The organism is Streptococcus suis, from assembly GCF_016775005.1.
In the GTDB taxonomy this organism is placed as follows: Bacteria; Bacillota; Bacilli; order Lactobacillales; family Streptococcaceae; genus Streptococcus; species Streptococcus suivaginalis.
Genome location: NZ_JAEUXI010000007.1, coordinates 1 through 56,020, shown reverse-complemented (window position 1 = coordinate 56,020; position 56,020 = coordinate 1). Strand labels below are relative to the sequence as shown.

Annotated in this window: 68 protein-coding genes (1 of these 68 cut by a window edge); 60 read left to right on the top strand and 8 right to left on the bottom strand. The window is 42.6% G+C overall.

All coding sequences use genetic code 11. The features are described 5' to 3' along the window. Window positions 1-82, top strand: partial view of a capsule biosynthesis transcriptional regulator gene (locus JNG37_RS08435; RefSeq protein ID WP_158457303.1) — the end only. The gene continues 128 nt to the left of window position 1, outside the view; 82 of the gene's 210 nt are visible here — the last part of the coding sequence; its start codon lies off the left edge, out of view; the stop codon is at window positions 80-82. A 96-nt stretch (window positions 83-178) separates the two neighbouring features. On the opposite strand, the gene JNG37_RS08430 is transcribed toward JNG37_RS08435, so the two are convergent. Together JNG37_RS08430 and JNG37_RS08425 are read right to left on the bottom strand one after the other, a co-directional pair. Continuing rightward, the gene (locus JNG37_RS08430; protein ID WP_158457305.1) at window positions 179-922 is read right to left on the bottom strand and encodes an amino acid ABC transporter ATP-binding protein; all 744 of its coding nucleotides are present in this window, start codon (window positions 920-922) and stop codon (window positions 179-181) included. Further along, window positions 915-2,465, bottom strand: coding sequence for an ABC transporter substrate-binding protein/permease (locus JNG37_RS08425; RefSeq protein ID WP_238336307.1), 1,551 nt, complete (start codon window positions 2,463-2,465; stop codon window positions 915-917). Before JNG37_RS08425 ends, JNG37_RS08430 begins: the two co-directional genes overlap by 8 nt. 116 nt (window positions 2,466-2,581) lie before the next feature. Between JNG37_RS08425 and JNG37_RS08420 the strand changes: the two genes are divergently transcribed. From JNG37_RS08420 to JNG37_RS08410, 3 genes are all read left to right on the top strand, one after another. Further along, window positions 2,582-3,445 carry an undecaprenyl-diphosphate phosphatase gene (locus JNG37_RS08420; RefSeq protein ID WP_238336303.1) on the top strand — a complete coding sequence of 288 codons (864 nt, stop codon included), beginning with the start codon at window positions 2,582-2,584 and terminating at the stop codon, window positions 3,443-3,445. A gap of 130 nt (window positions 3,446-3,575) precedes the next feature. Beyond that, on the top strand, window positions 3,576-4,289 hold the full coding sequence (gene mecA, locus JNG37_RS08415; RefSeq protein WP_158457309.1) for an adaptor protein MecA: 714 nt from the start codon (window positions 3,576-3,578) through the stop codon (window positions 4,287-4,289). A gap of 4 nt (window positions 4,290-4,293) precedes the next feature. Next, on the top strand, window positions 4,294-5,481 hold the full coding sequence (locus tag JNG37_RS08410; protein WP_158457426.1) for a glycosyltransferase family 4 protein: 1,188 nt from the start codon (window positions 4,294-4,296) through the stop codon (window positions 5,479-5,481). Between the two features lie 191 nt (window positions 5,482-5,672). On the opposite strand, the gene JNG37_RS08405 is transcribed toward JNG37_RS08410, so the two are convergent. From JNG37_RS08405 to JNG37_RS08390, 4 genes are all read right to left on the bottom strand, one after another. Next, the gene (locus JNG37_RS08405; RefSeq protein ID WP_158457311.1) at window positions 5,673-6,836 is read right to left on the bottom strand and encodes a tyrosine-type recombinase/integrase; all 1,164 of its coding nucleotides are present in this window, start codon (window positions 6,834-6,836) and stop codon (window positions 5,673-5,675) included. A gap of 186 nt (window positions 6,837-7,022) precedes the next feature. Then, the gene (locus JNG37_RS08400; RefSeq protein ID WP_158457313.1) at window positions 7,023-8,090 is read right to left on the bottom strand and encodes a type I restriction endonuclease; all 1,068 of its coding nucleotides are present in this window, start codon (window positions 8,088-8,090) and stop codon (window positions 7,023-7,025) included. Between the two features lie 59 nt (window positions 8,091-8,149). Then, window positions 8,150-8,539, bottom strand: coding sequence for an ImmA/IrrE family metallo-endopeptidase (locus JNG37_RS08395; protein WP_158457314.1), 390 nt, complete (start codon window positions 8,537-8,539; stop codon window positions 8,150-8,152). 10 nt (window positions 8,540-8,549) lie between these two features. Beyond that, a complete protein-coding gene (locus tag JNG37_RS08390) occupies window positions 8,550-8,909 on the bottom strand; it encodes a helix-turn-helix domain-containing protein (RefSeq protein WP_158457316.1) in 360 nt (119 codons plus the stop codon). 168 nt (window positions 8,910-9,077) lie between these two features. On the opposite strand from JNG37_RS08390, the gene JNG37_RS08385 reads away from it, so the two are divergent. Both JNG37_RS08385 and JNG37_RS08380 read left to right on the top strand, forming a co-directional pair. Further along, the gene (locus JNG37_RS08385; RefSeq protein WP_158457318.1) at window positions 9,078-9,284 is read left to right on the top strand and encodes a helix-turn-helix transcriptional regulator; all 207 of its coding nucleotides are present in this window, start codon (window positions 9,078-9,080) and stop codon (window positions 9,282-9,284) included. 57 nt (window positions 9,285-9,341) lie between these two features. Further along, window positions 9,342-9,539 carry a hypothetical protein gene (locus JNG37_RS08380; RefSeq protein ID WP_158457320.1) on the top strand — a complete coding sequence of 66 codons (198 nt, stop codon included), beginning with the start codon at window positions 9,342-9,344 and terminating at the stop codon, window positions 9,537-9,539. On the opposite strand, the gene JNG37_RS08375 is transcribed toward JNG37_RS08380, so the two are convergent. Beyond that, complete coding sequence (locus tag JNG37_RS08375) at window positions 9,534-9,785, bottom strand: hypothetical protein (RefSeq protein WP_114866894.1); 252 nt, start codon at window positions 9,783-9,785, stop codon at window positions 9,534-9,536. The genes JNG37_RS08380 and JNG37_RS08375 overlap by 6 nt on opposite strands. A gap of 121 nt (window positions 9,786-9,906) precedes the next feature. Here JNG37_RS08375 and JNG37_RS08370 point away from each other — a divergent pair, with 121 nt between their 5' ends. From JNG37_RS08370 to sufB, 49 genes are all read left to right on the top strand, one after another. Further along, window positions 9,907-10,161 carry a hypothetical protein gene (locus JNG37_RS08370; protein WP_158457322.1) on the top strand — a complete coding sequence of 85 codons (255 nt, stop codon included), beginning with the start codon at window positions 9,907-9,909 and terminating at the stop codon, window positions 10,159-10,161. A gap of 24 nt (window positions 10,162-10,185) precedes the next feature. Beyond that, window positions 10,186-10,350 (top strand): hypothetical protein, encoded by a 165-nt coding sequence (locus JNG37_RS08365; protein ID WP_187321640.1) that lies wholly within the window; start codon window positions 10,186-10,188, stop codon window positions 10,348-10,350. Between the two features lie 152 nt (window positions 10,351-10,502). After that, window positions 10,503-10,730, top strand: coding sequence for a hypothetical protein (locus JNG37_RS08360; protein ID WP_158457324.1), 228 nt, complete (start codon window positions 10,503-10,505; stop codon window positions 10,728-10,730). Further along, window positions 10,711-12,012, top strand: a complete 1,302-nt coding sequence (locus JNG37_RS08355) for an AAA family ATPase (RefSeq protein WP_158457326.1) — start codon at window positions 10,711-10,713, stop codon at window positions 12,010-12,012. The genes JNG37_RS08360 and JNG37_RS08355 overlap by 20 nt, the downstream gene beginning before the upstream one ends. A gap of 4 nt (window positions 12,013-12,016) precedes the next feature. Continuing rightward, window positions 12,017-12,190 (top strand): hypothetical protein, encoded by a 174-nt coding sequence (locus JNG37_RS08350; protein WP_187321641.1) that lies wholly within the window; start codon window positions 12,017-12,019, stop codon window positions 12,188-12,190. Further along, entirely contained in the window at window positions 12,190-13,272 is a 1,083-nt protein-coding gene (locus JNG37_RS08345; protein WP_158457328.1) for an ATP-binding protein, read from the top strand. The genes JNG37_RS08350 and JNG37_RS08345 overlap by 1 nt, the downstream gene beginning before the upstream one ends. 47 nt (window positions 13,273-13,319) lie before the next feature. Beyond that, on the top strand, window positions 13,320-13,739 hold the full coding sequence (locus JNG37_RS08340; RefSeq protein WP_158457330.1) for a hypothetical protein: 420 nt from the start codon (window positions 13,320-13,322) through the stop codon (window positions 13,737-13,739). A gap of 1 nt (window position 13,740) precedes the next feature. Next, window positions 13,741-14,475 (top strand): hypothetical protein, encoded by a 735-nt coding sequence (locus JNG37_RS08335; RefSeq protein ID WP_158457332.1) that lies wholly within the window; start codon window positions 13,741-13,743, stop codon window positions 14,473-14,475. Window positions 14,476-14,493: 18 nt separating this feature from the next. After that, the gene (locus tag JNG37_RS08330; protein WP_158457334.1) at window positions 14,494-15,057 is read left to right on the top strand and encodes a hypothetical protein; all 564 of its coding nucleotides are present in this window, start codon (window positions 14,494-14,496) and stop codon (window positions 15,055-15,057) included. A gap of 9 nt (window positions 15,058-15,066) precedes the next feature. Then, a complete protein-coding gene (locus JNG37_RS08325) occupies window positions 15,067-16,650 on the top strand; it encodes a DEAD/DEAH box helicase (RefSeq protein WP_158457336.1) in 1,584 nt (527 codons plus the stop codon). An 8-nt stretch (window positions 16,651-16,658) separates the two neighbouring features. Then, window positions 16,659-18,923, top strand: coding sequence for an AAA family ATPase (locus JNG37_RS08320; RefSeq protein WP_158457338.1), 2,265 nt, complete (start codon window positions 16,659-16,661; stop codon window positions 18,921-18,923). Between the two features lie 387 nt (window positions 18,924-19,310). Beyond that, window positions 19,311-19,565 (top strand): hypothetical protein, encoded by a 255-nt coding sequence (locus JNG37_RS08315; RefSeq protein WP_158457340.1) that lies wholly within the window; start codon window positions 19,311-19,313, stop codon window positions 19,563-19,565. Next, complete coding sequence (locus JNG37_RS08310) at window positions 19,555-19,965, top strand: RusA family crossover junction endodeoxyribonuclease (RefSeq protein WP_158457342.1); 411 nt, start codon at window positions 19,555-19,557, stop codon at window positions 19,963-19,965. The genes JNG37_RS08315 and JNG37_RS08310 overlap by 11 nt, the downstream gene beginning before the upstream one ends. Beyond that, entirely contained in the window at window positions 19,952-20,170 is a 219-nt protein-coding gene (locus tag JNG37_RS08305; RefSeq protein ID WP_044753003.1) for a hypothetical protein, read from the top strand. The genes JNG37_RS08310 and JNG37_RS08305 overlap by 14 nt, the downstream gene beginning before the upstream one ends. Continuing rightward, window positions 20,157-20,399: a DUF3310 domain-containing protein gene (locus tag JNG37_RS08300; RefSeq protein WP_158457344.1), complete on the top strand. Its 243-nt coding sequence runs from the start codon at window positions 20,157-20,159 to the stop codon at window positions 20,397-20,399. The genes JNG37_RS08305 and JNG37_RS08300 overlap by 14 nt, the downstream gene beginning before the upstream one ends. Next, a complete protein-coding gene (locus JNG37_RS08295; protein ID WP_158457346.1) occupies window positions 20,396-20,989 on the top strand; it encodes a class I SAM-dependent methyltransferase in 594 nt (197 codons plus the stop codon). The genes JNG37_RS08300 and JNG37_RS08295 overlap by 4 nt, the downstream gene beginning before the upstream one ends. Next, the gene (locus JNG37_RS08290; RefSeq protein ID WP_158457348.1) at window positions 20,986-22,017 is read left to right on the top strand and encodes a DNA cytosine methyltransferase; all 1,032 of its coding nucleotides are present in this window, start codon (window positions 20,986-20,988) and stop codon (window positions 22,015-22,017) included. The genes JNG37_RS08295 and JNG37_RS08290 overlap by 4 nt, the downstream gene beginning before the upstream one ends. Continuing rightward, on the top strand, window positions 22,010-22,210 hold the full coding sequence (locus JNG37_RS08285; RefSeq protein WP_158457350.1) for a DUF1642 domain-containing protein: 201 nt from the start codon (window positions 22,010-22,012) through the stop codon (window positions 22,208-22,210). The genes JNG37_RS08290 and JNG37_RS08285 overlap by 8 nt, the downstream gene beginning before the upstream one ends. Next, on the top strand, window positions 22,210-22,386 hold the full coding sequence (locus JNG37_RS08280; RefSeq protein ID WP_187321642.1) for a hypothetical protein: 177 nt from the start codon (window positions 22,210-22,212) through the stop codon (window positions 22,384-22,386). Before JNG37_RS08285 ends, JNG37_RS08280 begins: the two co-directional genes overlap by 1 nt. A gap of 543 nt (window positions 22,387-22,929) precedes the next feature. Continuing rightward, a complete protein-coding gene (locus JNG37_RS08275; RefSeq protein ID WP_158457352.1) occupies window positions 22,930-23,343 on the top strand; it encodes a DUF722 domain-containing protein in 414 nt (137 codons plus the stop codon). Window positions 23,344-23,544: 201 nt separating this feature from the next. Beyond that, complete coding sequence (locus JNG37_RS08270) at window positions 23,545-23,976, top strand: terminase small subunit (RefSeq protein ID WP_158457354.1); 432 nt, start codon at window positions 23,545-23,547, stop codon at window positions 23,974-23,976. After that, window positions 23,954-25,258, top strand: a complete 1,305-nt coding sequence (locus tag JNG37_RS08265) for a PBSX family phage terminase large subunit (RefSeq protein WP_158457356.1) — start codon at window positions 23,954-23,956, stop codon at window positions 25,256-25,258. Before JNG37_RS08270 ends, JNG37_RS08265 begins: the two co-directional genes overlap by 23 nt. Window positions 25,259-25,266: 8 nt before the next feature. After that, window positions 25,267-26,781, top strand: coding sequence for a phage portal protein (locus JNG37_RS08260; protein ID WP_158457358.1), 1,515 nt, complete (start codon window positions 25,267-25,269; stop codon window positions 26,779-26,781). Next, the gene (locus tag JNG37_RS08255; RefSeq protein ID WP_158457360.1) at window positions 26,699-28,366 is read left to right on the top strand and encodes a phage minor head protein; all 1,668 of its coding nucleotides are present in this window, start codon (window positions 26,699-26,701) and stop codon (window positions 28,364-28,366) included. The genes JNG37_RS08260 and JNG37_RS08255 overlap by 83 nt, the downstream gene beginning before the upstream one ends. 1 nt (window position 28,367) lies before the next feature. Beyond that, the gene (locus tag JNG37_RS08250; protein WP_158457362.1) at window positions 28,368-28,553 is read left to right on the top strand and encodes a hypothetical protein; all 186 of its coding nucleotides are present in this window, start codon (window positions 28,368-28,370) and stop codon (window positions 28,551-28,553) included. 54 nt (window positions 28,554-28,607) lie between these two features. Further along, window positions 28,608-28,808: a hypothetical protein gene (locus tag JNG37_RS08245; protein WP_158457364.1), complete on the top strand. Its 201-nt coding sequence runs from the start codon at window positions 28,608-28,610 to the stop codon at window positions 28,806-28,808. 197 nt (window positions 28,809-29,005) lie between these two features. Then, window positions 29,006-29,563 (top strand): phage scaffolding protein, encoded by a 558-nt coding sequence (locus JNG37_RS08240; protein ID WP_158457366.1) that lies wholly within the window; start codon window positions 29,006-29,008, stop codon window positions 29,561-29,563. Window positions 29,564-29,586: 23 nt separating this feature from the next. Further along, entirely contained in the window at window positions 29,587-30,504 is a 918-nt protein-coding gene (locus JNG37_RS08235) for a hypothetical protein (RefSeq protein WP_158457368.1), read from the top strand. A gap of 10 nt (window positions 30,505-30,514) precedes the next feature. After that, complete coding sequence (locus JNG37_RS08230; RefSeq protein ID WP_158457370.1) at window positions 30,515-30,742, top strand: hypothetical protein; 228 nt, start codon at window positions 30,515-30,517, stop codon at window positions 30,740-30,742. A gap of 32 nt (window positions 30,743-30,774) precedes the next feature. Then, the gene (locus JNG37_RS08225; RefSeq protein ID WP_158457372.1) at window positions 30,775-31,305 is read left to right on the top strand and encodes a hypothetical protein; all 531 of its coding nucleotides are present in this window, start codon (window positions 30,775-30,777) and stop codon (window positions 31,303-31,305) included. Beyond that, a complete protein-coding gene (locus JNG37_RS08220; protein WP_158457374.1) occupies window positions 31,302-31,610 on the top strand; it encodes a phage head-tail adapter protein in 309 nt (102 codons plus the stop codon). The genes JNG37_RS08225 and JNG37_RS08220 overlap by 4 nt, the downstream gene beginning before the upstream one ends. Then, on the top strand, window positions 31,610-32,017 hold the full coding sequence (locus JNG37_RS08215) for an HK97-gp10 family putative phage morphogenesis protein (RefSeq protein WP_158457376.1): 408 nt from the start codon (window positions 31,610-31,612) through the stop codon (window positions 32,015-32,017). Before JNG37_RS08220 ends, JNG37_RS08215 begins: the two co-directional genes overlap by 1 nt. Next, entirely contained in the window at window positions 32,018-32,386 is a 369-nt protein-coding gene (locus JNG37_RS08210; protein ID WP_158457378.1) for a hypothetical protein, read from the top strand. After that, window positions 32,387-33,004 (top strand): hypothetical protein, encoded by a 618-nt coding sequence (locus JNG37_RS08205; protein ID WP_158457380.1) that lies wholly within the window; start codon window positions 32,387-32,389, stop codon window positions 33,002-33,004. Between the two features lie 12 nt (window positions 33,005-33,016). Beyond that, the gene (locus tag JNG37_RS08200; RefSeq protein ID WP_158457382.1) at window positions 33,017-33,445 is read left to right on the top strand and encodes a hypothetical protein; all 429 of its coding nucleotides are present in this window, start codon (window positions 33,017-33,019) and stop codon (window positions 33,443-33,445) included. 95 nt (window positions 33,446-33,540) lie between these two features. Beyond that, a complete protein-coding gene (locus JNG37_RS08195) occupies window positions 33,541-33,750 on the top strand; it encodes a hypothetical protein (protein ID WP_158457384.1) in 210 nt (69 codons plus the stop codon). A 3-nt stretch (window positions 33,751-33,753) separates the two neighbouring features. Further along, window positions 33,754-36,414 carry a hypothetical protein gene (locus tag JNG37_RS09930; RefSeq protein ID WP_238336302.1) on the top strand — a complete coding sequence of 887 codons (2,661 nt, stop codon included), beginning with the start codon at window positions 33,754-33,756 and terminating at the stop codon, window positions 36,412-36,414. Window positions 36,415-36,458: 44 nt separating this feature from the next. Then, window positions 36,459-37,124, top strand: coding sequence for a phage tail protein (locus tag JNG37_RS08180; RefSeq protein WP_158457386.1), 666 nt, complete (start codon window positions 36,459-36,461; stop codon window positions 37,122-37,124). After that, window positions 37,124-38,473: a phage tail protein gene (locus tag JNG37_RS08175; RefSeq protein ID WP_158457388.1), complete on the top strand. Its 1,350-nt coding sequence runs from the start codon at window positions 37,124-37,126 to the stop codon at window positions 38,471-38,473. The genes JNG37_RS08180 and JNG37_RS08175 overlap by 1 nt, the downstream gene beginning before the upstream one ends. A gap of 3 nt (window positions 38,474-38,476) precedes the next feature. Beyond that, window positions 38,477-40,168: an SGNH/GDSL hydrolase family protein gene (locus JNG37_RS08170; RefSeq protein ID WP_158457390.1), complete on the top strand. Its 1,692-nt coding sequence runs from the start codon at window positions 38,477-38,479 to the stop codon at window positions 40,166-40,168. 14 nt (window positions 40,169-40,182) lie between these two features. Further along, complete coding sequence (locus JNG37_RS08165; protein ID WP_014636661.1) at window positions 40,183-40,482, top strand: hypothetical protein; 300 nt, start codon at window positions 40,183-40,185, stop codon at window positions 40,480-40,482. 2 nt (window positions 40,483-40,484) lie between these two features. After that, window positions 40,485-40,814: a phage holin gene (locus tag JNG37_RS08160; protein WP_158457392.1), complete on the top strand. Its 330-nt coding sequence runs from the start codon at window positions 40,485-40,487 to the stop codon at window positions 40,812-40,814. Between the two features lie 2 nt (window positions 40,815-40,816). Beyond that, window positions 40,817-42,229, top strand: a complete 1,413-nt coding sequence (locus JNG37_RS08155) for a peptidoglycan amidohydrolase family protein (RefSeq protein WP_158457394.1) — start codon at window positions 40,817-40,819, stop codon at window positions 42,227-42,229. Between the two features lie 190 nt (window positions 42,230-42,419). Next, window positions 42,420-42,641 (top strand): competence regulator inhibitor paratox, encoded by a 222-nt coding sequence (locus JNG37_RS08150; protein WP_158457396.1) that lies wholly within the window; start codon window positions 42,420-42,422, stop codon window positions 42,639-42,641. 69 nt (window positions 42,642-42,710) lie between these two features. Next, window positions 42,711-43,484 (top strand): Fe-S cluster assembly ATPase SufC, encoded by a 774-nt coding sequence (gene sufC / locus JNG37_RS08145; protein ID WP_158457398.1) that lies wholly within the window; start codon window positions 42,711-42,713, stop codon window positions 43,482-43,484. Between the two features lie 16 nt (window positions 43,485-43,500). Next, a complete protein-coding gene (gene sufD / locus JNG37_RS08140) occupies window positions 43,501-44,763 on the top strand; it encodes a Fe-S cluster assembly protein SufD (protein WP_158457400.1) in 1,263 nt (420 codons plus the stop codon). Between the two features lie 3 nt (window positions 44,764-44,766). Beyond that, entirely contained in the window at window positions 44,767-45,990 is a 1,224-nt protein-coding gene (locus JNG37_RS08135; protein WP_158457402.1) for a cysteine desulfurase, read from the top strand. Beyond that, on the top strand, window positions 45,977-46,417 hold the full coding sequence (gene sufU, locus JNG37_RS08130; protein WP_158457404.1) for a Fe-S cluster assembly sulfur transfer protein SufU: 441 nt from the start codon (window positions 45,977-45,979) through the stop codon (window positions 46,415-46,417). Before JNG37_RS08135 ends, sufU begins: the two co-directional genes overlap by 14 nt. 247 nt (window positions 46,418-46,664) lie before the next feature. Beyond that, window positions 46,665-48,080, top strand: a complete 1,416-nt coding sequence (sufB, locus tag JNG37_RS08125; RefSeq protein WP_002938151.1) for a Fe-S cluster assembly protein SufB — start codon at window positions 46,665-46,667, stop codon at window positions 48,078-48,080. Window positions 48,081-48,492: 412 nt separating this feature from the next. On the opposite strand, the gene pbp3 is transcribed toward sufB, so the two are convergent. Beyond that, on the bottom strand, window positions 48,493-49,740 hold the full coding sequence (gene pbp3, locus JNG37_RS08120) for a D-alanyl-D-alanine carboxypeptidase PBP3 (RefSeq protein ID WP_187321643.1): 1,248 nt from the start codon (window positions 49,738-49,740) through the stop codon (window positions 48,493-48,495). 284 nt (window positions 49,741-50,024) lie between these two features. On the opposite strand from pbp3, the gene JNG37_RS08115 reads away from it, so the two are divergent. From JNG37_RS08115 to JNG37_RS08095, 5 genes are all read left to right on the top strand, one after another. Beyond that, window positions 50,025-51,809, top strand: a complete 1,785-nt coding sequence (locus JNG37_RS08115) for an oligopeptide ABC transporter substrate-binding protein (RefSeq protein WP_158457406.1) — start codon at window positions 50,025-50,027, stop codon at window positions 51,807-51,809. 253 nt (window positions 51,810-52,062) lie between these two features. Beyond that, entirely contained in the window at window positions 52,063-53,061 is a 999-nt protein-coding gene (locus JNG37_RS08110) for an ABC transporter ATP-binding protein (protein WP_158457408.1), read from the top strand. Window positions 53,062-53,063: 2 nt separating this feature from the next. Then, window positions 53,064-54,005, top strand: a complete 942-nt coding sequence (locus JNG37_RS08105; protein WP_158457410.1) for an ATP-binding cassette domain-containing protein — start codon at window positions 53,064-53,066, stop codon at window positions 54,003-54,005. A 2-nt stretch (window positions 54,006-54,007) separates the two neighbouring features. Beyond that, window positions 54,008-54,964 carry an oligopeptide ABC transporter permease gene (opp4B, locus tag JNG37_RS08100; RefSeq protein WP_158457412.1) on the top strand — a complete coding sequence of 319 codons (957 nt, stop codon included), beginning with the start codon at window positions 54,008-54,010 and terminating at the stop codon, window positions 54,962-54,964. Window positions 54,965-54,975: 11 nt separating this feature from the next. Continuing rightward, on the top strand, window positions 54,976-55,878 hold the full coding sequence (locus JNG37_RS08095; protein WP_158457414.1) for an ABC transporter permease: 903 nt from the start codon (window positions 54,976-54,978) through the stop codon (window positions 55,876-55,878). Window positions 55,879-56,020: the final 142 nt, after the last annotated feature.

The window sequence follows — 56,020 nt, the reverse complement described above, 5'->3', positions numbered from 1 at the left end:
AAAAATCGACAACATCTCATTTGCAACTGCTTTGGGTTTGATTGATTTTTACGATAAAAACCATAAAAAATTTGAAGGCTAATCTGATATAGCCATATAAAAATAGACAGTTTGCTTTGCAGACTGTCTATTTTTATATGAGAAAAAGGATGGGGAAAGCCCATCCTTTTTTGCTTGTCTAACCGAGGAATCGTTGCAAGAAGACCTTGGTCCGTTCTTCCTGGGGATTTTCAAAGATTTGCTGTGGGCTACCTTCTTCAGCGATGACTCCCTTGTCCATAAAGATGACACGGTTTGAAACATCGCGGGCAAATTCCATTTCATGCGTAACGATGATCATAGTCAAGCCAGATTTTGCAAGATCCTGCATGGTTTTGAGTACCTCTCCGACCATTTCCGGGTCAAGGGCTGAGGTTGGCTCGTCAAAGAGAATGACTTCTGGATTAACAGATAAGGCACGGGCAATAGCGACCCGTTGTTTTTGTCCACCAGAGAGTTGATTCGGTTTGGCTTGCCAGTACTGCTCGGTCATGCCGACCTTGTTGAGGTTTTCTTTGGCGATTTTTTCAGCTTCTGCACGATCGCGTTTTAATACAGTAGTTTGTGCCACGATGGCATTTTCCAAAACATTGAGGTTGTTAAACAGGTTAAAGGATTGGAAAACCATACCTAGTTTTTCACGGTAAGTAGTCAAATCATAGCCTTTTGCCAATACATCTTGGCCGTGATAGAGGATTTGTCCTTCAGTTGGTGTTTCCAAAAGGTTGATTGAACGAAGGAAAGTTGATTTTCCAGAACCAGAGGATCCGATAATGGAAATGACTTCTCCTTTCTCAACGCTCACGGAGATGTCTTTGAGGACATGGTTTTGTCCATAAGATTTCTTTAGGTTTTTAATTTCAAGTATGATGTTGTTAGTCATGAGGTACCTCGATTTGCATTTGGTTGGCACCGGTTGTATAGGTGTCTGTGTCAAAGCGTTTTTCAACTGCACGCAAGATGCGGGTCACAGTGAAGGTCAAGATAAAGTAAATGATGGCAATGACGGTAAAGGTTTGGAAGTACTGGTAGGTTTGCGTCGCCACAGTGTTTCCTGAGAAGTATAATTCTACGACGGAGATAACATTCAATACAGATGTATCCTTGATGTTGATGACAAACTCGTTACCAGTTGCTGGAAGGATGTTACGAATAACCTGTGGCAAGACAATCTTGCGCATGGTTTGGTTGTGGGTAAATCCAAGGGCCGTTGCGGCTTCAAATTGTCCCTTATCAACGGCAAAGATACCACCGCGAACAATCTCACTCATGTAAGCACCCGTGTTGATGGATACAATGAAGATAGCAGCTAGTGTACGGTCAAGGTTGAGGCCAAAAGCTTGGGCAGTACCATAGTAAATAACCATGGATTGTACAATCATCGGCGTACCACGGAAAATTTCGATGTAGATATTGATAATCCAACCGAGCACTTTTTGACCGATTGCCAGAGCCTTATTAGCTGCCTTTGGCGCTGTACGGAAGACACCGATGAGGAGACCAATAGCTGTACCGATGACGGTACCCAAGATGGAAATGAGCAAGGTCATACCTGTTCCACGAAGCAATTGCTGCCAGTTGTTGACAACAATGTTCCAAACTTGGGCAAAGAAACTTGGTGCTTCCCCTTCGCTTGCCTCTTCTACAGGCTGGTTTTCAATCATATTGTCCATAAGAGCGATTTGCTCTTCTTCAGAAATGCCTGCAAGAACTTGGTTGACCTGGTTGATACGGCTGTCGTCCTTGCGCATACCAACTGCGATCGTCACATCTTCTGCATTGGTTGTAAATCCGTCAGTCAATTCAACCATTTTGAAGGCAGAGTTGGCTGCTTCAGCGGTGCGGGCTTCTGGTCGTTCAGAAACATAGGCATCAATAATACCTGATTCTAAGGCTTGACGAATCTGAGAAAAGTCTCCCATGGCTGTCTGCTTGTTGGCACCTTGGATTTGGTCAATCAAGTCGTAGAGGTAAACTCCTTGCTGGGCAGTAATTTTTGCGCCAGTAAAATCAGCTAGACTGCTTGCATCGGCGTATTCACTGTCCGAACGAACCACAAGGGTTGGAATCGAAGTGTAGTAGCTATCTGAGAAGGCTATCTCTTTTTTTCGTTCCTCAGTTGGGCTCATACCAGCGATAATCATATCTATTTTGCCAGAAGTAAGAGCAGGGACAAGTCCTTCCCATTTTGTTTTAACGACCAAAAGTTCCTTGTCTAGTGATGCTGCAATTTTTTTTGCAATCTGCACATCGTAGCCGTTGGCATATTGGTTGGTTCCTTCGATTGGAACAGCGCCATTACTGTCATCCTCTTGGGTCCAGTTAAAGGGAGCGTAAGCTGCTTCCATCCCAACTCGTAGGTAGTCATCTGCTTGAACCCCTGTGCTAATTGAAAAAACACTGATTAGGGTCAGCAGAAAAATCATCCATTTAGTTTTCATAATGTCTCCTTACTGAAAGTATTTCTCTATTTTACAAAAAATTCTGACAAATTTCAATCCTATTGTTTTTTTATTCACTCTCAGGTCGAATATGGTATAATATGAAAAAAAGAATGGGGTTTGACATCTTGATTGAAATAATAAAAGCGATTTTCTTTGGTATTGTAGAAGGGATTACAGAATGGCTACCCATCTCTTCGACTGGCCATTTGATTTTAGTGCAAGAATTTGTCCAGTTTTCAAAGGTCAGTGATGATTTCACTTCGATGTTTAATGTTGTGATTCAGTTGGGAGCTATTTTGGCTGTGATGGTTCTGTATTTTGATAAATTGAATCCTTTCCAGGCTGGTAAATCAGCTAAGGAGATTCGTTTGACTTGGCAGCTTTGGGCGAAGGTTATCATCGCAGCGATGCCAGCAGCGGTTTTGGGTTTTCTCTTTGATGATTGGTTGGACTTGCATCTCTACAACTTTGTAGTTGTTGCCTTGATGTTGATTGCTTACGGTGTGGCTTTCGTCTATGTTGAAAAATGGAATCAATCGCGTGAGTCGCAGGTTACTTCCTTGGCACGTCTACCTTATAAAACGGCTCTCTATATTGGATTGTTCCAAGTTCTTGCCTTGATTCCAGGAACCAGCCGTTCTGGAGCTACAATTTTAGGGGGAATTTTACTAGGGACAAGCCGTCAGGTTGCAACAGAATTTACCTTCTTTTTGGGAATCCCGATTATGTTTGGTGCCAGCTTGTTGAAGGTGGTCAAGTTGTTGGCGAAAGGGATTTCTGTGACGGGGGATCAATGGTTCTTGTTGCTCGTTTCTATGGTGACAGCATTTGGGGTTTCTCTTTTAGCCATCCGCTTTTTGACGGATTATGTCAAACGCCATGACTTCACGATTTTTGGGAAGTACCGTATCGGATTGGGGACGCTCTTACTCCTCTATTATCTCTTTACATTGATCTTTTAAAAGGCAGACAAGTCTGCTTTTTTTTTGTAAAATACGCTTCTTTCTTGTATAATGAAGGAAGTAACCCTGTATGAGTGTAGCCCTAGGCTTATTTTTTTCGAGCAAGGGCAATGAAAGTAAGAGGTATGTGATGAAAGTCAAGCAAATAAGTGATTCGACCTTAAAAATCACCATTTTATTAGACGATTTAGAAGAAAGAGGGATGGAGATCGCTGATTTTCTGATTCCTCAAGAAAAAACAGAAGACTTTTTCTACACTGTCTTGGATGAATTGGATCTGCCAAATCATTTCAAGGAAAGTGGGATGCTTAGTTTTCGAGTAACGCCAAAACCTGATCGTGTGGATATTTTTGTCACCAAGTCAGAAATTGACCAGCAGTTAGATTTTGAAGACCTGGCAGATTTGTCCAACTTGGATGATGTGTCCAAGCTTTCTCCAGAACAGTTATTTAAGACTTTTGAAGATTCCTTGCGTAGTAAGAGTGCAGCGGACAGTGCAGCAGTGAATTTTTTGGAAGAAGTGGATAGCTTGGATGCTGAAGAAGAGGAAGAGGATCGTCGCTACATCTATTACATCCTTGAATTTGATGATTTCCAACAACTGCATCAATTTAGTCAAACAGTTGATTTTGATATCGAGGAGTCTGAGCTCTACAAAATGGATGGTCGCTACTACATGACAGTTTTGATTCATGTGGAGCATAAGGTTAGAAACTACCCAGAGTATGTCTTGGCGCGAATGCTGGAACATAGTAAGGATTCCAACTTGACCCGTGCTGTCCTTCAAGAGCATGGGTATCTCTTGTTGCCTCAGGCGGCCTTGGCCACTGTGAGAAAGGTCTGAGATGATGGTTCCATTCGCTCTTAAGTACATTTTAGTACTGATTGGAACGCTGGTAGGCTCCTTAATTTTGACGCCTTTGGTACGTTTGCTATCTTTTAAAATCGGGGCGGTCGATCAGCCGAATGCCAGACGAATAAATAAGGTTCCCATGCCTTCGGCAGGTGGTTTAGCAGTCTTTTTATCCTTTGCGATTGCTTGCTATTTCTTCTTGCCTAAGATTGTTTTTCCGCTGCCTCATTTAGGAGATTTTAGGGATTATATCATCCCTCTTCTATTGGCGGGTGGACTGGTAGTGGTGGTTGGCTTAATCGACGATATCTTCGAGCTGGCTCCTTTACCAAAACTACTTGGTATCATTGTGGCAGCATCGTCCATTTGGTTCTATACAGATTTTCATTTTGATCAATTCAAGATTCCCTTTGGAGGACCAGTCCTTCATTTTGAACCATGGCTCTCCTTCTGTTTGACAGTTTTGTGGATTATAGCTATTACCAATGCCGTTAACCTGCTTGATGGCTTGGATGGCTTGGTATCAGGGGTGTCGATTATTTCTCTATCCACCATGGGAATTGTATCATATTTCTTTCTGTATGATAGCAATATCTTTTTGACCGTCACCGTTTTTGTTTTGGTAGCGGCTATTGCAGGATTTTTGCCCTATAATTACAATCCTGCAGTAATCTATCTGGGAGATACGGGGGCCTTGTTCATTGGATTTATGATCGGTGTTCTATCTCTTCAAGGGTTGAAAAATTCGACGGCAGTTGCAGTCGTGACCCCTATGATTATTTTAGGTGTTCCTATTACGGATACGGTTGTAGCCATTATCCGGCGTAAATTATCTGGTCAAAAAATCTACGAAGCTGATCGGATGCACTTGCACCATCGACTTTTATCACTTGGTCTTAGTCACCGAGGGACTGTTTTGGTGATTTATGCTATTTCCTTTGTTTTTGCCCTAATCTCGCTCCTGCTCAATGTTTCAAGCAGGTTAGGTGGTACCCTGCTGATGATTGCTCTTTTGTTGGGTGTGTTGATTTTATGCGAATTGATTGGGATTTTTGGAGAAAATCGGACACTGCTCTTGAATTTCCTACGATTATTGGGAAATAAAGATTACCGACAGGAACGCATAGCGGATTGTAAGGAAAAGCGTTGCCTTCGTAAGCATCGAGCCAAGGAAAGAAAATAAGAATCTTTCTAAACAAGATAAGAGCCGTCAGGCTCTTTTTTTGGTATAACAGATTTAAGGATTTTAGATATACTCAGATGTGATTAAATCAACGTTTTTCCGTTATTGGAATCGTGGTTTACAGGTCAAATCTCTATCTAAATGTATCTAAAATCAAAAACAGTCGGGGAATTTGTCGGGGAATTTCTCGGCTATTTTATTGCCCGCATAAAGCTGTCAGACACACTCTCAGCTACTTCGTCAGAGATGTGGGTGTATTTTTGGGTCATATAGGTAGTTGAATGACCAAGAGCCGCTGCCATGTGCTCGATAGGAACGCCCGCAGCCTGGCCTTGTGTTGAGAAGAAGTGTCTCATGACATGAGGGGAGAAGTGAATGCCACAAAATTTACTAACCTTCTTAAAAAGGTGATAAATGTATTCCACTCTTATTGGTGCACCTCTTAAATAGTTTCTTGCATTTTTGTAGTCAATCAAAAACAGGTAATCTTCTGGTCCTAATATGCGACCATATTTCTTTGCGATTTTATGTGAAGTCTGAATCGCTTTGTCGAGGTAGCGAGATGTCTCTGGATCAAATAAGCAATACCTTCCAGACTCTTCTGTTTTCATGGCTCCGCCCGGTCTCAGTCTTGTTCTAGACTCTTTGAGTTCTAATAAATATCTTCCGTCGATTCGCTTCGTCAATAACCCGAGCTGGATTCCTGCATCTTCACTTCGACGAAGACCATAATAGGTTACTCTCACAATCGTATACTCATAATCATCCAGTATTTCTTTAGCTGCTTTATCCCATGCCTTAAATTCTGCAAGCGACCGTCTTTTGACCCGAGGCTTCCTTGCACTTTGACCAATGTCGATTTTATCTATTGGGTTATCATTGATAATCTTGTTATTTCTAGCGTGGTTCATCATAGCATTGAATACTCCGTGAGTCTGGACTACAGAATGTCTTGCCATTCCAGCCAATTTATCGTTTATGTACGCTTCGTAATCAAGCCTTTTAATATCATCAAGCTTTGTGTTCCCGAACCTTGCTTGGAAATGATTTGTATAAATGCTCCTTTTGTTGTATTCTGTATCAGGAGCCCATTTCCCTGTCTTGAGTCTATTCTCACAGTATACTTCCCAATACTGATCGCAAGTAAGATTTTTGTTAACATCAAACTCATTTTCAGCAATTTGTCGCTCGATTTCGGCAAGTGCTGCACGAGCTTCAGCAATTGTCTTGAGACCGCTTTTGTTGGCTTCTTTTTTCTTGCCGTTGAGGGTGAAGCCGCGGCGGATGTGGTATCTTTTTCCTTTGGCAGTGTCATACCAAAAGATATTTGGGTAGTTTGTTTTATTGTATTTCATTTTAATTTCCTTTCAGTTTTGTTACCCTCTGGACAAGGAATTTTACTGCTAGGATATTGGCATCACCTCCTTTGATATGATATAATAGAGTACGCAAAAGGTCCGGCTGAACAGCTGGTCTTTGCTTATTGGATTACCCTGCACTTCGGCTTTGGTCGGTTGGAAGTGTGGGGATTTTTTTATTTTTTAGATATATCTGCTTATGACGGCTATAATTTCTTTTGAGTAATTTGAGACTTCGAGAGGTGATTTGATTTCAAACGTTCCCGTATCTCTAATCTCAATTGTTGATTTGCTAGAGTTGGAACGGTATCGCAGTACCCATTTTTTGATATTGTTATCAATCAGGACATTAAAATAGCTTTTGTTATCTCTGTAGAACACCCTCTCTGGGTCAATCGTATCTTTGGCCAGAACTTTTACGACAGTATACACTTCCAGCTCCTCTGGAGTAGTGATTACTTCATCAACTTCGCGAATTTCTTCTACAGGTTCTGTTGGAGTATTGTCGACAGCAGGAGTTTTTGTCTCGATGTTTGTATTGAGTGCAGCACTCAATTTTTCGTTTACTCTCTCAGTTATAAATTGGTTGAAACCTTTTTTGATTATTGGTTTAAAAGTAGCCAATACATTTTGAGTAATACGGCCCTCATAAATTTCGGACGAGAGATATTTTACGAAATTATCAGATGGCTCATTGATATTTTCATTCAAAAAACCTTTGAGAATATTGAGATACTTAAGTTCTGAGGCTGAAGAGACGATGTTATCAATGTCAAAGTTTGCTTTGTGAAATTTGATGATCTCAGAGAATTGGTTATCTTTGATATTTGTAATGTCGATTGTTAAAAACGGAGTTGAGTCCATCTTGTTAGGCTCATCAAGGTCGGTATAAAATTTATACTCTTTCCCGTTAGTCAAGATCCCAAATTTTGATGCTGTTGTGCCGAAGTATCGAAATAGCTGAGAGTCGTGCTTTGTTAGATTCTCAGTGATAGATTTGCATTCAACTAAAATCTGTGGAAGTCCATCTATAATGATTGCATAGTCAACTTTTTCGCCCTTTTTAATACCAACATCAGCAGTAAATTCGGGCATAAATTCGAGTGGATTGAAGATATCGTATCCAAGTGATTGGAAGAATGGCATAATAAAAGCATTCTTTGTTTGCTCTTCATTTGTGATATTTGCCTCTAAATCAATTACACGTTTACCCAATTGTTTTAGGTCGCTCTTGATTTTATCAAGTTCCATGCGTCAACTCCTTATCTAATACTTCAGCTTTTTACGTGGGTCAGTTTTGCACACAGTAGCTAACAATTTTCAATTAATCCGAGATATTCCTCTCTGACCATGATTTCTTCGGTTGTAGTAGTCAAGTTATAAAATTCCATAAATTTTAGATAATTAAACTCACGAGCATCTTCCAATTGACTAATTGCATCCGCAACTAAATGATGGATCATATTTCTATCTGCCTCATTTTCGCAACGAATCCTAGCGTTTCGATATTCTGAGATGGAATGTTCTTTGTGACCAAGTTCGTGCAATAACACTTTGATGCGCTCTATTTTTGATAGTTTGTCAGAAACAAATGCCACATTAGTCACCGGATCGTAGAACCCAAGTTCGTCTGGTAGAAGGTTTCCGTCAAATTCTCGGACAATAATTCCGAACTTTTGAATAATATCTGTTTCTGTCAATATTATATCCTCAATCACCAGCCTCTCGTAGGTATCCTTCTATGATCGACTGGATGATTTTTTTCTTTTCGTCTGTTAGTTCGCGACCGCCAAACATCATGACGTTGCTTGCCATATCTTCTACGTTAAATGCCTTATTATTGGTTTGGATTGAATATTCTTCATTTTCTGTCCACCCCATGAGATAGGCAGGAGTAGTTCTAAGGATGCGTGCTAAGTCTTCCACAACTTTTAGATCTACTTTTTCAATGTCACCATTTTCATATCGATACAAAGTGGACAGAGAAACATCCAATTTATTCGCAACATCTTCGGCTCGCAATCCAGCTTCTATCCGTCTTTGTTTTATTCTTTCGCCAACAGTAGCCATCGATTTTTTCCTAACCTTCCTATGTTTATACTTAATTATACATTCTTGGTCGCAAAAATGCAACAAAATATATCGCAAAAATGCAAAAAAAGTATTGACTTTTGTTTTTTGCGGTTGTATAATCAAATTACAAATTCGCAAAAATGCGAAAACGAAAGGAGGTAGACAATGGTCAATATCAACAAATTAAAAGGTGCCATCGTGGAAAAAGACACCACGCAGGAAGCTTTAGCGGCAGAGATGGGGATTGACAGAAGCACTTTTTATCGAAAGATTAAGGCAGGTGGCAATTTTACAATCGGAGAAGCAAAGCAAATTGTGGATTTGCTAGGTTTGACAACAGATGAGGCTGTCTCAATTTTTTTTGCTAATTGATTCGCAAAAATGCGAAAATATCAAAACTACCAAACCCAAACTAGAAAGGAGAAGGGGATGGAAGAACTAAGCAAACGGTCTGAAAGTCTAATTGTCGAATATGCCAGTTATGCCATCGAGCGATCTGAAACCTATGCCGATGCAATCGTGTATGTCAACAAGATGGCAAGTCTGACTATCCATGGGCAGGCAATCAAAAAAGCTATTCAAGACGAGATTACAAAGCGTGCCTTGAATAGCAAAATTAGATTATAGTTGCTCTAATTTAATAACTGAAGAACTAGAGTAGATGGTTTCTGGGTGTTCAATATCAAAAAAGAACAGCCCGTGAGCCAACATTTCAGTAAGACTTGGAACAAGTCCATCATGATGATGTGACCAAAGTGTGAAAACTTTACTTTGTGATGTTCCGTGATCAGTCTTTACAATGGTTTGAAAAGCCATTTCTTCATGGAAAATAGCAGTTGAACCATCAGCAAATGTCACTTTAATTTGTGGCATAACGCATCTCCTTTCTGTATTGATATATCAATTATAGCACAGGATGGAGACAAAAAAAGCCCTTGACGAAGTCAGGAGCTTACCAAAATATTCATTTAAATTATAACACAGGAGGCCTATTATGGACAAGATATTTGTTGACTTGTCCGACTGGATCAAGGAACAAGTTACCAAAGCAATTGACCTGCTGGTCGATATGCGAATCAAACAGTATGAATCTCGTTTGATTGGACGAGAGGAACTATCGGCATTACTAAACGTATCACCGAACACATTCGACAACCACTATCGCTACATGGAAGGATTCCCACGGGAATTGCCGGCCTGCAAGTGGTCACTGCCAGCAGTGCATCGCTGGATTGATAATCAAAATTAAAACCTCTGGACAAGGAATTAAATTATGGAAACAGTATTAACAATCGGCTTTGTAGCCATGAGCATTGTAGCAGCGATTGCTATTGGCTATGGTTTTTACTTAACTAAAAAACTCAACTCATTCAGATATAGCCAAAAAGATGCATATAATTTTTTGAAAGTACAACGTAGAAAGGCAGGATTGCAATGAAAGAAACAGTTGAAATTAGTGTTGAAGAATACATTAATTTGAGAAACACGGTCAACGCGCTTCAATGCGAGAATCGTTTTTTGAAAAATGTCGTCGATTCTATCAAGGTCGTGATGCAGAACAGCGGGATGATCAAATAGAAAGGAAACCAGATGGAAGTAAAGAAAGAATCTAAGACAACTTATCATCATGTACGTTGCAGCAAGGAAGCCTACGACCAAATCGTAGAGCTTGCCAACGAATGTGATTTGACTATCGCAACAGTATCAACATCGTTACTACTGTATGCTTTGAATCATGCTGAAGTCATCAGCACAGAAAAAGTCGTCAAAGAAAGTCGATTAATTATTGGAGGAAATTATGACAGTGACAATCAATAGGCTTGAAATCGAAAATGTCAAGCGTATCAAGGCGGTTAAAATCGAGCCGTCCGCAACAGGTCTGACTATTGTGGGTGGCAATAACAATCAAGGTAAGACAAGCGTTCTGGATGCTATTGCTTGGGCTCTGGGCGGGAATAAGTACAAGCCTAGCCAGGCTCAGCGTGAGGGCTCACAGGTACCACCAACGCTCAAAATCGTGATGTCTAACGGCTTGATTGTGGAACGTAAGGGCAAGAATGCCAGTCTAAAGGTCATTGACCCTAATGGCCAAAAAGGCGGTCAGCAGTTGTTGGATAGCTTTGTGGAAGAGCTTGCTATCAACTTGCCTAAGTTTATGGATAGCACGCCGAAAGAGAAGGCTGAAACGCTTTTGCAGATTATCGGCGTTGGCAACCAACTGGCTGAGCTGGAACTCAAGGAGAAGGAGCTCTACAACAATCGTCATGCAATCGGTGTGATAGCTGACCAGAAGGAGAAGTTTGCTAAAGAGCAGGAATTCTATCCAGAAGCTCCTAAAGAATTGATCAGTATCGCAGACCTCATCCAGCAACAGCAAGCAATCTTAGCCAAGAATGGCGAGAATGCCAGAAAGCGTCAAAATGTGGATACAATCCAGCTGCAGTACGACAATGCAGAGGATAGAGTATCGCGGTTGCAGGAAGAGCTGGCCAAAGCGATTGATGAACGCGATCAGTACAAGAAAGATTTAGCAATCGCTCAAAAAGATGCGATGGAGCTACACGATGAATCGACTGCTGAAATCGAAGCGAATATCCAGCAGATTGATGATATTAACCGTAAAGTGCGTGCCAATTTGGATAAAGAGAAAGCCGAGGAAGATGCCAAGGCTATCCGTGAGCAGTACAATGCCTTATCGGTTGAAATCGAAGATGTCCGCAAGCAGAAGCGTGACCTGCTGACCAATGCTGACTTGCCGTTGGAAGGTCTGTCAGTCGATGACGGCGAATTACTCTATCTTGGTCAGCGTTGGGATAACATGAGTGGTAGCCAGCAACTGCAAGTAGCCACTGCCATTGTTCGCAAGCTCAAACCAGAGTGTGGCTTTGTGCTCATCGACAAGCTGGAGCAAATGGACCAGGTCACGCTGAAGGAGTTTGGCGAATGGTTGAAGCGTGAGGGATTGCAGGCTATTGCGACACGGGTATCTACTGGGGACGAGTGCTCGATAATAATCACCGATGGATATTCTGAAGAAAATCCAAATCATGAATCTCATAAAAATACAACTGTCAAGCCTTCTTGGGAAGGTGGATTTTAGAATAATGGCAAAAAAATATAAAGTACAACAATATTTTGATACTTATCCAGACGGTCATTGGTTATTTGACACAGAAGATGAGGCTATATCTTTTTATGAGAAGAAACAGCGATCACTACGTGGCAGATATAAAGTAGATATCCAATACGTAGGGGAAGTAGAAACGGAGGAAAGCTAATGCAAATTACAAAAGGTAAACGAGCGCGGGCCCAACGTGTGGTCATCTATGGTCCAGAGGGGATTGGCAAGTCTAGTCTAGCGGCTCAATTTCCCAATCCGCTCTTTATTGACACCGAAGGGTCCACAGATAATATGGATGTGGCACGGGCTGACAAGCCAACTAGCTGGACCATGCTCATGAATCACATCGCATTTGTCAAAGCTAATCCGACAATCTGTCAGACCTTGGTCATTGACACGATTGACTGGGCAGAAGCCTTGGCATTGCAATACATCTGCGCTCAGCACGGCAAGAGCGGTATCGAAGACTTTGGTTGGGGCAGTGGCTACACCTATCTCATTGAAGAAATTGGACGACTATTGGACAGACTGCAGGAGCTTGTGGAGCTTGGTATCAACGTGGTGCTAACTGCTCATGCCCAGGTAAAGAAATTTACCAAGCCCGACGAATTAGGTGGATATGACCGCTACGAGCTCAAGTTGAGCAACAAAAAGACGGAAACCAACGTATCTGCCAAGGTCAAGGAATGGGCTGATATGGTCTTGTTTCTCAACTACAAAACATTCATCGTAACTGATGACAAGACCAAGAAGCAGAAGGCGCAGGGTGGTCAGCGTGTCATGCAGACTACGCATTCACCAAGCTGGGACGCCAAGAATCGTCACAACTTGCCAGAAGAACTGCCTATGGACTTTGCTGGGATTGCGCACATCTTTTCGACACAAGCGCAGCCACAATCCATACCAGTGCAGGAACAACCCGCACATGAACCCTCACATGTAGAGAAACCGACACAAATGTCGGGAGCAGACCAAACAGTACAATCAGCACCGACATCGGACATCAGTCCGCTAATTCCACAAAGTCTACGTGATTTGATGATTGGTAGTAATGTCACGCAAGATGAGGTTTTACAGGCTACATACGTCAATGGTATCTACCCGCTTGGCACACAAGTAGAAGCGATTGATGCAGGCTACTGGGAATACATGGTGACTGTCTGGGATAAGGTGCTGAATGTTATCAACACAAAAGTACGGACTAATCCAGAAATGCCCTTTACAGTCGAAGGTAATTAGATTCAGACCGTTTTGGGTCTTAGAAATGATAGCGAGGTTAAAGCTAAATGGATAAAACAATTAAGTTGGACTTGTCTGCTCTCGGTGAGGGTGGATTGCAGGAAAAGGTTGATAGGGAATTGGAGAAAGTCTTCGACAATATCCTTGATCCAAATACTGATAGCAAGGTTGCTCGTAAGCTAGTCATCACGCTAACCATGAAGGCTGATGATAGTCGAGAAGTGGTCAGCACAAGCATGGATGTTAAATCCACGCTTGCACCACAAACAGGTGTTGCTACTACAGTGCTTGTCGGCAAGAAAGACGGCAAGACTTATGCGAACGAGCTTAAGAGTAACATGCCTGGTCAAATGTATTTTGATGACAAGGCACAGCTTCGCACAGATATTGGACAACCAGTAGAAGAAATCGAAAAAGGGATCAATGAAGATGTAATTGATTTTAACAAAAAGAAAGTAGGTAACTAAGATGACAGAAAACATTAAAGATGCGTTGGAATATGCAGTAAAGCTGGCAAACAAAGAAGAAAAAATTATTGCTGCAGACAATGGCAAACTCTACTATGACGGAAATGTACACTCTTTGAGAGAGCTGGATACTAGACCAATTCCGCCTCGACTTTATCTTAATACCTTAGATAGTCTAGTAGATTATCTGAAGACTGATTTGGATCAGCTAGGAAACAAGCGCGTATTGGTTATTGTTGAAAGTCCAAAAGAAGTAATTGTTTACGAAGAGCTGGATAAAGATGCAAATCGTGCGAGATTGGTCGAAGTTAAATCAATGACACCAGACATCCATTTTGGACGATATGAAGAAGCATCTGACTTTAACATCATGCTGCAGTCTCGATTTGTAGACGCAGAAGACCGTGGCACAGTCCTTGAATTTGCTAGTGCCTTGAAGATTGACAATGGTACAGAAATTGTTGATAACGGTGTGAGCCAAACTGCAACTATCAAGACGGGTGTAGCAAGCCTTGGTCAAGCCAAAGCACCAAACCCTGTTACTTTGCGACCATATCGGACATTTGCAGAGGTGGAACAACCTGCTAGCCAGTTTATCTATCGCATCGACAAAGCAGGCTACATGGCCTTGTTTGAAGCTGATGGTGGCAAATGGAAACTGGATGCAATTAATAACATTGCTACTTACTTAAAATCTAAACTTGGCGAACAAGCCAACATCACAATCTTAGCTTAATTAAAGGAGAATATCAGAATGACACAACAATACAATCAACCAGAACGCGAACTTGGATGGGAAGATGAAATTACCTTGGATGGTGGCGGATTCGTCACACTTACTCCAGGCGATTATCAATTTACGGTGACGGGTATCGAACGAACCCGTCACACGCCTAATCCTCAAAATCCAGGAAAGCTACCTGCATGTAACAAAGCAGTTGTATCTATCGAGATTGAAACTGCTGAAGGCACAGCACAACTGAAGCACAATCTATTCCTGCACACATCAACAGAAGGAATGTTGTCAGCGTTCTTCGGTGCGATTGGCCAGAAGAAACATGGTGAGCCATTGCGCATGAACTGGAACATTATTGGCGCTAAAGGTGTTTGTAGTGTTAACAAACGCAAAGGGACTGGTAAATATGCTGACCAGGAATTTGACAATATCAAGTCTATGATCTATGCAGATGATGTTGATTGGTCTAAAGTGCTAAATGCTGGTCAGCCACAACAACCTGCTTATCAACAACCACAAGCACAATACCAACAACCAACACAGCCGACACAACCTGCTCAAGGTGGCTTTGCAGGATTTTAGGAGGTGTAGATGCAACTACGAGATTATCAAGAGGAGGCTCGTGGTGCAGTCCAGCAGGAATGGCAATCAGGTCGCAAGCGGACATTATTGGTCCTGCCAACAGGGTGCGGTAAAACGATTGTCTTTTCCAAAATCATTGAAGACCGTGTGCGTATGGGCGAGCGTGTGCTCGTCCTTGCTCATAGGTCGGAATTGCTGGAACAGGCCTCTGATAAGTTAATGACTGCAACTGGGCTGGGCACAGCTCTGGAAAAGGCAGAAAGCACCTCTATCGGCTCATGGTTTCGGGTTGTGGTCGGGTCGGTACAGACCCTGCAACGTGAGAAGCGGTTGAGTCAATTTCCACCGAATTACTTCGATACCATTATCATCGACGAAGCCCACCACGCTATCTCAGATGGCTATCAGCGTGTCTTACAACATTTTGACGACAGCAATGTTCTTGGTGTTACTGCTACACCCGACCGAGGCGACAAGCGAAATTTAGGGCAGTATTTCGACAGTCTAGCCTATGAGTATTCCTTGGTGCAGGCTATCAAGTCTGGCTACCTGTCAAAGATTACTGCTGTGACAATTCCCTTGACCTTGGACCTATCAAGTGTATCTATGCAGTCGGGAGATTTCAAAGCGAGCGACCTTGGTACTGCACTAGATCCATACCTTGAGCAGATAGCTGACGAAATGGTCAAACAATGTGCAGACCGTAAGACCGTGGTATTTCTGCCCTTGGTCAAGACATCGCAAAAGTTTCGTGACATCTTAAATGCTAAAGGGTTTCGAGCTGCTGAAGTTAACGGAGAGTCCAAGGATCGTGCGGAGGTCTTGGAAGACTTTGACAAGGATAAGTACAACGTACTTTGTAACTCTATGCTCTTGACAGAGGGCTGGGATTGCCCGTCAGTTGATTGTGTAGTCGTGCTTAGACCGACTAAGGTGCGGGCCCTGTATAGCCAAATGGTCGGGCGTGGCACTCGTTTATTTCCAGGTAAAGAAAATCTATTGCTGTTGGATTTCCTGTGGCACACGGAGCGACATGAGCTCTGCCGACCTGCTCATCTTATCGCAGGCACAGAAGAAGTAGCTAAGAAGATGGTCGAGAACATGGAAGAAGAAGCTGGTGCACTCTTTGACATTGAAGAGTTAGAAGTCAAATCAGCAGAAGATGTAGTAGCTCAACGTGAAGAAGCACTAGCTAAGGAGCTGGAAGAAATGCGAAAACGCAAGCGCAAGCTGGTGGATCCGTTGCAGTTTGAAATGTCCATCCATGCGGAAGATTTATCAAGCTTTGTACCGTCGTTTGGTTGGGAGCAGGCACCACCTTCTAAAAGTCAGCTCAGCGCCTTGGAAAAGTTCGGCATTTTTGCAGACAATATCGATAATGCTGGTAAGGCTAGTCTGTACCTTGACCGATTGAAAAAACGACAATTAGAAGGCTTGACCACACCGAAGCAGATTAGATTTCTGGAGCAACGTGGTTTTAAGAGTGTCGGTATGTGGTCGTTTGAAGCGGCTAGTAATATGATAGACCGTATCTCTGCCAATGGTTGGAGAATGCCAAATGGCATCGTGCCAGAAGAATATCAACCAGGATAGGAGAGTAAATGACAGAAAGAGAATTTGACCTCATCCCATTGCTTGATTATATTAACCCAGCCACTCTGTCATATCAGGACTGGGTTAATGTTGGATTTGCCCTTAAGCAAGAGGGCTACACAGCAATGGATTGGGATGTATGGTCACAGAAGGACCCCGTTAGATATAAGCGTGGAGAGTGTTTTAAGAAGTGGGACAGCTTCCAAGGAGGTGGTCTGGGAACTGTGACTGGAGCGACCATCACACAAATGGCCAAAGACAATGGCTGGGTGTCTGAATTTAAAATGACTGACGATGCTCATGAATTGGGCTGGAATGACACAATCGACCGTGATTATAAGATTGTTGATAAGAACTGGGTCGAATCGAAAGAGGTTAGAGAGCCTTCAAACTGGGCACCGGTCCAAGAGTTGATTACTTACTTGGAAACAATCTTTAACAGCACAGATTATGTTGGTTATGTCACGCAGACCTATCAGATTGATACTGATAACGGTCCTGTATACAAGCCTACGCAAGGTGCGTTTGATAGGACGGCTGGAGAGTTGATTCAACTCTTACAAGGCTGTAACGGTGACATCGGTGCGGTCTTTGGTGACTACAAGGAAGAGGCTGGTGCTTGGATTCGCTTCAATCCGTTGGACAGCAAAGGTGTCAAGAATGACAACGTGACTGACTTCCGATATGCCTTGGTCGAATCCGACAGCATGGAATTAGGAAAGCAGTACGCTTTATTTAAAGAGCTGGAATTGCCGATTGCTGCCTTAGTTCACAGCGGGAAGAAATCCCTGCACGCTATCGTCAAAGTAGATGCCAGAGATTATCAAGAATACCGTAAGCGTGTGGACTACATCTACCAAATCTGTAAGAAGAACGGGCTGGACATTGATACCCAGAACCGAAATCCTAGCCGATTGTCACGGATGCCAGGTATCATGCGCAACGGCAAGAAGCAGTTTTTGATTGATACAAATATTGGTAAGACCAATTATGAAGAATGGTACCAATGGATTGAGGATTTGAACGATGATTTGCCAGATCCAGAAGGCCTATCAGACTCTTGGGAGAATATGCCAGAGTTAGCGCCAGAGCTTATCAGAGGCGTGCTCAGACAAGGCCACAAACTACTCATGGCTGGTCCATCTAAGGCAGGGAAGTCGTTTGCCTTGATTGAGCTCTCAATCGCAATCGCTGAGGGCATCAAGTGGCTTGGCTGGGAGTGTACTAAGGGCAAGGTCCTTTATGTCAATCTAGAGCTGGACAGACCGTCAGCCTTGCATCGCTTTAAGGATGTCTATACTGCCATGGGTGTGCCAGCTAACAATATCCAAAATATTGACCTCTGGAACCTGCGTGGGAAGACTGTGCCAATGGATAAGTTGGCACCGAAGCTCATCCGTAGGGCCTTGAAAAAAGACTACATTGCAGTCATCATCGACCCTATCTATAAGGTCTTGACGGGCGATGAAAACTCAGCAGACCAAATGGCCCATTTTACCAATCAATTCGACAAGGTAGCAACTGAACTTGGTTGTAGCGTGATTTACTGCCACCATCACTCAAAAGGCAGTCAAGGTGGAAAGAAGTCCATGGACCGTGCCAGTGGCTCGGGAGTGTTCGCTCGTGATCCAGATGCGTTGATTGACTTGGTAGAGCTAGAGTTGACAGATGACTTGATTAAGATGCGGTCTGATAAAGCTACCTGTGCTATTTACCAAAGAGCCCTGCAAGAGCGTGCCTTGGACTACTACCAGCAGTATGTTAGCTTAGATGACTTGGAAAGCAGGGTACAGATGCGTGATCACTTCGAGAAGGCCATCAGAGATGTGCTGGTCCGCAAGGTCTATACAGACGAGATTGCCAAGGTCGTGCATGCGGTAGAAATTTCGACCGCATGGCGTGTGGAAGGTACGCTGCGTGAGTTTGCCAAGTTTAAGCCAGTCAACATGTGGTTTAGTTACCCAGTGCATAGCGTGGATACATCGGGTGTGCTGGCTGACATTCAGTTGGAGGAAAGCAAACCGAACTGGCAGAAGAATCTTGATAAAGGCCCAAAAGCTAAGAAAGAGTCTGCGAAGGATAAGCAAGAAAAACTTATAAATGCAATCCAAATCCTAGATGATGGTCTTGAGCCTGTGACAGTTGATGCAGTAGTGGAATATTTTTCGACAGAAGAAAAACCAGTGAGCGAAAAAACAGTCCGAAGATGGCTAAAAAATACAGGTCAATTTGAAGTTGAAAAAGGTCAAATATTGCCTATAAATAATAGCTAGGGGACAGGGACAAATTGGGGACAAATTGGGGGGACAAACTGGAGAAAAAATCCCAATTTGTCTGTCCAAAATCACAGACAAACTGGAAAATGTCCCTGTGTCCCAAATTATAGTTTCGGACAACAGACAAATTGGAAAATGTCCCTAAGAAATCGCTCAACCATGCGGGTTTGAATGATTAGGGACAAACTGGAGAAAATGAGGGACAAACCGAGGGACAGAATATCTAACTACTCTGTAGTGTAGATATTTGGGAAATGTCCCTAGAGGTCCAGAAGAACAGGTACAGGAACAAGGGGGCTATGCATCCGCCCCTTGTAACCCTGTAACCCTGTCCTTCACTCTGGACTTAAGGCGAAAATAAAAATATGGAAAGGTAAAATAAATATGTCTAGGACACTAGAAGTTAAAAATAAAAAGCATAAACGACGCTCAAAAAAATTGTTAGTCGCAAAAAATATGCCACCTCTGTATCACACATTGCCTGGGCAAGATTTTGCTCATGAAAAATCTCAAGTACTAAAATGGTTAGCGGACGTTCCAGAAATTCAAGATTGGGTAATGGAGCAATTAAAATCTGCTGGCTATATCGTCTATAATCCAGATACAGGTCGATGGCGTGGGGTGGATTATGGTACTTGAATTTTTCCTGCCAATGAAAAAAATACCTACCGTGACACACCAACAAAAACAAGTAAGAATGGTTAACGGTAAGCCACAATTTTATGAGCCTGAAAAATTGGCAGATGCCAGAGCTAAGTACGAGGCATTGTTGGCAAGGCACGTTCCTCCGGATAAGCTGCAGGGTCCAGTTCGTCTGACAGTCAAGTGGCTATTCCCGCGGACGAAGAAATCAAAGCATGGCCAGTACAAGACTACTAAGCCAGATACAGACAATCTGCAGAAGTTGTTAAAGGACTGTATGACTGCCATTGGTTTTTGGGAAGATGATGCCCAAGTTGCTAGCGAGGTTGTCGAAAAGTTTTGGTCTGATCAAGTCGGTATTTATATCAAAGTAGAGGTGTTGGATGAATTACATTGAATTTTTTGAAACAGAAGTCCCGAACTGGATGCGAGCCAGTAACCAGAAGATGCAAGAAGTTGGGTTCAACACGCAGGCATACTGGAACTGGGTTGTGGTATCCATGGCGGAAATCAGTAAGAAGTATAACAATGACAGATTGGTCATGAATCAATTTGAAATGATATTTGATTGGTTGGAGGAGAAAGCAAATGGAACGATTTGACAATGTGACCAAACCGAAACACTACCAAGGCAAGTATGGTATGGAAGCCTTGGATGTGGTCAAGAATTTTATTGGAGACTTGGTAGGTGAGTGTGCATACTACTGGGGTAATGTTATCAAGTACTTGTTACGGTTCCAACAAAAAAATGGTGTTGAGGATTTGAAGAAAGCTAGACAGCATTTGGATTGGTTGATTGAGGAGTTGGAGGGAACGAAAGGAGAAATATGAATCACGCAGTGATTACAGGAGGTAAAGGTTTACGGGAGCGCGAGCAGAACGACTATTACGCAACCCCTGAAGTAGCAACGAAGCTATTTCTTGAATATCACGATCTATCACATTTCAATACATTTTTAGAGCCAGCTTGTGGAGAGGGACATTTGGTAAAAGTCTTAGTTGAACATTTCCCTCATGCAGAAATCAGAGCAACAGATTTAATTGACAGAGGTTTTGGTAAAGGCGGAGTTAATTTTCTCACAGAAGATTTTGAACAAGTAGAAGTAGTCATTACGAATCCGCCTTTCAAACTCGCAAAAGAGTTTGTAGAGAAAGCACTAACAGTAGCTAATAAGCAAGTTGTTATGTTTGCAAAATTACAATTCTTGGAAACGGAAGCTAGGGCGAAATTATTCAAAGATACACCTTTGAAATATGTGTATGTTCATAGCAAACGTGTATCTCCTATGCGTAACGGAGAGCCTTTAGACGAGCAAGGTAAGCCATGGTCAAGTGTGATGTGCTTCGCTTGGTTTGTTTGGGACCTTACCTACGCTGGCGAGCCGATGATTAAATTTTTAACTACAGAGGACACACAATGAAATTTCTTGACCTATTCGCTGGCATCGGTGGATTTCGACTAGGTATGGAACGAGCCGGACATGAATGTGTTGGCTTTTGTGAGATTGACCCATTTGCCAGAAAGAGCTACAAAGCGATACATGATACGGAAGGAGAACTTGAATTTCATGACATCACAGCAGTTACAGATAAGTCTGTTCGAGGAATCGGACGTGTGGATGTTATCTGTGGAGGATTTCCGTGCCAGGCTTTCAGCATTGCTGGAAAACGAGCAGGATTTGAAGATACTCGAGGGACTTTGTTCTTTGAGATTGCTCGGTTCGCATCTATTCTCCGACCTAAATATTTATTCCTTGAGAACGTCACAGGATTGCTTAACCACGACAATGGAAATACGTTCGAGGTTATCCTCGGAGCGTTGGATGAACTGGGGTATGATGCGGAATGGCAAGTGTTCAACAGCAAAAATTTTGGAGTGCCCCAAAACCGAGAGCGGGTGTTTATTATCGGACATCTTAGAGGAGCAGGTGGACGAGCGATTTTTCCTTTCGGAGGAGATAGCAAGGAAGCTGGCAACTTACAAGGACAACCAACAAATACCATTACCGCCAGGTACGGAGAAGCACAAGGGAGCGGGTCGTACGTTATTGAAAGTAAACAGCAGAAAATTCTCCAACGTGGGCGTGGATACAATCAAGGTGGAGAACATGGTACAGCACCGACCTTGACTAGCAACAGTTGGCAGGAGAATAATTATGTTAAGGTTTATGATTTTTACAACAAAAACATAAAAAACGAAGTTGGAACGCTGACAGCAAATGGTGGTGTTAGTACAACTCATTGCGGAACATTTGGTATAACAGATGGTTTCCGTATCCGCAAGCTGACACCTCGTGAGTGCTGGAGATTGCAAGGTTTTCCAGACTGGGCATTTGATAGAGCCCAGGCAGTAAATAGTAATAGCCAGCTATACAAGCAAGCTGGCAACTCGGTCACGGTAAATGTGATTGAGGCGATAGCAAGAAGATTGGAGGAAACAGATGAATAAGCAGGAGCGGTTGTATACCGTTGAGATTGCAGGGGTAAGTTCTGGTAAGTTGTTTAAAAATATACGAACAAACAAATATCTATTCCATAGTGGAAAAGGATTGAAAGGATACACAGATAGATTGACAGAAACTGAAATCAAACAGAAGGACGAACGGTTGTGGCAGTTTGCTGTGCCTGTGGAGGAGAAATAATGGCAAGTGAATATGTGAGATTGCATATCATGAAGCACGCTTTGGAACATTATATCCGGCGAGAAGGTGCTTCGAAGAAAGACATCAGACAGGAGAGAAAAGTACTGGATGATGTTGTTGAAGAACTCGAGGCTTTTAAAGAGTATATTAAGTCAGGCTGTTCAGGAGGTTGTTAGATGGAAAAACTAGGCGTATTGCTGATCAATGTGCCAGATATAATGTTTTTTTAAATACAACTACATTATAGACACAGAAGAAGCTAGCACGAGTACATTTATTATAAATGGAACAGATTTTTTAGAAAAATTAGAGAGGCTAGCCTACAAATGCACCCAAGAAGAAGCTAAAAAATACCCACAATTCAGACGGGTAGCGTTGGAGGAGTTAACCTAATCTAAGGCCTCCCGACTGTAGCAGGTCGGTTGGTCATTCTGCCAAAAATAAAAAAAGAAGGAGGAACTCCTTTGCAAAATAAATATACACATTATTGGACCAATGGCAGTACGGTCAGCCACAAAAATAAAAGTCTACAGTCGTTGTCTCTTGTGGATTGTGGTAAAGCAAGGGAAATCACCGCAAAAATAAAGAAAGGAATCTAGAAATATCAACTGTCCGAAACCCTATTGCGGTATGGGTCAAGGACAAGAAAAAAGCCAGCACGTTAGTACTGACCTTTGTGAGTAAAATCTAAAACTATTATATCACAAAGGAGTGCGAGCGTGAACAAGTTATCAGATGTAGAATTGAGAGCATTAGATTCGAAATTATTCGACTACCAACAGATTGATAAAAAAATTGCTATCCGCAAGCTGGAAATACAGACGGAGGTGTCGAACGATTATAATATCGGCGGAGGCAAACCAAATATCGTTTCTAAACCAACAGAGTCACTTGTGGCACGTTGGTCGAGTGATGTGAGGATAAACGGCCTGGAGCAATTCCGAAAAGCTGTGGAAGCAACGATTGAGTCTTTGGATGACGAGCTGAAAAGGATTTTCTACCTTCGTTGGTCAATTCGGTCGGTAAATACTTGGGAAGAGATAGCTGTTATGCTTAATGTATCTCGCAAGAGTATTTATCGCAAAAGAGAGCGGATATTGACAATTTTTGCAGATTTTAGAGGAGATTTGTAAAACTGACACAAAAAACGCTTTAAGTGTCACGATTTTAATGTTAAAGTTGTATCATCGGATTTTTAAAAACTAGCACAAAAAAAATAAAAATAAAGGACCCAGTGACCATGTTTGCTAGTATCATGCGAGGGACCATTTTTTCACTCAGAGAGACCGCAGAGATGTGGTCTTTTTGTATTTTGCTAGGAAGGTGGTAGAAAATTGAGCAAATTAACGCTAAAACAACAACGTTTTGCAGATGAGTATATCATTTGTGGAAATGCGACTGAGGCAGCGATAAAGGCTGGGTATGCCAAGCGTTCAGCCCAGCAAGTCGGAAGTGAAAACTTGTTAAAACCTGTTATAAAATCCTATATCGACGAACGGCTTGAAGAGTTGAAATCAGAAAAGGTTGCTGATCAGCAGGAAGTGCTTGAATACCTTACATCAGTCATGAGAGGCCAGACCCAGGAACAGACCCTTTGTAGCATCGGCGAGCTTGGCCAGCAGGTTATTGATATCGACGTTGGAGCCAAGGACAGAATCAAGGCTGCCGAGCTTTTGGGTAAACGACATAGGTTGTGGACCGATAAAGTCGAAGCCGAGGTAAATGGAACGGTGGTGTTTGCGAATGAAGCAGACATTCCAGATTAACGTTGATTTGCCAAAGATTGTCGGTAAGGGCTATGGTCAATTCTGGCGGTCTAGGAATTTTTACAGAGTCGTAAAAGGCAGCCGCGGGAGTAAAAAGTCGAAAACAACCGCTTTGAACTTCGTAGTCAATCTACTGAAGTGCCCATGGGCTAATCTGCTTGTCGTGCGTCGCTACTCGAATACCAATAAGCAATCAACTTATACGGATTTTAAATGGGCCTGTAACCAGCTTAAAGTTAGTCATAAGTTTAAGTTTAACGAGAGTCTGCCAGAGATAACAGTTAAGGCTACAGGCCAGAAAATCCTCTTTCGAGGTTTAGACGATGAGTTGAAGATTACATCTATCACGGTTGATGTAGGCTCTCTTTGCTGGGCTTGGTTTGAAGAAGCCTACCAGATTGAGACTGAAGATAAATTCTCGACGGTCGTTGAATCAATCCGTGGTAGCTTACAAGATACATCGGCGTTTGCTTTCAATCGACTAGACGGTACATATGGAAACGTTCCGTTTTACAAACAAATCACGGTCACGTTTAACCCGTGGAACGAACGTCACTGGCTCAAAAAGGTATTTTTTGACGAGGATACTAAGCGAGCGGATACCTTGGCTTTGACGACTACTTTTAGATGCAACGAATGGTTGGATGAGGTCGATATCAAGCGATACGAGGACCTCTATGTCACTAATCCACGGCGGGCTCGTATTGTTTGCGATGGCGAATGGGGAGTGGCTGAGGGGCTAGTCTACGAAAATGTCCAGGTTGCCGATTTTGACAAAGAGGTACTGCTACAATCTGGGAATTACAAGCTATGCGTTGGTCTTGACTTTGGTTTCACTCATGATCCGACTGCTCTGGTAGCTTATCTCATAGATGACCAAAGTAAGAACATCTATGTCTTTGATGAGCATTATCAAGTAGGTCTATTTACCAAGGATATCGCAAAGATGATATCTGACAAAGGATATGCCAGTAATCAAATCATTGCGGACTGTGCTGAGGCTCGGCTGATTGAAGAGTTAAAATCAGAGTACGGAATCCGCAGGATTAAAGCAAGCCGTAAAGGCAAAGACAGTATCATGGCAGGCGTATCTAAGTTGCAGGGGTACAAGATTGTAGTGCATCCTAGTTGCACGCATATCATGGACGAATTTTACTCGTACTGCTACCAGCAGGACAAAGAAGGTAAGTGGTTGAATAAGCCAGAGGATAAGAACAATCACCTTATGGATGCACTAAGATATGGTCTGCAGTGTGCAGAGAGCACAGGCTGGCTTGTTTAGGAGGAACAATGTTACAAACAGACAATATTTCGGCACTGACTGCCGAAATCAAAAGACTAGTTACAGATGACCGCGGAAGCAAGCTCAAGCAAGAGATGCAGACGGGCATTGACTACTATGAGGGCAAGCACGATATTGCGAATTATCGGCTTTTTTATTTTAACAATGAGGGCGAGCTCGTCGAAGAGAAGAACCGAAGCAACACACGGATTGCCCATCAGTATTTTACAGAGCTGGTAGACCAGAAAGTGCAGTATTTGTTGTCTAATCCGATTGAAATTGCGACAGAGCAGGCAGGTCTACAGGAATATCTGGATGAATACATCGACGAAGACTTCCAGTTGATGTTACAGGAATTGGTCGAGGGAGCGAGCCAGAAATCCTACGAGTATGTCTTTTGGAGAAAGGATGCATACGGTCGTTTGCGATTTAAGACTGCTGATGCTCTCAAAATCATCCCAATCTATGACGAGTTTTACGACACCGACCAGATTATTTATTACTATGACGACCAGATTGTCAAGGATAATAAGCAGAAGACCGTGACCAAAATCCAGTTATGGACCAAGGAAGAGGTCTTTTACTTTGTTCAGGAGGATGGTCAAGCAGTCAAATTGGACACTTCAACCGAATTCAATCCTAAGCCTCACATGCTAGCTCAAAAGGGAGAGGACAAGTTCGGTAAAGGCTACGGTCAGGTGCCGTATATTTGCTTGTACAATAATCGTAGCAAGACCAATGACCTGCAACCTATCAAGGACATTATTGACGATTACGACATGATGGCCTGTGCCTTGTCGAATAACCTGATTGATTTTGATCATCCAATTTATGCTGTTCGAGGTTATGAGGGCGACAACCTGTCTACCTTAGTCACAAACCTCAAGACTAAGAAGACCGTGGGAGTTGGTGAAAATGGCGGTATCGATGTCATCACAACCAATATCCCTGTTGAGGCTCGTAAGGCTAAGCTTGAGATTGACAAGGAAGCTATCTACAAGTTTGGCATGGGCTTTGACAGCTCGCAGACAGGCGACGGAAACATCACAAATGTGGTTATCAAATCACGGTACAGCCTACTCGACCTAAAATGCAACAAGATTGAGGTCCGTTTGCGTGCAGTCATCAAAGAGATGTTGCAGCTGATTATTGAGAACATCAACGAACTGCATGGCAAAGCTTACAATACAAACGATATTGAGATAACTATAACTCGAGATGTCATGGCCAACGAGACAGATAATGCTGCAATTGCTAAGACGGAAGCTGAAACCAATCAAGTCCTGATTAACAATGTCATGACTGCAGCACCTCGGCTTGACGACCGTACTGTTTTGGAATTGCTGGCAGGTATCTTGGAAGTTGACCCAGACGAAGTCGAGAAAGCCCTCGAAGAACAAGGGTATCAAGCTGATTTTAATCAAGCGACGGAGGTGACAAATGACGGAGCTGAACAAGTTCCAGCAGGAAATAGAGAACCTATTGAAGAAGGCGGACAAAGCGACGGACAAACGGCTCTATAACCTCTATATTGACACGATTAAGGACTTAAAAAAATCCTTGTTAGTTGATTATCAGCGATTGGACAGTCTAACGTCTTCCCAGAGACTCAAATTGAGTCAAATGAGTACACTTTTGGAGCAGTTAGACCAATCAGCCGATAAGTTGAAGAAAGGGCTTAGAAGCGAAATTACGGGTCATCTAATTGATACTGGGAAAGTTGCCTATAACGAACTATTCTACGATGTTGAGAGTGGATATGGTGGGATTAGCTTTGCCATGCTCAAAGAAGAAGAGTTAAGGACCATCATTGAAACGCCTGTGGCAAACTATAAGCTATCTGAACGATTGAATGACGGGGTTGTCGAACGGCTGAAAAACAACATCAAAGATGACCTAAACCGCATCTTTCTACACGGTGCAAGCTACGCCCAGGCATCTGCTAGATTGGCAGAACAAGGGTATAGCTCATATCGTCGTGCTATGATGATTACTCGGACAGAAGCTGGACGGGTGCAGGCTGTGGCTAGGGAAAAAGCTCAGGCAGAAGCCAAAGGGCTCGGCATCGAGTTCGATAAGGTCTGGGTAGCAACTCTGGACGGTCGCACAAGGCATAATCATGCAGAGCTGGACGGTGCCAAGGCTGACAAGGACGGCTATTTTGAGCTTAACGGTCTTCGGACCAAACAACCGCATATGTTTGGTTTTGCCAGCGAGGATGTCAACTGCCGATGTCGGACTATATCACGGTTAAAAGATGATGATACTACACTTTTGAGGCGAGATAATGAGACCGGAGAGGTTGCCGAGTATCGGAATTATCGGGAGTGGGAGAAAGCTATTGATCGACGCCAATTTACAGTTGGTTCTGACACGGATTATTTAAAATCAGATAAGTTAGTTAGTCCTCAGAAAGGGAACTCAGAACTTATCCACGGCGATGAGGTAGCATTCCGAGGGCGAAGAGTGCTTAATTCGAAACATGACCTCTATGTATCTGACAGTTTGGGATCTGCACGCAAGTCTTTCTCGTACTATGAACGTCAAATTGACGATGTCATGAGTCGATTAACAGTCCCAGAAGGCAGTCCATTTCCCAGATTCGTACTTTATGACAGCGCCAAAGATATCGGTAAGAAGAATAATTTTGGAGCGTATGATCCAGAGACCAACACAGTTTTTCTGAATGCGACAAAATTCAATGAAAAAGCTATCGTGAAGAAGTTACAGGCTGCTAATCAGAAATGGCTCAATGATGGGAATATTGGAAAATTCTTTGCAGTTGATAATGATCCTAGAGGACCTCTGGTTCATGAATTAGGGCATTATAAACACTATATGCACATTGAACATCACGCAAAAGCGAACGATATTACCTACGCAGAATCGAAGCAAAGATTTAACGAGAAATTACTTGAGTTTTTGAGGTCAAAGAGGTATAATATCGGTGAAGATGTGAGTGGATATGCAAATAAGCATCTAAACCAAAATATAGGAAATCTAAATTCAACTAATGAGATAATTTCGGAATCAAACTCACTTAATGTCTTAAAATCGGATAAACGTGCAAAATTAATTATAAAATTCTTAGAAAAGGAGGTGTGGTAACATGGAAATGGTTATTGACAAAGGGGATAGACTGATGCAAAAGTTCCGCGATTTTTTGGTACCCTATCAGTACGGTACCATGGAATTGGTACCAGATGCTCCTCAGGAAGCTATTGAGGCAAGGGATGAATATTTGAAGTGGCGTGAAGAATACCAACGCACCCGCTCAACATTTGGAGATTATTAAGCACCTAGAGAAATCTAAGTGCTTTTTTGTTGCAAAAATAGAAAGGAGAAGATTATGAATAAGCGAATGAAGAAGAAATATGAGCTTAAAAATCGCGTTCGTACTTTGGAAACTCATATTGATTTTTTGATTGACCAAAACAATCAGCTATGGAATATTGTCGAACGCAATGCTCAGGCTACAAATTCGAGATTTGACAAACTTGAAAAGCAAGTAGTCAAAAGCAATGCCAAGAAACCATTTTGGAAACGCTAGGAGGTGGTCGCTCATCTTGACAGCAGGAAAGACTGCTTGAAATTACTCTAAAATACTCGAAACCGTATGGAATACCATGTGGTTTTCTTTATGTCCTGTCGCATGACGGAAAACTAGGCAGGCCAGGTCTGCGTGGCATATTGCAGACGCTCCCTGCTGGGAGAGCCAGCATAAAAAATCTATGGAGGTAACCAATAATGGATTGGTTGAAAGAACTTATTGAGAAACACACTGCAGATGGAAAAACAGACATTGATGCGGTCATGAACGCAGTCAAAGAAGAGTTTCCTAAGCACGCTGTCCCGAAAGATGTCTACAACGAGCAGGCTGCTAAGCTCAAAGAAGCAAACAATACGCTCGACACATTGAAAAAATCTAACAAGGACAATGAAGAACTGCAGAATGAACTCAAAACCTACAAAGAGAAGGTATCACAACTGGAAGCCGACGCAAAGGAAACAGTCAAGAAGCAAACCATCAAGGATGCTCTAACCAATGCTAAAGCGACTGATGTGGACTATCTCATGTACAAGCTTGGTGACGTGGAATTTGCAGAAGATGGTAGCATCAAGGACCTTGATAGTAAAATCAAGGATTTGCAGACCAACCATCCGACATTCTTCCAAGCCACAGAGCCAGAACAGCCTGGTAACGGTTTTAAACATTTGGGTGGGGCCGATATCCCACCAGGCGGAAAAATCGACCCAGCTCAATCTATGGCTAATGAATTTAGCCAGGCATTAGGACTAAAATAATACGCAAAAAGGAGAAGTAAACTATGCCAAACACACTCGAATATTCAAAAATTTTCCAACCAGCTCTCGATAAGCAAATTGTGCAAGAGTCAACAACCGGCTGGATGGAAGTCAATAGCAAATTGGTTCAATACAACGGCGGTAACGAAGTCAAATTACCGTCTATCGTCATGGATGGTCTTGCAGATTATGATCGTTCTTCTGGTTACGTTGATGGTGCTGTGACGCTTACGTGGGACACCTACAAACTTACCCAAGACCGTGGTCGTAAATTCCAGCTGGATGCTATGGATGTGGATGAAACCAACTTTGTAGCAACTGCAGGAACTGTCATGGGCGAGTTCCAGCGCACTTTGGTTGTACCTGAAATCGATGCTTACCGTTACTCTGCAATCGCTGCTAAAGCTATTGAAGTCGGTCAAACTCGTACAGCTACAATCACAGACTCAAACATCTTGACTGAGCTCTTGAAAGACATTGCAAAGGTAAAAGAGGTTGTTGGAAATACCTCTAAGCTTAAAATTACCATGTCTGAAACTATGTTGACTAACCTTGGGCTTGATGACAAAGCTGCAAAACGTATGTCAACAGTCAACACTGCACCAGCTGGCGAAGTGGCAACAGTTGTGACTAAGCTTGATGGTCACGAAATCGTGCCAACCCAGCAAGCTTTGCTTCAAACGGCATTCCAATTTAATGATGGTAAGACCGGCGGGCAAGAAAAAGGTGGTTTTGTCGCAGATTCATCTGCAAAAGCAATCAACTGGCTCATCATTGCTGAGAATGCCCCTATCGCAGTGTCTAAAACTGATGTGGTGCGTGTATTTGATCCAATGACCAACCAACGTGCGAATGCTTGGGATATGGACTACCGTAAGTATCACGACATCTGGATTCCAAAATCCAAAGAGAAGTCAATCTTTGCCAACACAGTAGCCTAGGAGGTAGGCTATGCGTAAATTTAAGAGATTGAATGTTATAAAAGTAACAGATAACGACTTGGTAGCTGACCGGCTCATCGAAGCAGGTTTTGAAGAAATCGTTGAGGACAAAGAACAGGAAGGTTTGTCCCGTGACGATATCAAAGCCCAATTGGATGCAGCTGGCATCGAGTATGCCAAGAATGCAAAAACCGAAACTTTAATTGAGATTTTAGAAGCATCAAAACTAGGGGAGTAGTCAGCTACTCTCCTTTTTAATTGGAGGTATGTATGATTATTGATCTAGATGATGCGCAAGAATTAGATTCTAGCATTACACAAGAAACCTGTGACGGTTTGGAAACCATGGTCCGAAACCTGACTAATAACAATTTTCAGTTGATTAAATTCCGCATCCGTGGTTTGCGATTGTCTGGAAGCACAATCAAGGCCAGTAGTGGTCGTGTGGATATCTTCCAATCTGGTGACACAATTGAAATCAACGGCACGGACTACAACGATGGTCTATACATCGTTGAGAGTGTCTCTGACAGTGTAATTACTGTCCGTGGGGATTTTATCACAGAAACCAATTCGGGTGCCATAGCGACGAAAATAAGCTATCCTGCGGACGTGCTGACAGGTGTCAAGAAGTTGATTGCTTACGATGCCAAGATGCGAGACAAAGCCGGGATTAAGTCCGAAACAGTGGCCCGCTGGTCCGTGACCTATTACGATGTGACGGCTGCCGAAAGTTCAGAGGGCTACCCAGTCAGCCTACTTGGTTTTTTGGACAAGTACCGAAAGCTGAGGTGGTCATGATGCTAGCATTTTATCTATTTAAGCGTAATTTGGTTGGCGAAAATGAATTGGGCCAAGAAATCTTTGAGCATAAACGCGTAGCTGTATTTGCAGGATATATGGATATGCTGGATGGCAGTGAATCAACAGACAAACTAGCCTACCTTGAAGATAGTACCCATGTCATCTTGACTAAGGACATGACAGTCAATGCTGAAATTGACGACAAAATCGAAGTAAACGGAAAAACCTATGAGGTGACCTATGTTGATGATCCAGTGAATATTGGACATCATCTGGAAATCTATGTCAAAGGTGTCCACTGATGAAATTTGTAGATAATTCAGCAGCCGTCAAGAGAGAACTTGAGCGAGCGATGATTAGAGGACTCATAAAGGCTGCGTTATTGGTTGAAGGTCAGGCTGTGCTTTTGGCACCTGTCGGAGAAACCGGAGGCTTACGAGACAGTATTGGCTACAAGGTCAATGAGAGCGAATTGGTAGCCTATGTCGGCACCAACTGCGAGTATGCTATCTATGTTGAATTTGGTACTGGTGAATTTGCCGAAAACGGAAATGGTCGCAAGGGCGGCTGGTTGTATAAAACGCCTGACGGTGAGGTGCATTTTACTTACGGAATGCCGCCGCAACCGTACCTCAGACCAGCTTTTAGGCAAAATCAGAAAGCCATAAAGGACATTCTAGCAGACTGCTTGAGAGATTTAGGAGGGTAGATGAAAGAAGTAATCAAAACAATCTTAAAAGAGCTGAAAAGCATCCACAACGAAAGCTACTACATCAAGAACTCTGCTAAGACTGTTAAGTATCCCTATGTGGTCTTTGCAACCAGCTTGACCAATATTGATCGTCACGCAGACGGTTGTTACTTAGATGTGGATGTTTTTTGTAACAAAGGACTGGATCAGGTCGAAATCGAAACATTATCCGAAAGCATCAAGATGCACTTTAGACATTTTGACAAAATGCTCGAAGATTGCTACATGCGAACGCAATTCCAAGCGATGCAGATAGTGCCAACTAACTTGGACGACCTGCAACGACGGAATTTGCGTTTTTTTATTAAATTAGATTGGAGAAAATAAATGAATAAAGCAGCTGTGAAGCGAACTGGCTACACCACCAGCACGCCAAAGCATTACTTGATTAATGCGGGCGCGATTTATAAAAATCTAACCTGGAATCCAACAGGCGGTAAAGAAGGCACTGGACAATGGGAAGGTGATTTGTTAGGTGCAACTGCCGGAGGGAACAAGGTAACAGTTGAAGTCAATTATCGTGTAGTTGAGATTGACGGTGTGTTTACGCCCGCTGTTGGCCAAAAAATTCTCGAGAGCCAGACGGCTAAGATTGAGACGAATGTCAAAGAACTGACTGCCGAGAATATCCGACTATCAATTAATGGGGAAATCAAAGAAGCTGATGGAACGGATGCGCCGACAGGTTACAAAGTGATTTCCGGCAAATCAAAACTCGAAAACACAGATTATATCGAAAACCTCGGTATCGTGGGAACGATGTCCGGGACAAACGACCCAATTATCGTTATCATCGATAATGCTTTATGTACTTCTGGTCTTGACTTTGAGACCAAAGATAATGAAGAGGCGGTCATCACTATGACTTTTGAAGCTCATGCTGACGAGGGACAGGTTGATGATTTGAGCCTGCCGTGTCGTATCTATTTCCCAGAAATTGCTTAATAGGAGGTCTACATGTCTGAAAAACTAGAAATGCGTGAGCTCAATGGTGGCGACATCTTTACGATGTTGTCCATCATTGGCAAGCTCGACATCAAGGAAGAAGTTGTTTCTTTGATTGAACGACAATATGGTGCTGGAAAAGATGTCATTCCGTTAGCTGATCACAAAAAGAAAAAGCCGACCAAGAAGGAACAAGAAGTTGCGAATACCGAGTATCAAAAACGTGGCATGGTGTTGGTAACTGACATCGGCTTTGCTATCTTGCGTCATGTTAACGATGCGAAGGCTGATGTCAACAAATTCTTGGCTGACCTAACTGGTACGAGTCAGAAGGAAATTGAATCATTGAGTATGCTTGATTACTCAAAATTATTGATTGATTTCGGCAAAAAGGCGGAACTCAAAGATTTTTTCCAATCTATTGCTTCGCTGTTGGGTTAGATATCCATAAATTAAGAGATATACTTTTCAAGCGGTACGGAAATCCAAAGACTTTGCTAGAGACCCAAACTCTCAGTGAGGCTTTGGATTTTTTTATGTACCTGTTAGATGAGCAAGATAAAGAGGAATTGACTGACATCTGGAAATCAAAAGATGTAGACATGTCATTATCTGACTTTATCAAGAGATACTCGAAAAAAAGTTATCTTGAAAAGCAAAACAAGAAGCAACAATCGAAAGAAAAAGACCAAGAAGCCATTGCCTTGGCTGAATCTATCTTGAAATTACCAAAGAAAGGAGAGTAAAGCATGAACATTTTTGAATTGTTTGGCAAAATTGGAATTGATAACAAGTCTGCTAATAAGGCTATTGATGAAACAACAGGCAAAGCCGAAGGAGCGCACGGGAAACTCTCTGCGGTATTTGGTAAGATAGGGCAACTTGCGACCAAAGCAGGGAAGGTCATGGCTACTGGTCTTGCCATTGGTATTACTGCATTAGCTGGGCTTACAGGCGCAGCAACCAAACATTACGCCGAGTACGAGCAATTGGTTGGTGGTGTCGAGACTCTTTTTGGGGCAGGTGGAAAGTCACTAGAAGAGTATGCACAATCTGTTGGCAAGAGTGTAGATGAGGCATCTGGTGAGTATAACAAGCTCATGAACGCTCAAGAGGATTTGTTAAGCAAATCCAAAATTGCATACAGGACCGCCGGTCTGTCTGCTAATCAGTATATGGAAACGGCAACATCATTCTCTGCCTCGCTGATTCAATCGGTTGGCGGAGATACTGAGAAAGCCGCTAAACTTGCTGACCAGGCTATTATCGACATGTCTGACAATGCGAACAAGATGGGTACCTCGATGGAATCCATCCAAAACGCATACCAAGGATTTGCCAAGCAGAACTACACGATGTTGGATAACCTTAAGCTTGGTTATGGCGGAACAAAAGAGGAAATGCAACGCTTGCTTGATGACGCCGAGAAAATCAGCGGAATCAAGTATGATATTTCGTCGTTTGCTGATGTGACTGAAGCTATCCATATCATGCAGGAGCAAATGGGAATTGCTGGTACGACTTCGAAAGAGGCAGCATCTACCATTTCTGGCTCTGTGGGCATGGTAAAGGCTGCCTGGGAGAACTTCCTAACTGGTATGGCAGACCCAGACCAAGATTTTGGTGAATTGGTTGGAGGGCTAACCGAGGCTATCGGTATCGCTCTCGAAAATATCGTTCCACGGCTTGTTGAGGCACTGCCACGATTGATTCAAGGTTTATCTCAAGTGATTCAGATTTTAGCTGGATACTTGCCACAAATCTTATCAGCACTGCTACCTGGTTTGATTACAGGTGCGACAGAATTGCTAGGCGCACTTGGTTCAACATTGCCAAGTCTATTTATGATTTTGTTCGACCAAGTCTTACCTCAAGTATCTCAGGCGTTTGTCACGTTTTTGGAAAAAGTCTTCTCAGTTCCTGAAGGAAGTTTCCAAGGATTGACCGAGGGACTGAATTTAGCTTTCGCTACCATCAGCTCGATATTCGATGTTCTTTTTGGCTCTATGAGCGAGAAGGACAATATCGACTTACTTACCAAATTAGGGATGGATTCCGGCACTGCTGAGACCATCATAACAACAACGACTCAAATTGGCGATACAATCAAATCTTCGTTTGAAACTGCTGTCGATATCGTTACGGAAGGTGCAGGCAAGGTTTCTGATTTTATCTCATTGTTCGAAAAAGGCGGACCGACAGTTGATGCCTTTAAAGCTGCTATTGTAGGTATTACAACTGCCTGGGCAGGATATAAGTTGGTAACAGGCACTATTCAAGCAATAGAAACGGTTCGTAATACCTTACTTGCTGTTGGAAACGGGTTGATGTTGGCCCGATTTGTCCAATCCGGTGCTTTAACAGCAGCAGAAGCAACCCAAGCGGCAGCCACAATGGGAGCAAGTGGTGCCTTTGGAATTTTTAACGCTGTCCTGTCTGCTAATCCGATAATGATTGTCGTTATGGCAATTGCTGCGCTTGTTGCTGCATTGGTATGGTTCTTTACGCAGACCGAAACAGGCAGACAAATGTGGTCATCTTTTATGTCCTTTCTGACAGGTATTTGGAACAGTGTCGTCTCAAATGGACAGGCTATTTGGACCGCACTATCAACGTTCTTCACTTTCATTCTCAATGCTATTTTTAATACTTTTTCATCGATTTGGAGTAATATCGCATCGTTTATTAGCAACATCGTAAACGGAATTTACAATACAGTAACTTCAATTTTTCAAAACGTATGGACGACTGTCACGAATATATGGAACGGTATTAAAGATACTACTTCATCGATTTGGAGTAATATCACATCGTTTATCAGTAATACTGTAAACGGTATTTACAATACAGTAACTTCGATTTTCCAAAATGTGTGGACAACGGTCACGAACATATGGAACGGTATTAAAGATACCATTTCAAACGCTATCAATGGAGCAAAAGATATTGTGTCAAACGCTATTGAGACAATAAAGGGATTATTTAATTTTGAATTTAAATGGCCACATCTTAAAATGCCTCATTTTAGTTTTTCTGGCTCCATGAACCCGTTAGAATGGGCAGAGAAAGGCGTACCTAGTATCGGTGTTGAATGGTATGCCAAAGGCGGTATCATGAATGGACCGACCATTTTCGGTATGAACGGTAATAACTTAATGGTCGGTGGAGAAGCTGGTCCAGAAGCAGTGTTGCCATTGAATAAGCCGACAATGAGCATGTTGGCTGGTCTCATAATGGAGCAAATGTCGGACAAAATCGTTGTTGAAGTACCTAAACAGGAAACTCAACCGCAACCGGTATATTTGCAGGTTGACGGGAAAACTTTTGCCAAGTTGCTGATAGGGTATATTAGCGAAGAACAGGCTCAAAGAATGATAATTGTTGATCAAGGAGGTACGGTTGGTTGGTAAGAGGATATGCAGTAAATTTTAACAACAGGAACTCATTCGACGACATGGGATTGAAGTTGACATCTATTGATATCGGTATTCCGGACAAGAAAAAGGTTATGGTTTCCATTCCTTTTTCAAACGAGAATTATGACTTTTCTTCTGTGTATGGCGGGCAATTGTACGAGCAGAGAACGATTACATGTAAATTCGAGCTAGAAAGTGCAACGATAAATCCCAGATTGTCATTGATGACTCTGCGGACACAGGTTGTTAATTGGCTGTTTGGCACTATCGGTTTGACTCGTTTCGAATATGAGGGATTACCAGGTTACTACTTCCTAGCCGAAGTACAACAAAATGCTTCGTTTGAGACAATCTGGAAAAATGGTGCGTTAGAAGTTCCATTTAAAGCCTATCCCTTCATGATTTCCGAGAAAGCTGAAGGAAGCGATATCTGGGATGAATTTAACTTTGAATTAGACGCATTCCAAGATATTGCTTTCGATGTTAAAGGTTCGCTTGACATTCTATTGGTCAACACGGGTATCAGTTTGGCACGACCAGAGATTACGTCGACTGGCAACATGACATTGACTATGCGGAATCAACAATTCAGCATCATTCCAGGTAGTCGTGTTTATGACTTTTTCACACTCGAAAAAGAGAATGAAATTCGCATCGAAGGGAACGGCAGAATTTCGTTCAAATGGTTTAAGGAGCTGATTTGATGTATGCAGTTAGTTTGATAAACGGTGCCAACGTGACACCGATCCATGATTCAATGGCCGGCGGGAACAAGCTCTTGTCGGCCATTGTTAAATTTGAAATCAATAAGATTGCCCAGTTTGATTTCCAGTTCTTACCAAATAATGCTGGCTACAAGGCTCTTATCAAGCCCTTGCAGACCATGGTCCAAGTAGTCAATATGCGGACAGGTAGAGAAGTATTTTATGGCCGTATCGCTCCAATCACAAATGACATGGCTGAGAGTGGAGTATTTACATTCGCATACAATGCCAAGTCAGAGCTTGACTTTCTGAACGACAGCAAGCAACGGCAACAAATCTACCGCGGGAAGAAGTCTGAATTTGTAAAGCAGGTATTAAAATTCCACAACGATAACCTGGAATCTTATAAGGAATTTTTGCCGGGCGATTTGACAGACCTAATCGCGACAGGTGACCACATGGAAGCAGATGTCGACCCTGCAAAATCGACTTTTGCCACGTTGACAGACCTTATCCTAAACGAGTATGGACTAGAGGTACAGATTCGCAAAGAGAACGGCAAGAGGTACCTTGACTTAAAGAAACAGATTGGTGTCGACAGCGACACAGAAATCAAGCTCTCTGTCAATTTATTGTCATTAAAACAACACATCAACCCAGAGGGTATCGTGTCACGATTGCTAGTCTACGGCAAACAGAACAGTGAGACAAATCAGCGTGTCAGCATTGCATCCGTCAACAATGGGAAAGACTACATCGATAGACCTGATTTGATTGCCGAGTATGGTATTAAGATGGAGACTGCCACCTTTGATGACATAGAGGACCCTGCTGCTTTAAAACAAGCAGGAGAGAGCCAGCTAGCTACTCAAAAGGCAGTAGCCTATCAATACTCTGTCTCGGCAGTCAACTTGTCACACATCAATCCAAACTTTGACGAGTTTGAGGAAGGGAACACATACAGGGTCATCAATCCTGTTATGTTTATTGACGAACGATTGAGAGTAGTAGCACGGCAGATTGACCTAGTAAGTGTTGAGCGGTCTAATTTGACGATTGGTGACAAGTTTAAGTCTGCTGAAGAGTGGCAACTGGACAATGTTCGAAGAAGGACAAAGCAACTGGTCACGACCAGACAGCTAAAAGAGCAACAGAGCCAACTTGAAGAAGTCCGAATTATTGCCAGCTCGACTGCAGAAGCTGTTGAGACTGTCAACACAGCGGTCTCGGAGCAATCAAGCCAGCTATTGTCAGCACAAGACAAGCAGAAGTTGGATTATTTGCTCGTAACCAAAGAAATCAATCTGGACGAATTGATAACCAGAGTAGAAGCATTAGAAAGGAAATGATAAATGGGAATTGATAACCACTTAAAAGTAATCAAGGAAGGCGTCTTTGGCCGAGATGTCCGACAAGCTATCCACGACGGCATTCAACAAGTCTACGAAGATGCAACAGTGGAACACGGTAATACGGACATGGAAGTGGCGAAAGCGAGGGGGGAGTTTGGAACACTCGCAGACCATTTGAAAAACATTCATGCCAAACTATCTTCAAAATCCGATGAAAGTGAAATCAAGCAAATGTTGCAAAACATGGCATCGGCTAGTCCAAAGGGAACATTCGCTAATATTGCAGCATTACGTCAAGCCAAACCAAATGGAGATACAGGCACATATATCACAACCGACAACAAAAATTGGAATTACTGGAACGGTTCTGATTGGGTTGCAGGCGGTATCTACCAGTCTAGCGCAGTGAGTCCTTATGACACTTTTGCTTTTGTTGCCGGGGATAAACCTATCAATTTCAACAATTCAAGCAAGATAATTGAGATTACAGGGAATAATACCTATCTTGTTCAAGGTCAAGTATATGCAATAGTGAAAGAATCAGTGCCATATCCGACGTCATCAGCCTGGATTGTCATTGATACGACAACAAAACGGATTAAATCAGCAGGAAATCCGACAGCTACCGATATTATTGTAGGTGCAATCTTTAACCCAGATACAACATCCCCAAAAATTACTTTTAATGGGATGTACTCCATTGACAACTTACAAGCGTTGACAAACCGTGAAGTGATTCCTTTCAGTCAGTATTCTCTATTTACTAATAATGCCAATATTGTATTCGACAGTAAGCGCAATGTATTAAAATTCCCACAGACAAATGTAATCATGGGTTCCAAAGAGAATTGGGTTCAAGCGCAAGAATTGCAATTAAGCGGATCAGCAGGCTACATCCTATTCAATACTGCTAATAACAAGTTTGAAACAGGCGCTGCTAATCGCCAGGATTTGATAAATGTTGTTGGATATTATCATTTAGGTAGAGGTTATGTGCATCTAAATACTACTACACTCAATATGCGTATCAAAAAAATAGCTTGCCTAGGTGATTCAATAACTGAGGGGGTCAATGCAGGTGGATGGCAATGGCACCGCTACATTGACCAATGGTGCAAAAATAATGGCATTGAGTCAACTGTAGTCAACCTTGGGATTGGGGGAACGTCAGTTTGTACATCTAGTTATGTGACTGACCAGCTCCAGCCTTTTGTCAATCGTTTAGACACAATCCCGTCAGATGCAGATGTTGTTGTTATTTTTGGTGGTACAAATGACTGGGGAAATAATGCGACGCTTGGTACTATTTCAGACACTGGAATAAGCACATTCTACGGTGCATACAAGCACATTTTAGAGTGGCTTGCCATCAATCGTCCAAATGCTAAGGTCATGACCATGACTCCATTGAAACGCTATTACCGTGGCGGTGGCAGTGTTTGGGTTAATGCACAGACTACACCGAACAATAAAGGAAATCTTTTGCAGGATTATGTTCGAGCTGTCAAAGAAGTTTCTGACCTTTATGCTGTGCCGTGCGTTGATTTACACAACGATTCTGGATTGAACCCAGTTATTGAAACGGTCCGAACAAAATTCATCGGTGACGGTTTACACCCAACTGCAGAAGGGAACAAAAAGATGTATCCAATCATCTTGGACAAAATGCGTCCGCTATTGGAATACGATTAAGGAGGTATCAATCATTGCCAATCGAACACGCAGAAAGAATAGCTCAAAGCCAAGTTGCTTGGGCTATTTTGTTTATTTTATTATTCGGCTTCGTTATCCGCTATCTGATTAAGACATCAGACAAGCGAGAAGCTAAGCTCATGGATTTTCATGAACAGGCTAAGGAAGAAAGCAATAAGCGGGAAGACCGCTTGATGAACCATCTTGAAAAAACTACCGCAGAAATGGGAGCTATGGCCCGTGAAATTGGTGGGCTAAAGGGTGAAGTGTCACTGATGAGTGACCGTATTGAAAAAATTGAAAAAGGAGAATGACCATGAATCAACTTACTGAACTTATGATTGGATCAGCAACAGGAATCCTAGCTATTGTAGCCGGAATGATTGTCCATGAGATCAAGAAGTATCTGTTGACCAAAGGAGGTAAGCGAGCCATTGAAATCACTGAGATTTTGGCACGTAATGCGGTTAATGCGGTTGAACAAATTACTAAACTAGACCAGGATAACCATGTTGATAAGCTAGATATGGCTAAGCGACGTGTGACAGGTCAGTTAGCAAAGTACAACATCTATATGACAGACACGCAGTTGGAAACATTTATTGAAGCGGCCGTTAAGCAAATGAATGATGCATGGAAGGAGTAACTATGGGAGTGAATATTGAAACTGCTATACGTTGGATGAGTGATCGCAAGGGTCGTGTGACCTACTCAATGGATTATCGGAACGGTCCGAACTCTTTTGACTGTTCTAGCTCGGTTTACTATGCGCTTATGTCCGCTGGAGCTATCTCAGCAGGTTGGACGGTCAATACTGAATATGAGCATGATTGGCTCATCAAGAATGGCTACAAGTTGATTGCTGAAAATCAGGACTGGGACGCTAAGCGTGGGGATATTTTTATTTGGGGCAAACGTGGACAGTCAGCTGGTGCTGGTGGTCATACTGGTATTTTTATTGACCCTGACAATATCATTCATTGTAACTACGCTAACAACAGCATCACCATTAACAACTACAATCAGACAGCGGCAGCTAGTGGCTGGATGTATTGCTATGTTTACCGCTTGGCTAACCAAAGTACACCCTCAACATCAGGAAAAACTCTTGATACATTGGTCAAAGAGACTCTTGCTGGAAAATACGGAAACGGAGATCAGCGGAAAGCAGCTCTTGGTAATCAATATGAGGCTGTCATGGCAGTCATCAATGGCAAAGCTACGGTACCTAAAAAGACTATTGACCAACTGGCTCAAGAGGTGATCCAGGGGAAACATGGCAACGGTGAAGACCGTAAAAAATCCCTCGGCCCTGACTATGACGCAGTCCAAAAACGTGTGTCTGAATTGCTCATAAAACAGCCCTCAGAGCCGTCAAAGAGTCCAGAGGTAAAACAGGCCACGGAATCCAAAACAAGCCAATCTGAACCAACTAAACAAACCACAGAAAGCAAAGAAGAAGGAGACCTATCTTTCAATGGTGCTATCTTGAAAAAAGCTGTGCTAGATAAGATTCTGGCTAACTGCAAAAAGTATGATATCTTGCCAAGTTATGCCCTGACCATTTTGCACTATGAGGGCCTATGGGGCACATCTGCAGTTGGTAAAGCCGACAACAATTGGGGTGGCATGACCTGGACAGGCCAAGGCAACCGTCCAAGTGGTGTTACGGTCACACAAGGCTCTGCCCGTCCATCAAATGAAGGTGGTCACTATATGCACTATGCCTCTGTAGATGACTTTCTTACAGACTGGTTCTATTTGCTTAGAGCTGGTGGCTCTTACAAAGTATCAGGAGCTAAGACTTTCTCAGAAGCAGTCAAAGGAATGTTTAAAGTTGGTGGTGCAGTCTATGATTATGCTGCTAGCGGATTTGACAGCTATATTGTCGGGGCGTCAAGCCGTCTGAAAGCAATCGAGCAAGAGAACGGTTCATTGGCCAAGTATGATACTGCTACCGTCACAGATGTCGGTAGCACAGACAAGATTGAGGTCAACATTGAGGGGATTGAAATTTCTATCAATGGTGTTACCTACACACTTTCAAAAAAACCAGTTTAAGATAAGACACAGAAAGCCCTTAGGTGTAACAACCTAGGGGCTTTTTTTCGTGCTCAAGATAATCTCAAGTTAGCTCAAGATACAGTAGAAAACAGTAGGAAACAGTAAAAATACAGATTTTTAGATATTATTTTCGATTTTAATTCAAAAAAACAAACTTTTTGCGAATTAATAGATGGGAGGACAAAAAATGACAGAAGTACAAGTAATTTTCGAAGAAGCAATTAAAAACGGGTGGTTTAGCGAAACAGTAACGATCGTTCGTCGTGATGGTGAAATATTCGATTTTGTGTTGCCAGGGGAAGAAGTCAGACCGTGGGAAGTGGTAAGCGAGGAGAAGTTGGTGGATGTGATGAGGGAATTAAAAAAGACCTTGTCCAGAGGTCGGGGAATAGTCGGGGAGAGGGGTTAGAATCCCTTTTGTAGAGGCTTTCTCCTTTTTTTGGTATAATTAGAAAGATAATAAATAAAGGAGACCGACATGTCAGTATTAGAAATCAAAGACCTTCATGTGGAAATTGAAGGCAAAGAAATCTTGAAGGGTGTGAATTTGACCCTTAAAACAGGTGAAATTGCAGCCATCATGGGACCGAATGGAACAGGGAAATCCACCCTTTCAGCAGCTATCATGGGCAATCCAAGTTATGAAGTGACCCAAGGTGAGATTCTTTTTGATGGTGTCAATATTTTAGAATTAGAAGTCGATGAACGTGCCCGCATGGGACTTTTCTTGGCTATGCAATACCCGTCTGAAATTCCAGGGATCACCAACGCCGAATTCCTCCGTGCTGCTATGAATGCTGGTAAGGAAGATGAAGACAAGATTTCTGTGCGTGATTTCATTACCAAGTTAGATGAAAAAATGGAACTCCTCAACATGAAAGAGGAAATGGCAGAACGTTACCTCAACGAAGGTTTCTCAGGTGGTGAGAAAAAACGCAATGAGATTTTGCAACTGCTCATGTTGGAGCCAACCTTTGCCCTTCTTGATGAGATTGACTCAGGTTTGGACATCGATGCGCTTAAAGTCGTGTCAAAAGGAATCAATGCTATGCGTGGTGAAGGCTTCGGTGCCATGATTATCACTCACTACCAACGCTTGCTCAACTACATCACGCCTGACGTTGTCCATGTCATGATGGAAGGCCGTGTCGTGCTTTCAGGCGGACCAGAATTGGCACGACGCTTGGAAAAAGAAGGCTATGTCCAAGTTGCAGCTGAGCTCGGCATTGACTACAAAGAAGATGACATTTAAGTCTTTGGAGGAAGCTATGACCAAAGAAAAAATTCAAGAATTTTCAGCCTTGCAGGCAGAACCAACTTGGTTGACAGACCTGCGTCTTAAGGCTTTTGACAAAATAGCAGAGCTGGACTTGCCGGTTATTGAGCGAGTCAAGTTTCACCGCTGGAATTTAGGTGACGGAAGCCTAGCCACAAATGATGAAATCGGTGCTGTTCCTGATTTTACAGCTATCGGTGACAATCCTATGTTGGTACAGGTTGGCAGCCAAACTGTTCTAGAGCAGTTGCCGGTTGACCTTGTAGAGAAGGGTGTAGTCTTTACAGACTTCGCATCGGCTATGGACATCATTCCAGATGTACTTGAAAAATACATCGGCGCTGCCGTAGCCTACGATGAGCACAAGTTAGCGGCTTACAACACAGCTTATTTTAACGCAACAGCTGTCCTCTACGTACCAGATAATGTTGAAATCGACCAGCCAGTTGAGGCCCTTTTCTACCAAGACAGCACTAGTCCAGTTGCCTTTAACAAACGTGTCCTCATCATCGCTGGAAAAAATGCCAAGCTTAATTACCTGGAGCGTTTTGAAAGTCTGGGTGACGGAGCAGTGGCAACTTCAGCCAATATTGTTGTAGAAGTAATTGCTCTTGCTGGTAGCCAAATCAAGTTTGCGGCCATTGACCGCCTTGGTAAGCATTTGGATACCTACCTCAATCGTCGTGGCTATCTCGGAAACGATGCAACGATTGACTGGGCGATTGGTCTGCTCAACGAAGGAAATGTGGTTGCCGATTTGGACAGTGAATTAAAAGGAAACGGCAGCCATGCCAACCTCAAAGTTGTCGGCCTTTCATCTGGTCGTCAGGTACAAGGTGTGGATACGCGCGTGACCAACTACGGTCATAATTCGGTTGGACACATCCTGCAACATGGGGTTATCTTAGAGAGCGGAACCTTGACCTTCAATGGTATCGGACACATTGTTCGTGGTGCTAAAGGTGCAGATGCCCAGCAAGAAAGCCGTGTCCTCATGCTGTCTGACAAGGCTCGCTCCGATGCCAACCCAATTCTCCTTATCGATGAGAATGAGGTCACAGCTGGACACGCAGCCTCAATCGGTCAGGTAGATCCAGAAGACATGTACTACCTCATGAGTCGTGGTCTGGACCGAGCAACTGCTGAACGCTTGGTTGTTCGCGGTTTCCTTGGCGCAGTCATTACCGAAATTCCTGTCAAGGAAGTTCGTGACCAACTGATTGCCGTGATTGAAGAAAAACTAACAAAGAGATAAGATATGGATTTGGAGCGCATTCGCAAGGATTTTTCAATCCTAGACCAAGTTGTTAACGATGAGCCGCTGGTCTATTTGGACAATGCGGCGACCACTCAAAAACCGCAGCAGGTACTAGATGTGCTAGCGGATTATTACCAGAAGGATAATGCCAATGTTCATCGTGGCGTTCACACCCTGTCGGAACGGGCAACGGCTCGCTATGAAGCGGCTCGGCAGAAGGTGGCAGATTTTATCCAGGCCAAGTCTAGCAAGGAAATCCTCTTCACCAGAGGAACGACCACCAGTCTTAACTGGGTGGCTCAGTTTGCCAGAGAAATTCTCCAGCCAGATCAGGAAGTTATAATCTCAGTTCAAGAGCACCACTCCAATATCATCCCTTGGCAGCAAGCCTGTCAGCAAACAGGTGCTAAGCTCCGCTATGTGACCCTAAAAGACGGCGAGCTGGACATGGACCACCTACGGTCGCTACTGTCCTCTAAGACCAAGTTTGTCTCCCTAGCCCACGTATCCAATGTCCTAGGTGGCGTGGCTCCTATTGGAGAAATAGCAGAGCTGGTGCATCAGGTCGGTGCCTACTTGGTGGTGGACGGAGCCCAGTCAGTTCCCCACATGACCGTCAAGGTGCAAGAATTAGACGTGGACTTCTATGCCTTTTCAGGTCATAAGATGTTAGGTCCAACAGGAATCGGCGTTCTCTACGGCAAGGAAGAATTGCTCAATCTCATGTCGCCTGTTGAATTCGGTGGTGAGATGATTGACTTTGTCTATGAGCAGTCAGCCACTTGGAAGGAATTACCTTGGAAGTTTGAGGCAGGAACGCCCAATATTGCAGGTGTGATTGGGCTGGGAGCAGCCATTGATTACCTAACGGAAATTGGCATGGACGCTATCCAGGCCCACGAGGCGGAACTGGTTGACTATGTCTTTCCAAAATTGCAGGCTATTCCAGGCTTGACCATTTATGGCAGTCAGGACCTGTCCAAGCGGACGGGAGTTATCGCCTTTAACTTGGACGACTTGCATCCACACGACGTGGCAACTGCTCTGGACTATGAAGGTGTTGCTGTGCGGGCTGGCCACCATTGTGCCCAACCGCTTCTCAGGTACTTGCAGGTGCCAGCCACCGTGCGAGCAAGTTTTTACATCTACAATACCAAGGCCGACTGTGATAAGTTGGTTGAAGCAATCATCAAGACAAAGGAGTTTTTCAATGGCCCTATCTAGATTAGATTCTCTTTATATGGCAGTTGTGTCTGAACACTCCAAGTCGCCTCGTCACCGCGGAAGTTTGGACGGAGTGGAAAAGTTAGAACTCCACAACCCAACCTGCGGCGATGTGATTGAACTATCAGTTAAGATTGAAAAAGATGTGATTACCGATATTGCTTTTGACGGAGTTGGGTGCACCATTTCAACCGCATCAGCTTCTATGATGACCGAGGCAGTGCTCGGAAAAGAAATCAGTCAGATTCAAGAGCTGGCGGAAATCTTCTCACAAATGGTCCAAGGGCAAGAAGACACACGTCAGAAGGAACTGGGAGACGCCTCCCTTCTCGCAGGCGTTGCCAAATTCCCCCAACGCATCAAGTGTGCTACACTTCCATGGAATGCCCTAAAGAAGACAATCGAACGGAGTGAAAGTGCTGACTGAGCACCAATATAGTCATTTAGTTTTTCTTTTATTACTTCGTTAACTCGCTTTGCCGTACTCCAGTACTGTCTGCAGCTCGTTGCCTAGTACTAAAAGTAAACTAAAAGACTATAAATAAACAAAAAACGAAAATCATACAGAAAGGATTGTTCAGTTTCTGATTGGAAATGAAATTGAACTCGCCCAGCAAGTATTTAAGAGAGCGTAACTGTTATTTTCATACTTTTTGGGCTTAGTATCGTATATTATGTCAGAAGAAAGAATTGAACCAACCCCGATTGATCTTGGGGAATACAAATTCGGTTTCCATGACGAGAACGTGGAACTGGTGGCTTCGACTGGTAAGGGTTTGAACGAAGAAGTCATTCGTGAAATGTCCCGTATCAAAGGCGAGCCTGAATGGATGCTGGAATTCCGTTTGAAATCCTACGAAACCTTTAAGAAAATGCCTATGCAGACCTGGGGAGCCGACTTGTCTGAACTGGATTTTGATGATATTGTTTACTATCAAAAACCATCGGATAAGCCAGCACGTAGCTGGGATGATGTACCAGACAAAATCAAGGAAACCTTTGAACGTATCGGTATTCCAGAAGCTGAGCGTGCTTATCTGGCAGGAGCTTCTGCCCAGTACGAATCAGAAGTGGTTTACCACAACATGAAGGAAGAGTACGACAAGCACGGTATTATCTTTACAGATACCGACACGGCTCTCAAGGAACATCCAGAACTCTTCAAAAAATACTTTGGAAAACTCGTTCCGCCGTCAGATAATAAACTAGCTGCCCTCAACTCAGCGGTTTGGTCAGGTGGGACCTTCATCTATGTACCAAAGGGTGTTAAATTGGATATTCCGCTCCAAACCTATTTTCGTATCAACAATGAAGGAACAGGTCAGTTTGAACGCACCCTCATTATCGTGGATGAGGGAGCAAGTGTTCACTACGTAGAAGGCTGTACCGCTCCGACTTACTCAACTGCCAGCCTCCACGCTGCTATTGTGGAAATCATTGCCCACGAAGGTGCCTATATGCGTTATACGACTATTCAAAACTGGTCAGATAATGTTTATAACCTAGTAACCAAGCGTGCCCGTGCTGAGAAAAATGCTACAGTTGAGTGGATTGACGGAAACCTTGGTGCTAAGACGACCATGAAATACCCTGCGGTTTATCTGGAAGGCGAAGGAGCTCGTGGAACTATGCTGTCCATTGCCTTTGCCAACAAGGGTCAGGTCCAAGATACCGGTGCCAAGATGATCCACAATGCACCACGGACCTCATCTTCTATCGTATCCAAATCCATTGCCCGTGGCGGTGGAGAAGTTAACTACCGCGGTCAAGTAACTTTTGCTAAAAACTCAGCCAAGTCAATCAGCCACATCGAGTGTGACACCATTATCATGGATGATATCTCCAAATCAGATACCATTCCATTTAATGAAATTCACAACTCACAAGTGGCTCTCGAACACGAAGCCAAAGTATCCAAAATCTCAGAAGAACAGCTCTACTACCTCATGAGCCGAGGCCTATCCGAATCCGAAGCCACAGAGATGATTGTCATGGGCTTTGTCGAACCATTCACCAAAGAACTCCCAATGGAATACGCAGTCGAACTCAACAGACTGATTGCCTATGAAATGGAGGGGTCGGTTGGTTAGATTTTTGGCAATTTAGCAAACATGAGTTTGCTAAAGGCCAAAAAATCTCCAACCGAGGTGGGAGATAGGGAGCGACGGCAGTCGCTCTTCTTTGTAATCTTATAAAAATTCCATGCCTTCCACGCTCGTCGTTTTCTGTAAGAAAACGATATGTAATAAGGAGTTCCGCAGGAACTCTCACCAACTTACTCTCCAACCGAGGTGGGAAATAAGGAGCGACGGTAGTCGCTCCTCTTTGTAATCTTAATAACCTTGTCACAATTCCGTGCCTTCCACGCTCGTCGTTTTCTGTCAGAAAACGATGTGTAGCAAGGGATTCTCCCCAAACCACTGCAAAGAATCCTAAATAAAAGAACACAGACTCTGAAAGGAATCTGTGTTCTTTTTCTTCTATATTAAATTAAAAGCTAATTTATAAATTTTCATTCACATAGCGGACAAAATGGTTCCACCAGGAAACGGGCCAGCTTGCTTCTTTAGCAGTTGATTTTGCGACCATTGTGATGGTAGGTTGATCACCTATATAGCCATTGCCGATGAAGTCAGCATCTGTCAGTTGTAGTTGCCCTACTGTGCTGCCTTTTTCAATTGGTGCAGCAAAGACAGAAGCAGAAGGAATGAAAGAAGCAGTCACAGGCTCGGTGTTTTTGAGACGTAAGACGTAGTGTAAATCGCTAGCTGCGACAGCTCCAATGCTATCTTTCTGTCCGTTAAAAATAGCAACAGAACTAGACTGATAAGCCTGGCCTTGAGCAACGAGTGTTTTTAAGGTAAAGTACTGATATACATAATTCATTAAGTCGTTGGTGGCGACAAATCGGTTATCGGGATTCTCGACACCATCGGTTGCGTTTAGAAGCACGGTGACAATACGCATGTCATTTTCCATAGTAGTGGCAACGAAACTTGCCCCAGCTGTATCTGACATGCCAGTTTTTAGTCCATCTACGCCAGTGCGAGCATAAGTGCCTCCTTCAAGCATGGCATTGGTCGAAGCATAGTAATATCCACCAAAGAGGTAAGTTGCTTGTGAACTAATATCTAAAACTTGTGGATAGTCCAAGAGTAAACGTCGAGCAATATAGGCTACAGTTGTTGCAGATAACATATTTTCATCATCTGTGCTAGAACCTGGATAAATGTTGTCACCTAGAAACGAGTTGCTTAGCCCAGTTGCGTTAACTAAGGTAAAGTCGCTAAATCCCCACTCTTCAAGCTGTTTCTTCATTAAGTCGACAAAGGCGGGCTCGCTACCTGCAACAGCTTCAGCAAGGGCAATAGTAGCGCTATTGGCTGAGGAGATAATCACAGCGTGTAAGAGGTCCTGAACACTGTATTGACGAGCATCTAAATTAACATTGCTAACGGCGCTATCAACTGTTAGAGAGTAAGGATAGTCTGAGATGGTTATTTGAGTATCCATGGACAAGGTCCCGTTTTCAATAGCTTGGTAAAACAAATAAATGGATAGCAATTTGCTAACAGAAGCGACCTTGGTTTTTGTATCAGGATCTTTTGAATAGAGGATCTTTCCTGTTGAAACCTCAAAAGCAAGTGCGTGATCTGCTGCAGCTTGGTATTCTTCAGCATGAACAGTGGATGGTAACACGGCAACAAAGAAAAGACTGAAGAACATGATATAACGTAGTAATTTAATCATACCGACATTATAACACAAAAGACAGTAAAGCATGAACTGAAAGAGAGGATAATTCTAGATAAATCGTGCTGTAAAAAAACAATAGAATATAAATAAGAAAAATAAAATGAAACTTTTGCAAAAAAATGAAAATTTAGTGTAAATAATTAGAAAATTGTGAAAGTATAGATTTTTACGAAATTTTCTGACAAAAAGGTTTTCTTTAAGAAAACTTTATGGTAGAATGTTTTTTATAAACAGTTAGTATACTGTTAATAAATGAAAAAGAAAAACAGAGGTGTTTTATGAAAAAGTCAAGTAAACTTCTTGCCTTAGCTGGTGTGTCGATTTTGTCAGCTTCTGTCCTTGCAGCATGTGGTTCGAGCTCAAGTTCAAAAACAGCTACACAAAATACAACTTTCCCAACTGAAGTATCCAACGAAGGTACTGCAATTAAAGGCGGACAATTGAACTATGCGATTGTTTCACCATCACCATCAACAGGTTTGTTGATTGATGAGTTGACTGACAATACAGTTGATAGCACTTTTGGTGCCATGGTTGACTCTTCAATTTTTGGCTATGATGGAAACCGTAAATTGGATGATTCAGGTCTTGCAAAACCAGAATTCGATACAGAAAACAAAACTGTGACTGTAACATTGACAGGTAAAGATTACAAGTGGTCAGATGGTGAAGCCTTCACAATCGATGACTATATCTTTACTATCAAAGCGATGGCAGACAAAGGTTACACAGGCGTTCGTTTCGATGATACTTACACAAACATCGAAGGTATGGAAGAGTTTGTAGCAGGAACTGCTACTGATATCTCAGGTATCAAGAAAGTCGATGACTACACTGTTGTCTTGACAATGAAGAAAATGACACCTTCTATGATGTACGCAGGTGGCGCTGTTCCAGCTCACATCTTGCCGGAGCACATCTACAAAGATATTCCTGTTGCGGATTGGGAAAAGAGCGAATACTCTCGTACTGCTAAGCACGTAGGTATGGGTCCATTCACTGTTAAAGAAATGGTAAGTGGTGAGTCAGTAACCTTTGCAGCAAACCCTAACTACTTCAAAGGTCAGCCAAAAGTTGATACTGTGAAGATGGATATCGTTTCTCCAGATACAATCGTATCAGAAATGAAAGCTGGTAACTACGATATCGCAGATATGCCAAGTGATCAATTGGATTCTTACAAAGACTTCTCAAACATCACTTTGACAGGTGCAATCGGTTCTAACTACGAGTACATCGGTTTCAACCTTGGTAAATACGATACTGAAGCTGGTACAAACGTTATGAACGAAAATGCGAAGATGAACGATGTGAAACTTCGTCAAGCTATGGGTTACGCATTGGATACTAAGACAGCAGGTGAGAGCCTTTACAACGGTCTCTACAAGCCAGCGAAGTCATTGATCATCTCCTTCTTCGGCGATATCCACGATTCAGAATTGGCAGGCTACACTTACGACCCAGATAAAGCAAATAAATTGCTTGATGAGGCAGGCTATAAAGACGTAGATGGTGATGGTATCCGTGAAGGTAAAGATGGTAAAGAATTCAAGATTACCTTTGCAGCTCGTCAACGTACAGAAGCAAACGAAACTTTGGTACAACAATACCTCGCATGGTGGAAAGAAGTTGGTTTGAATGTTGAATTGTACACAGGTCGTACAATCGAGTTGAACTCATTCTACGATATGCTTCAAGCAAGCGACCAAAACATTGATGTTTACGCAGGTGGATGGTCAACTGGTTACGATCCAAACCCAACTGGCTTGTATGGTGCAGATGCAAAGTTCAACTTCAGCCACTTTGTATCAGATGAAAACACTAAATTATTGGAAGCAATTTCTTCAGTAGATTCATTTGATGAAGCGACTAACCTTGAAAACTATAAAGCATGGCAAACATATGCTTTCGAACAAGCATTCGTCATCCCTACATTTGAATCAGAAGTATTGACTGCGGTTAACAAACGTGTGAAATACTACGACCGTCTCTACGGATCAGCTTCAAAATCAGGATGGGAAAACATTGAATTGATCGCTGATAAAGGTGTCGTTGCAGAATAATATTTTGCTACTAACTCTGAGAAAAAGCCAACGAGAGTTGGCTTTTTTCGAGTTGGTATTGGGAAATACCGGACAAAGAATGAATAGTTGGTCAAAAACACTGTCATTCAAACTGTTTGTTTTTATTAAAATAGCTAGCGCAAACCTCAGAATTGTGATAGACTAATAGCAATATTCTATTTTAATAAGAATGGAAATTTGAATCCTGAGCAGGGCGTTTTACGTACTAGCTGACGATAAAAGGAGGAAAAGCGTGAGTAAGGAAAAACCGCTTTTAGAAATTAAAGATTTGCACGTCGGATTCCGAATTGGCGACGAGTTTTTTGATGCCGTTGACGGTGTATCGATGGAATTGCAAAAAAATGAAATTTTGGCAATCGTAGGTGAATCTGGATGTGGTAAGTCAACCTTGGCAACAACCATCATGGGTTTGCACAATCCCTTGAATACAAAAATTGAGGGCAGTATTCAGTACGATAACAAAGAATTGGTTGGTTTGTCAGAAGACAAATACAACACTATTCGTGGAAATGATATCGGTATGATTTTCCAAGATCCATTGGCATCCCTCAACCCATTGATGACAATTGGTGCACAGATTGATGAAGCCTTGGTTTATCATACAAACTTGACAGCTTCCGAGCGAACAGAACGTGTCTTGGAATTGCTGGCACAAGTAGGTATTCCAAACCCAAAACGTACCTTCAAACAATATCCACATGAATTGTCAGGTGGTATGCGTCAGCGTATCATTATTGCGATTGCTCTTTCATGTAAACCACCAATTATCATCGCTGATGAACCAACAACAGCCTTGGACGTAACCATTCAAGCGCAGATTTTGGACCTTTTGAACGACATTCAAGCAGAAACTAATTCTGGCATTATTCTCATTACGCATGACCTTGGTGTCGTAGCTGAGACTGCTGATCGTGTAGCTGTTATGTATGGTGGACAATTTGTAGAGGTAGCACCTGTTGAAGAGCTCTTTACAAATCCAAAACATCCTTACACTCGTTCTCTATTGAAATCAAATCCACAATCAGAAGGAGAAGGTGGAGATCTTCATGTTATCGAAGGGATCGTTCCGCCAATTACCAAGATGATTCGTAATGGTTGTCGCTTTGCACCACGTATTCCTTGGATTGAAGCAGCAGCCCATGAAGACAACCCAACCATGCACGAAATTGCACCAAACCATTTTGTACGTTGTACCTGTCACGAAACATTCTACTTTGAAGAGGAGGCTTAAGAATGGGATTTATTGAAGTCAAAGATTTAAAAGTTCATTACCCAATTCGTAGTGGCTTCTTTAACCGTGTCACAGATCATGTTTACGCTGTGGATGGTGTCAATATTGAATTCGAAGAAGGTAAGACCTATGGACTTGTTGGTGAATCAGGTTCTGGTAAATCAACGATTGGTAAAGCCATCATTGGTTTGGAACGTGCTACATCAGGTCAGATCTTTTACGAAGGGCAAAATGTGACCAACAAATTACGCAGTAAAAAAGGAAACTTTAACCGTGATGTGCAAATGATCTTCCAGGATTCATTGTCAAGTTTTAACCCTAAGAAGCGGATTTTGGACATTATTGCTGAGCCAATCCGCAACTTTGACCGCATGTCTCCAGATGAGGAGAAGAAGCGTGTGCTTGAATTGCTGGATATCATCGGCTTGAACGAAGAAGCCTTGATTAAGTATCCACATGAATTCTCAGGTGGTCAACGTCAACGTATCGGAGTTGCTCGTGCGCTTGCAAGTAACCCACGCTTGATTATTGCTGACGAACCAGTTTCAGCTTTGGACTTATCAGTTCAGGCCCAAGTTTTGAACTACATGAAACGAATTCAAGAAGAATATAAATTGAGTTATCTCTTTATTTCGCATGACCTTGGTGTTGTTCAACACATGTGTGATGAATTGTTCATTATGTATCGTGGTCGTTTTGTGGAAAGTGGTAATAAAAAAGATATCTATACTAATCCGCAACACATCTATACCAAGCGTCTACTATCTGCGATTCCTGTTATTGACCCTGTTAACCGTGTGAAGAATAAGGAGAAGCGATTGGCTGCAGAAAAAGAATACCAGGATAAACAGGTGTTCTACTATGACGAAAATGGTCGTGTATTTGATTTGCAAGCAATTTCGCCATCACATAGCGTAGCAATGCCAAAGGAAGGAGGTAACTAAGTATGTGGAAAACTATTTTACGTCGTCTGCTGATGATGATTCCTCAAATTATCATTCTTAGTATTATCGCCTTTGCTTTTGCTAAGTTGATGCCTGGGGATCCATTCACTGGTATGATCGACCCATCTATTGACCCAGCTATTATCGAACAAAAACGTATTGCAGCAGGTTACTATGATCCGATTCATATTCAATATTTCCGTTGGATTGGAAATCTTTTGCAAGGGGACTTCGGTCAAAGTTTTGTCTTTAAACAACCTGTCTTGAGCATTATCATGGAACGGATGAACAACACAATTTGGTTGTCACTCTTGACCATGGTTTTGACCTATGCCATTGCCCTACCTTTGGGGATGATTGCGGGACGTTATCAAAACTCTCTTGCTGATCGTATCATTGTTGTTTATAACTTCCTGACCTTCTCAACTCCAATCTTCATCTTTGCAATTCTTTTGCTCTGGATGTTTGGTTTTGGATTGGGGTGGTTCCCAACTCGTGGATCCGTTGGTTCTGGTGTTGAAGGAATTGCGCTAATTTTCAGTCGCTTGCATCATATGATTCTGCCAGCCCTAACGATGGCTATCTTGTCAACTACGGGTACCATTCAGTACCTCCGTACTGGGGTGATTGATGCCAAAGGGCAAGACTATGTACGTACTGCTCGTGCAAAAGGTGTTCCAGAAAAAGTTGTTTATAACCGCCACATCTTCCGTAACTCTATCTTGCCAATTGCCTCATTCTTGGGTTATGAATTGACAGGTTTGATTAGTGGTGCTGTCTTTGTAGAATCAATCTTTACCTATCCAGGAATGGGACAACTCTTTATCACTTCACTTTCTGGTCGTGATTATAGTGTTATCTTAGCCTTGATTTTGATTTTTGGTTTTGCAACACTCTTGGGTACGTTGCTCTCAGATATTATTATGAGTATTGTTGACCCACGGATTCGTGTGAAGTAAGGAGGAGTTAGGTGAGTAAAGAAAATAAAAAACAAACGAATACGGCTTCAACTCCTCCAGGAGGATTCCGTGTTATCTCAAGAGAATTCTTAAAAGATAAGGTTGCCTTGGGGTCATTGATTATCCTTGTAACTGTCTTGTTAACGGTTTTCATCGGAGCACTTTTCTTGAACCAAGAAGAAGTGATGAAAGTAAACTTGATGGGACGCTACCTACCACCTGGTGTGGATGGTCATATTCTAGGAACAGATGAAGGTGGTAAAGACATCTTTGGTCAATTGATTATTGGTGCTCGAAACTCTATCATTATCGGCTTCTCTATAACCATTATCACAAGTATTATTGGTGTATCCTTAGGGGTTGTTTCCGGTTATTATGGAGGCCGCTTGGATGGTTTCTTGATGCGTGTTGTTGACTTTATCATGATTTTGCCAACCTTAATGATGATTATTGTTTTTGTAACAGTTATTAAAAACTATACAATTTTCCATTTTGTGGCAATCATGAGTGTGTTTTACTGGACCTTTAAAGCGCGTTTGTTCCGGACACGGACCCTGTCAGAATCACGTTTAGATTATGTGAGCGCATCGAAAACACTTGGAACGAGCGATTTCATGATTATGTTCAGAGAGATTTTACCAAACCTCAGTTCATTGATTATTGTAAACTTAACCTTGAACTTTGCAGGAAACATTGGTATTGAAACATCACTTACCTACCTTGGTTTCGGTCTTCCATCGACTGTTCCAAGTTTGGGAACACTAATCTCAAATGCAAGAAATGCGGATGTCTTGGAAAACAAGACATGGATTTGGTTGCCAGCAGCAATTTTTATCCTTGTCATGATGCTATGTATTAACTACATTGGTCAAGCTTTCCAAAGAGCTGCGGATGCAAAACAACGTCTAGGATAAAATAAGAACAACTCCATTTGGAGTTGTTTTTTGTATTATTTTTCTTGAAAAAAGTTTCAAAAATCTATTGACAAAGGTAGGTTAAGGTGATAGAATAATGGAGTTGTCTCGAGCGATCAGTTAACAGTGAAGAAACGAAATA

Excerpts from the sequence above, each read along its gene's own strand:
- JNG37_RS08380 (WP_158457320.1), top strand. The coding sequence starts at position 9,342 with ATGGAAGAACTAAGCAAACGGTCTGAAAGTCTAATTGTCGAATATGCC.
- JNG37_RS08240 (WP_158457366.1), top strand. The coding sequence starts at position 29,006 with ATGGATTGGTTGAAAGAACTTATTGAGAAACACACTGCAGATGGAAAA.
- JNG37_RS08160 (WP_158457392.1), top strand. The coding sequence starts at position 40,485 with ATGAATCAACTTACTGAACTTATGATTGGATCAGCAACAGGAATCCTA.
- JNG37_RS08195 (WP_158457384.1), top strand. The coding sequence starts at position 33,541 with ATGTACCTGTTAGATGAGCAAGATAAAGAGGAATTGACTGACATCTGG.
- JNG37_RS08215 (WP_158457376.1), top strand. The coding sequence starts at position 31,610 with ATGAAATTTGTAGATAATTCAGCAGCCGTCAAGAGAGAACTTGAGCGA.
- JNG37_RS08255 (WP_158457360.1), top strand. The coding sequence starts at position 26,699 with ATGACGGAGCTGAACAAGTTCCAGCAGGAAATAGAGAACCTATTGAAG.
- JNG37_RS08410 (WP_158457426.1), top strand. The coding sequence starts at position 4,294 with ATGGTTCCATTCGCTCTTAAGTACATTTTAGTACTGATTGGAACGCTG.
- sufC (WP_158457398.1), top strand. The coding sequence starts at position 42,711 with ATGTCAGTATTAGAAATCAAAGACCTTCATGTGGAAATTGAAGGCAAA.
- JNG37_RS08235 (WP_158457368.1), top strand. The coding sequence starts at position 29,587 with ATGCCAAACACACTCGAATATTCAAAAATTTTCCAACCAGCTCTCGAT.
- JNG37_RS08245 (WP_158457364.1), top strand. The coding sequence starts at position 28,608 with ATGAATAAGCGAATGAAGAAGAAATATGAGCTTAAAAATCGCGTTCGT.
- JNG37_RS08375 (WP_114866894.1), bottom strand. The coding sequence starts at position 9,785 with ATGCCACAAATTAAAGTGACATTTGCTGATGGTTCAACTGCTATTTTC.
- JNG37_RS08265 (WP_158457356.1), top strand. The coding sequence starts at position 23,954 with ATGAAGCAGACATTCCAGATTAACGTTGATTTGCCAAAGATTGTCGGT.
- JNG37_RS08355 (WP_158457326.1), top strand. The coding sequence starts at position 10,711 with ATGACAGTGACAATCAATAGGCTTGAAATCGAAAATGTCAAGCGTATC.
- JNG37_RS08390 (WP_158457316.1), bottom strand. The coding sequence starts at position 8,909 with ATGGCTACTGTTGGCGAAAGAATAAAACAAAGACGGATAGAAGCTGGA.
- JNG37_RS08250 (WP_158457362.1), top strand. The coding sequence starts at position 28,368 with ATGGAAATGGTTATTGACAAAGGGGATAGACTGATGCAAAAGTTCCGC.
- mecA (WP_158457309.1), top strand. The coding sequence starts at position 3,576 with ATGAAAGTCAAGCAAATAAGTGATTCGACCTTAAAAATCACCATTTTA.
- JNG37_RS08365 (WP_187321640.1), top strand. The coding sequence starts at position 10,186 with ATGGAAACAGTATTAACAATCGGCTTTGTAGCCATGAGCATTGTAGCA.
- JNG37_RS08210 (WP_158457378.1), top strand. The coding sequence starts at position 32,018 with ATGAAAGAAGTAATCAAAACAATCTTAAAAGAGCTGAAAAGCATCCAC.
- JNG37_RS08260 (WP_158457358.1), top strand. The coding sequence starts at position 25,267 with ATGTTACAAACAGACAATATTTCGGCACTGACTGCCGAAATCAAAAGA.
- JNG37_RS08405 (WP_158457311.1), bottom strand. The coding sequence starts at position 6,836 with ATGAAATACAATAAAACAAACTACCCAAATATCTTTTGGTATGACACT.
- JNG37_RS08310 (WP_158457342.1), top strand. The coding sequence starts at position 19,555 with ATGGTACTTGAATTTTTCCTGCCAATGAAAAAAATACCTACCGTGACA.
- JNG37_RS08155 (WP_158457394.1), top strand. The coding sequence starts at position 40,817 with ATGGGAGTGAATATTGAAACTGCTATACGTTGGATGAGTGATCGCAAG.
- JNG37_RS08420 (WP_238336303.1), top strand. The coding sequence starts at position 2,582 with ATGAAAAAAAGAATGGGGTTTGACATCTTGATTGAAATAATAAAAGCG.
- JNG37_RS08345 (WP_158457328.1), top strand. The coding sequence starts at position 12,190 with ATGCAAATTACAAAAGGTAAACGAGCGCGGGCCCAACGTGTGGTCATC.
- JNG37_RS08385 (WP_158457318.1), top strand. The coding sequence starts at position 9,078 with ATGGTCAATATCAACAAATTAAAAGGTGCCATCGTGGAAAAAGACACC.
- JNG37_RS08305 (WP_044753003.1), top strand. The coding sequence starts at position 19,952 with ATGAATTACATTGAATTTTTTGAAACAGAAGTCCCGAACTGGATGCGA.
- JNG37_RS08320 (WP_158457338.1), top strand. The coding sequence starts at position 16,659 with ATGACAGAAAGAGAATTTGACCTCATCCCATTGCTTGATTATATTAAC.
- JNG37_RS08350 (WP_187321641.1), top strand. The coding sequence starts at position 12,017 with ATGGCAAAAAAATATAAAGTACAACAATATTTTGATACTTATCCAGAC.
- JNG37_RS08105 (WP_158457410.1), top strand. The coding sequence starts at position 53,064 with ATGGGATTTATTGAAGTCAAAGATTTAAAAGTTCATTACCCAATTCGT.
- JNG37_RS08170 (WP_158457390.1), top strand. The coding sequence starts at position 38,477 with ATGGGAATTGATAACCACTTAAAAGTAATCAAGGAAGGCGTCTTTGGC.
- pbp3 (WP_187321643.1), bottom strand. The coding sequence starts at position 49,740 with ATGATTAAATTACTACGTTATATCATGTTCTTCAGTCTTTTCTTTGTT.
- JNG37_RS09930 (WP_238336302.1), top strand. The coding sequence starts at position 33,754 with ATGAACATTTTTGAATTGTTTGGCAAAATTGGAATTGATAACAAGTCT.
- JNG37_RS08295 (WP_158457346.1), top strand. The coding sequence starts at position 20,396 with ATGAATCACGCAGTGATTACAGGAGGTAAAGGTTTACGGGAGCGCGAG.
- JNG37_RS08370 (WP_158457322.1), top strand. The coding sequence starts at position 9,907 with ATGGACAAGATATTTGTTGACTTGTCCGACTGGATCAAGGAACAAGTT.
- opp4B (WP_158457412.1), top strand. The coding sequence starts at position 54,008 with ATGTGGAAAACTATTTTACGTCGTCTGCTGATGATGATTCCTCAAATT.
- JNG37_RS08430 (WP_158457305.1), bottom strand. The coding sequence starts at position 922 with ATGACTAACAACATCATACTTGAAATTAAAAACCTAAAGAAATCTTAT.
- JNG37_RS08200 (WP_158457382.1), top strand. The coding sequence starts at position 33,017 with ATGTCTGAAAAACTAGAAATGCGTGAGCTCAATGGTGGCGACATCTTT.
- JNG37_RS08335 (WP_158457332.1), top strand. The coding sequence starts at position 13,741 with ATGACAGAAAACATTAAAGATGCGTTGGAATATGCAGTAAAGCTGGCA.
- JNG37_RS08150 (WP_158457396.1), top strand. The coding sequence starts at position 42,420 with ATGACAGAAGTACAAGTAATTTTCGAAGAAGCAATTAAAAACGGGTGG.
- JNG37_RS08290 (WP_158457348.1), top strand. The coding sequence starts at position 20,986 with ATGAAATTTCTTGACCTATTCGCTGGCATCGGTGGATTTCGACTAGGT.
- JNG37_RS08425 (WP_238336307.1), bottom strand. The coding sequence starts at position 2,465 with ATGATTTTTCTGCTGACCCTAATCAGTGTTTTTTCAATTAGCACAGGG.
- JNG37_RS08315 (WP_158457340.1), top strand. The coding sequence starts at position 19,311 with ATGTCTAGGACACTAGAAGTTAAAAATAAAAAGCATAAACGACGCTCA.
- sufU (WP_158457404.1), top strand. The coding sequence starts at position 45,977 with ATGGCCCTATCTAGATTAGATTCTCTTTATATGGCAGTTGTGTCTGAA.
- JNG37_RS08230 (WP_158457370.1), top strand. The coding sequence starts at position 30,515 with ATGCGTAAATTTAAGAGATTGAATGTTATAAAAGTAACAGATAACGAC.
- JNG37_RS08175 (WP_158457388.1), top strand. The coding sequence starts at position 37,124 with ATGTATGCAGTTAGTTTGATAAACGGTGCCAACGTGACACCGATCCAT.
- JNG37_RS08325 (WP_158457336.1), top strand. The coding sequence starts at position 15,067 with ATGCAACTACGAGATTATCAAGAGGAGGCTCGTGGTGCAGTCCAGCAG.
- JNG37_RS08205 (WP_158457380.1), top strand. The coding sequence starts at position 32,387 with ATGAATAAAGCAGCTGTGAAGCGAACTGGCTACACCACCAGCACGCCA.
- JNG37_RS08400 (WP_158457313.1), bottom strand. The coding sequence starts at position 8,090 with ATGGAACTTGATAAAATCAAGAGCGACCTAAAACAATTGGGTAAACGT.
- JNG37_RS08135 (WP_158457402.1), top strand. The coding sequence starts at position 44,767 with ATGGATTTGGAGCGCATTCGCAAGGATTTTTCAATCCTAGACCAAGTT.
- JNG37_RS08340 (WP_158457330.1), top strand. The coding sequence starts at position 13,320 with ATGGATAAAACAATTAAGTTGGACTTGTCTGCTCTCGGTGAGGGTGGA.
- JNG37_RS08330 (WP_158457334.1), top strand. The coding sequence starts at position 14,494 with ATGACACAACAATACAATCAACCAGAACGCGAACTTGGATGGGAAGAT.
- JNG37_RS08300 (WP_158457344.1), top strand. The coding sequence starts at position 20,157 with ATGGAACGATTTGACAATGTGACCAAACCGAAACACTACCAAGGCAAG.
- JNG37_RS08115 (WP_158457406.1), top strand. The coding sequence starts at position 50,025 with ATGAAAAAGTCAAGTAAACTTCTTGCCTTAGCTGGTGTGTCGATTTTG.
- sufD (WP_158457400.1), top strand. The coding sequence starts at position 43,501 with ATGACCAAAGAAAAAATTCAAGAATTTTCAGCCTTGCAGGCAGAACCA.
- JNG37_RS08280 (WP_187321642.1), top strand. The coding sequence starts at position 22,210 with ATGGCAAGTGAATATGTGAGATTGCATATCATGAAGCACGCTTTGGAA.
- JNG37_RS08225 (WP_158457372.1), top strand. The coding sequence starts at position 30,775 with ATGATTATTGATCTAGATGATGCGCAAGAATTAGATTCTAGCATTACA.
- JNG37_RS08220 (WP_158457374.1), top strand. The coding sequence starts at position 31,302 with ATGATGCTAGCATTTTATCTATTTAAGCGTAATTTGGTTGGCGAAAAT.
- sufB (WP_002938151.1), top strand. The coding sequence starts at position 46,665 with ATGTCAGAAGAAAGAATTGAACCAACCCCGATTGATCTTGGGGAATAC.
- JNG37_RS08180 (WP_158457386.1), top strand. The coding sequence starts at position 36,459 with ATGGGATTGAAGTTGACATCTATTGATATCGGTATTCCGGACAAGAAA.
- JNG37_RS08360 (WP_158457324.1), top strand. The coding sequence starts at position 10,503 with ATGGAAGTAAAGAAAGAATCTAAGACAACTTATCATCATGTACGTTGC.
- JNG37_RS08285 (WP_158457350.1), top strand. The coding sequence starts at position 22,010 with ATGAATAAGCAGGAGCGGTTGTATACCGTTGAGATTGCAGGGGTAAGT.